46 protein-coding genes and 1 other RNA gene (2 of these 47 cut by a window edge) are annotated in these 57,671 nt (G+C 52.8%); 30 read left to right on the forward strand and 17 right to left on the reverse strand.

Annotation, left to right across the window (positions count from 1 at the left end):
* The 4 genes in view from ribE to R3196_RS04050 are tightly spaced (at most 22 nt apart) and all read left to right on the forward strand, a layout consistent with a single transcriptional unit that may run on beyond the window.
* Positions 1-346, forward strand: partial view of a 6,7-dimethyl-8-ribityllumazine synthase gene (gene ribE / locus R3196_RS04035; RefSeq protein ID WP_034776396.1) — the 3' portion only. The gene continues 119 nt to the left of window position 1, outside the view; only the last 346 of its 465 coding nucleotides appear in the window; the start codon falls outside the window, past its left edge; the stop codon is at positions 344-346.
* An 11-nt stretch (positions 347-357) separates the two neighbouring features.
* Positions 358-777: a transcription antitermination factor NusB gene (gene nusB / locus R3196_RS04040; RefSeq protein WP_318935369.1), complete on the forward strand. Its 420-nt coding sequence runs from the start codon at positions 358-360 to the stop codon at positions 775-777.
* A 22-nt stretch (positions 778-799) separates the two neighbouring features.
* On the forward strand, positions 800-1,783 hold the full coding sequence (gene thiL, locus R3196_RS04045) for a thiamine-phosphate kinase (protein WP_318935370.1): 984 nt from the start codon (positions 800-802) through the stop codon (positions 1,781-1,783).
* Between the two features lie 11 nt (positions 1,784-1,794).
* Positions 1,795-2,283 (forward strand): phosphatidylglycerophosphatase A, encoded by a 489-nt coding sequence (locus tag R3196_RS04050; protein ID WP_318935371.1) that lies wholly within the window; start codon positions 1,795-1,797, stop codon positions 2,281-2,283.
* Here the strand turns inward: R3196_RS04050 and dxs are convergent.
* The 3 genes from dxs to R3196_RS04065 are packed head-to-tail and all read right to left on the reverse strand — an operon-like array spanning position 2,242 to position 5,268.
* Positions 2,242-4,125: a 1-deoxy-D-xylulose-5-phosphate synthase gene (gene dxs / locus R3196_RS04055; RefSeq protein WP_318935372.1), complete on the reverse strand. Its 1,884-nt coding sequence runs from the start codon at positions 4,123-4,125 to the stop codon at positions 2,242-2,244. The genes R3196_RS04050 and dxs overlap by 42 nt on opposite strands.
* 4 nt (positions 4,126-4,129) lie before the next feature.
* Positions 4,130-5,017: a farnesyl diphosphate synthase gene (locus tag R3196_RS04060; RefSeq protein WP_318935373.1), complete on the reverse strand. Its 888-nt coding sequence runs from the start codon at positions 5,015-5,017 to the stop codon at positions 4,130-4,132.
* A complete protein-coding gene (locus R3196_RS04065; protein ID WP_318935374.1) occupies positions 5,014-5,268 on the reverse strand; it encodes an exodeoxyribonuclease VII small subunit in 255 nt (84 codons plus the stop codon). The genes R3196_RS04060 and R3196_RS04065 overlap by 4 nt, the downstream gene beginning before the upstream one ends.
* A gap of 104 nt (positions 5,269-5,372) precedes the next feature.
* On the opposite strand from R3196_RS04065, the gene thiI reads away from it, so the two are divergent.
* Together thiI and R3196_RS04075 are read left to right on the forward strand one after the other, a co-directional pair.
* Positions 5,373-6,860 carry a tRNA uracil 4-sulfurtransferase ThiI gene (thiI, locus tag R3196_RS04070; protein ID WP_318935375.1) on the forward strand — a complete coding sequence of 496 codons (1,488 nt, stop codon included), beginning with the start codon at positions 5,373-5,375 and terminating at the stop codon, positions 6,858-6,860.
* A gap of 59 nt (positions 6,861-6,919) precedes the next feature.
* A complete protein-coding gene (locus R3196_RS04075) occupies positions 6,920-7,279 on the forward strand; it encodes a VanZ family protein (RefSeq protein ID WP_318935376.1) in 360 nt (119 codons plus the stop codon).
* 1 nt (position 7,280) lies between these two features.
* Here R3196_RS04075 and srmB read toward each other — a convergent pair whose 3' ends face one another.
* From srmB to R3196_RS04095, 4 genes are all read right to left on the reverse strand, one after another.
* Complete coding sequence (gene srmB, locus R3196_RS04080; protein ID WP_318935377.1) at positions 7,281-8,498, reverse strand: ATP-dependent RNA helicase SrmB; 1,218 nt, start codon at positions 8,496-8,498, stop codon at positions 7,281-7,283.
* Positions 8,499-8,542: 44 nt separating this feature from the next.
* Complete coding sequence (locus R3196_RS04085; RefSeq protein ID WP_318935378.1) at positions 8,543-10,219, reverse strand: dipeptidyl-peptidase 3 family protein; 1,677 nt, start codon at positions 10,217-10,219, stop codon at positions 8,543-8,545.
* 74 nt (positions 10,220-10,293) lie between these two features.
* Positions 10,294-11,187 carry a recombination-associated protein RdgC gene (rdgC, locus tag R3196_RS04090; RefSeq protein ID WP_318935379.1) on the reverse strand — a complete coding sequence of 298 codons (894 nt, stop codon included), beginning with the start codon at positions 11,185-11,187 and terminating at the stop codon, positions 10,294-10,296.
* 25 nt (positions 11,188-11,212) lie between these two features.
* Positions 11,213-12,943, reverse strand: a complete 1,731-nt coding sequence (locus R3196_RS04095; RefSeq protein WP_318935380.1) for a sensor histidine kinase — start codon at positions 12,941-12,943, stop codon at positions 11,213-11,215.
* Between the two features lie 190 nt (positions 12,944-13,133).
* Between R3196_RS04095 and R3196_RS04100 the strand changes: the two genes are divergently transcribed.
* The 3 genes from R3196_RS04100 (at position 13,134) to R3196_RS04110 (ending at position 16,431) form a co-directional block, all read left to right on the forward strand.
* Positions 13,134-14,381: a mechanosensitive ion channel family protein gene (locus tag R3196_RS04100; protein ID WP_318935381.1), complete on the forward strand. Its 1,248-nt coding sequence runs from the start codon at positions 13,134-13,136 to the stop codon at positions 14,379-14,381.
* A 116-nt stretch (positions 14,382-14,497) separates the two neighbouring features.
* Positions 14,498-15,448: a porin gene (locus R3196_RS04105; RefSeq protein ID WP_318935382.1), complete on the forward strand. Its 951-nt coding sequence runs from the start codon at positions 14,498-14,500 to the stop codon at positions 15,446-15,448.
* Positions 15,449-15,501: 53 nt separating this feature from the next.
* Positions 15,502-16,431 (forward strand): AEC family transporter, encoded by a 930-nt coding sequence (locus R3196_RS04110; protein WP_318935383.1) that lies wholly within the window; start codon positions 15,502-15,504, stop codon positions 16,429-16,431.
* On the opposite strand, the gene xseA is transcribed toward R3196_RS04110, so the two are convergent.
* Positions 16,428-17,753, reverse strand: a complete 1,326-nt coding sequence (gene xseA, locus R3196_RS04115; RefSeq protein WP_318935384.1) for an exodeoxyribonuclease VII large subunit — start codon at positions 17,751-17,753, stop codon at positions 16,428-16,430. The two genes, R3196_RS04110 and xseA, sit on opposite strands and share 4 nt — an antisense overlap.
* Before the next feature lie 98 nt (positions 17,754-17,851).
* Between xseA and guaB the strand changes: the two genes are divergently transcribed.
* The 4 genes from guaB (at position 17,852) to purL (ending at position 26,430) form a co-directional block, all read left to right on the forward strand.
* Positions 17,852-19,321 carry an IMP dehydrogenase gene (guaB, locus tag R3196_RS04120; protein WP_318935385.1) on the forward strand — a complete coding sequence of 490 codons (1,470 nt, stop codon included), beginning with the start codon at positions 17,852-17,854 and terminating at the stop codon, positions 19,319-19,321.
* A gap of 6 nt (positions 19,322-19,327) precedes the next feature.
* On the forward strand, positions 19,328-20,902 hold the full coding sequence (gene guaA, locus R3196_RS04125; protein ID WP_318935386.1) for a glutamine-hydrolyzing GMP synthase: 1,575 nt from the start codon (positions 19,328-19,330) through the stop codon (positions 20,900-20,902).
* Positions 20,893-22,314 (forward strand): membrane-bound lytic murein transglycosylase MltF, encoded by a 1,422-nt coding sequence (mltF, locus tag R3196_RS04130; protein ID WP_318935387.1) that lies wholly within the window; start codon positions 20,893-20,895, stop codon positions 22,312-22,314. Before guaA ends, mltF begins: the two co-directional genes overlap by 10 nt.
* 219 nt (positions 22,315-22,533) lie before the next feature.
* Positions 22,534-26,430 carry a phosphoribosylformylglycinamidine synthase gene (gene purL / locus R3196_RS04135; RefSeq protein ID WP_318935388.1) on the forward strand — a complete coding sequence of 1,299 codons (3,897 nt, stop codon included), beginning with the start codon at positions 22,534-22,536 and terminating at the stop codon, positions 26,428-26,430.
* Positions 26,431-26,441: 11 nt separating this feature from the next.
* Here purL and tadA read toward each other — a convergent pair whose 3' ends face one another.
* Together tadA and R3196_RS04145 are read right to left on the reverse strand one after the other, a co-directional pair.
* Complete coding sequence (gene tadA, locus R3196_RS04140) at positions 26,442-26,888, reverse strand: tRNA adenosine(34) deaminase TadA (RefSeq protein ID WP_318935389.1); 447 nt, start codon at positions 26,886-26,888, stop codon at positions 26,442-26,444.
* Positions 26,889-27,004: 116 nt separating this feature from the next.
* Positions 27,005-30,220: a TonB-dependent receptor gene (locus R3196_RS04145; RefSeq protein WP_318935390.1), complete on the reverse strand. Its 3,216-nt coding sequence runs from the start codon at positions 30,218-30,220 to the stop codon at positions 27,005-27,007.
* A gap of 277 nt (positions 30,221-30,497) precedes the next feature.
* Between R3196_RS04145 and R3196_RS04150 the strand changes: the two genes are divergently transcribed.
* The 8 genes from R3196_RS04150 to phoU all read left to right on the forward strand — a co-directional run bounded on the left by R3196_RS04150 (position 30,498) and on the right by phoU (position 40,487).
* Positions 30,498-31,634, forward strand: coding sequence for an endonuclease/exonuclease/phosphatase family protein (locus tag R3196_RS04150; protein WP_318935391.1), 1,137 nt, complete (start codon positions 30,498-30,500; stop codon positions 31,632-31,634).
* An 84-nt stretch (positions 31,635-31,718) separates the two neighbouring features.
* On the forward strand, positions 31,719-32,405 hold the full coding sequence (gene phoB, locus R3196_RS04155) for a phosphate regulon transcriptional regulator PhoB (RefSeq protein ID WP_318935392.1): 687 nt from the start codon (positions 31,719-31,721) through the stop codon (positions 32,403-32,405).
* Positions 32,406-32,422: 17 nt separating this feature from the next.
* Complete coding sequence (gene phoR / locus R3196_RS04160; RefSeq protein WP_318935393.1) at positions 32,423-33,721, forward strand: phosphate regulon sensor histidine kinase PhoR; 1,299 nt, start codon at positions 32,423-32,425, stop codon at positions 33,719-33,721.
* Positions 33,722-33,830: 109 nt separating this feature from the next.
* Positions 33,831-34,814, forward strand: a complete 984-nt coding sequence (locus R3196_RS04165; RefSeq protein ID WP_318935394.1) for a phosphate ABC transporter substrate-binding protein PstS family protein — start codon at positions 33,831-33,833, stop codon at positions 34,812-34,814.
* A gap of 168 nt (positions 34,815-34,982) precedes the next feature.
* On the forward strand, positions 34,983-37,226 hold the full coding sequence (locus tag R3196_RS04170) for an ABC transporter permease subunit (protein WP_318935395.1): 2,244 nt from the start codon (positions 34,983-34,985) through the stop codon (positions 37,224-37,226).
* A 14-nt stretch (positions 37,227-37,240) separates the two neighbouring features.
* Positions 37,241-38,896, forward strand: coding sequence for a phosphate ABC transporter permease PstA (pstA, locus tag R3196_RS04175; protein WP_318935396.1), 1,656 nt, complete (start codon positions 37,241-37,243; stop codon positions 38,894-38,896).
* Between the two features lie 28 nt (positions 38,897-38,924).
* Positions 38,925-39,743: a phosphate ABC transporter ATP-binding protein PstB gene (pstB, locus tag R3196_RS04180; RefSeq protein WP_318935397.1), complete on the forward strand. Its 819-nt coding sequence runs from the start codon at positions 38,925-38,927 to the stop codon at positions 39,741-39,743.
* A gap of 15 nt (positions 39,744-39,758) precedes the next feature.
* Positions 39,759-40,487 (forward strand): phosphate signaling complex protein PhoU, encoded by a 729-nt coding sequence (gene phoU, locus R3196_RS04185; protein ID WP_318935398.1) that lies wholly within the window; start codon positions 39,759-39,761, stop codon positions 40,485-40,487.
* A 35-nt stretch (positions 40,488-40,522) separates the two neighbouring features.
* Here phoU and serA read toward each other — a convergent pair whose 3' ends face one another.
* From serA to R3196_RS04200, 3 genes are read right to left on the reverse strand one after another with little or no spacing between them, the layout of a single operon-like run.
* Positions 40,523-41,764, reverse strand: a complete 1,242-nt coding sequence (gene serA / locus R3196_RS04190; RefSeq protein WP_318935399.1) for a phosphoglycerate dehydrogenase — start codon at positions 41,762-41,764, stop codon at positions 40,523-40,525.
* Positions 41,761-42,423, reverse strand: a complete 663-nt coding sequence (rpiA, locus tag R3196_RS04195) for a ribose-5-phosphate isomerase RpiA (protein ID WP_318935400.1) — start codon at positions 42,421-42,423, stop codon at positions 41,761-41,763. Before rpiA ends, serA begins: the two co-directional genes overlap by 4 nt.
* A 43-nt stretch (positions 42,424-42,466) precedes the next feature.
* Complete coding sequence (locus R3196_RS04200) at positions 42,467-43,051, reverse strand: 5-formyltetrahydrofolate cyclo-ligase (RefSeq protein WP_318935401.1); 585 nt, start codon at positions 43,049-43,051, stop codon at positions 42,467-42,469.
* Between the two features lie 50 nt (positions 43,052-43,101).
* Here R3196_RS04200 and R3196_RS04205 point away from each other — a divergent pair, with 50 nt between their 5' ends.
* A complete protein-coding gene (locus tag R3196_RS04205) occupies positions 43,102-44,673 on the forward strand; it encodes an amidohydrolase family protein (protein WP_318935402.1) in 1,572 nt (523 codons plus the stop codon).
* Positions 44,674-44,676: 3 nt separating this feature from the next.
* On the opposite strand, the gene ssrS is transcribed toward R3196_RS04205, so the two are convergent.
* Both ssrS and R3196_RS04215 read right to left on the reverse strand, forming a co-directional pair.
* A non-coding RNA gene (gene ssrS / locus R3196_RS04210) (6S RNA) lies at positions 44,677-44,858 on the reverse strand.
* Between the two features lie 27 nt (positions 44,859-44,885).
* Complete coding sequence (locus R3196_RS04215) at positions 44,886-45,191, reverse strand: cell division protein ZapA (RefSeq protein ID WP_318935403.1); 306 nt, start codon at positions 45,189-45,191, stop codon at positions 44,886-44,888.
* Positions 45,192-45,333: 142 nt separating this feature from the next.
* On the opposite strand from R3196_RS04215, the gene R3196_RS04220 reads away from it, so the two are divergent.
* The 4 genes from R3196_RS04220 to R3196_RS04235 are packed head-to-tail and all read left to right on the forward strand — an operon-like array spanning position 45,334 to position 49,628.
* On the forward strand, positions 45,334-45,921 hold the full coding sequence (locus R3196_RS04220) for a UPF0149 family protein (protein WP_318935404.1): 588 nt from the start codon (positions 45,334-45,336) through the stop codon (positions 45,919-45,921).
* A 40-nt stretch (positions 45,922-45,961) separates the two neighbouring features.
* The gene (pepP, locus tag R3196_RS04225) at positions 45,962-47,281 is read left to right on the forward strand and encodes a Xaa-Pro aminopeptidase (protein WP_318935405.1); all 1,320 of its coding nucleotides are present in this window, start codon (positions 45,962-45,964) and stop codon (positions 47,279-47,281) included.
* The gene (gene ubiH / locus R3196_RS04230) at positions 47,263-48,459 is read left to right on the forward strand and encodes a 2-octaprenyl-6-methoxyphenyl hydroxylase (protein WP_318935406.1); all 1,197 of its coding nucleotides are present in this window, start codon (positions 47,263-47,265) and stop codon (positions 48,457-48,459) included. The genes pepP and ubiH overlap by 19 nt, the downstream gene beginning before the upstream one ends.
* Positions 48,460-48,464: 5 nt before the next feature.
* The gene (locus R3196_RS04235) at positions 48,465-49,628 is read left to right on the forward strand and encodes a UbiH/UbiF/VisC/COQ6 family ubiquinone biosynthesis hydroxylase (protein WP_318935407.1); all 1,164 of its coding nucleotides are present in this window, start codon (positions 48,465-48,467) and stop codon (positions 49,626-49,628) included.
* A 23-nt stretch (positions 49,629-49,651) separates the two neighbouring features.
* Here the strand turns inward: R3196_RS04235 and R3196_RS04240 are convergent, their stop codons facing one another.
* A complete protein-coding gene (locus tag R3196_RS04240) occupies positions 49,652-50,509 on the reverse strand; it encodes a LysR family transcriptional regulator (protein WP_318935408.1) in 858 nt (285 codons plus the stop codon).
* Positions 50,510-50,684: 175 nt separating this feature from the next.
* Here R3196_RS04240 and gcvT point away from each other — a divergent pair, with 175 nt between their 5' ends.
* The 4 genes from gcvT (at position 50,685) to R3196_RS04260 (ending at position 57,547) form a co-directional block, all read left to right on the forward strand.
* Entirely contained in the window at positions 50,685-51,767 is a 1,083-nt protein-coding gene (gene gcvT, locus R3196_RS04245) for a glycine cleavage system aminomethyltransferase GcvT (RefSeq protein WP_318935409.1), read from the forward strand.
* A 60-nt stretch (positions 51,768-51,827) separates the two neighbouring features.
* Positions 51,828-52,217 (forward strand): glycine cleavage system protein GcvH, encoded by a 390-nt coding sequence (gene gcvH / locus R3196_RS04250; protein ID WP_318935410.1) that lies wholly within the window; start codon positions 51,828-51,830, stop codon positions 52,215-52,217.
* 95 nt (positions 52,218-52,312) lie between these two features.
* Positions 52,313-55,198 carry an aminomethyl-transferring glycine dehydrogenase gene (gene gcvP, locus R3196_RS04255; RefSeq protein ID WP_318935411.1) on the forward strand — a complete coding sequence of 962 codons (2,886 nt, stop codon included), beginning with the start codon at positions 52,313-52,315 and terminating at the stop codon, positions 55,196-55,198.
* Positions 55,199-55,336: 138 nt separating this feature from the next.
* Positions 55,337-57,547, forward strand: coding sequence for a putative bifunctional diguanylate cyclase/phosphodiesterase (locus tag R3196_RS04260; protein WP_318935412.1), 2,211 nt, complete (start codon positions 55,337-55,339; stop codon positions 57,545-57,547).
* On the opposite strand, the gene arsJ is transcribed toward R3196_RS04260, so the two are convergent.
* Positions 57,538-57,671: the 3' end of an organoarsenical effux MFS transporter ArsJ gene (gene arsJ, locus R3196_RS04265; protein WP_318935413.1), read on the reverse strand. Its footprint extends 1,072 nt past the window's final position; 134 of the gene's 1,206 nt are visible here — the last part of the coding sequence; its start codon lies off the right edge, out of view; it ends in the stop codon at positions 57,538-57,540. The two genes, R3196_RS04260 and arsJ, sit on opposite strands and share 10 nt — an antisense overlap.

The following is a 57,671-nucleotide window of genomic DNA, read 5'->3' on the forward strand; positions in this document are numbered from 1 at the left end:
TTACGGCCAGGTTAGCGCCGATGATATTACTGTGGTGCGGGTACCAGGCGCTTACGAGATGCCGTTAGTAGCCCGAAAGCTTGCCGCCAGTGGCAAATATGACGCCATCATTGCCGTGGGCGCGGTAATTCGCGGCAGCACACCGCATTTTGATTTTGTTGCCGGCGAGTGTAACAGCGGCCTGAGCCGTGTCGTACACGAGTTTAATATTCCGGTAGCGAATGGCGTAATCACCACCGACTCAATTGAACAGGCTATAGAGCGCAGCGGAACTAAAGCAGGTAATAAAGGTTCTGAGGCGGCTTTAAGCGCATTAGAAATGGTCAATGTACTGAGTCAGTTGTAAGAGGCAATTTAATGAAACCAGCAGCACGCCGTAAGGCCAGGAAACTGGCAGTTCAGGCTATCTATTCGTGGCAGCTCAGCGATAACAGCATCAGCGATATCGAAGCCCAGTTTCTGACTGACAATGACACCAGTAAAGTTGACGTGGATTATTTCTTAATCCTGGTCCGTGGCGTTGCCGGTCAGGTGAAGTCTTTGGACGAAGCCGTGTCGCCGTTTCTTGACCGGCCACTGAAAGACCTGGATCAGGTTGAGCGCGCGGTACTGAGGCTGGCTGCTTTCGAGTTGCGCGAGCGGCTTGATGTGCCATATAAAGTGGCAATTAACGAAGCAATCGAACTGGCGAAATCGTTTGGTGCCGACGATAGCCACCGATTTGTTAATGGGGTACTGGATAAAGCTATCGATTCGCTTCGTCCGGCACGCCAGTAACTAGCCAGCGCACTCATTGGTTATGGCTTTTGGCGAATTCGATTTAATCGATACCTATTTTACCCAACGCTCCACCAAGCGTCATGATGTGGCTGTGGGAGTTGGTGATGACGGTGCGGTAGTGAGCTTGCCCGAGCACAGCGAACTGGTTATCGTGACCGATACCATGGTCGCTGATGTCCACTTTGACAGTGATACCCCCGCCCGCGCCGTAGGGCACAAAATCATCGCTGTGAACCTCAGCGACCTTGCCGCTATGGGTGCAGAGCCCACCTGGATTAGTCTGGCGATTACCCTGCCGCAAGTTGATCACGACTGGCTGGAGGATTTTGCCGTCGGCCTGCGCGAGATATGTGACTACTATGGCTGCCAGCTAATTGGCGGCGATACCACCCAGGGGCCATTAAGCCTTACCGTAACAGCTCATGGTGTGGTGCCGGCAGACAGCGCGTTAAAGCGCAGTGGCGCCCGCCCCGGCGACTGGATTTACCTCAGTGGCCCCCTGGGTGATGCTGGCCTGGCGTTGGCGGCACGGCAGCAGAAAGCTAAACTCACTGATGAACACTATAAACGCGTTACTGATCGGCTGTACTTTCCGTCGCCACGAGTGGCATTGGGCCAGTCGCTACGCGGTATAGCCAGTAGTGCCATCGATATCTCTGACGGTCTGGCAGCGGATTTGGGCCACATTCTTAAAGCATCGGGTGTCGGTGCCCGGGTTTCTCTCGAAGCGGTGCCGTTATCCTTGCCCCTGACTGAAAGCGTGAGCCAGGAGCAGGCGCTGACACTGGCGCTGGTAAGTGGCGATGACTACGAACTCTGCTTTACGGTGCCCGAATCGCGGCGCGGTGTTTTTGATACCTTAATTGCCCATAGCCCGACCAAGCCGATTTGTATTGGCCGCATCAATAACGAATCCGGTAAGCTCAAACTGGAACTTGATGGCGAGCCCTGGGAGTTGCCCGACAAAAGTAACGGCTTTCAGCATTTCAGTGAGCGCAAATAGGGTGGTTCGCCATGTCTGAAAACCGCTATTACCGCCTGCTGCTAAACCCTTTTCATCTGCTCTCGCTGGGCTTTGGGAGCGGGCTTGCCCCCAAAGCTCCGGGCACATTCGGTACCGCCGCCGCGATTCCCCTGTGCTGGTTACTGCAACAAGCGGGTTTGTCGGTTTACGGAATTGTTACGGTAGTGGCCTGTATCGCCGGTATCTGGCTTTGTGGCTATACCGCCAGAGCTATGGGAGAAGATGACCATCCGGCGATTGTCTGGGATGAAATTGCGGGCTTTATGATTGCTATGTTCGCTGTACCCTTTACCTGGTACAACCTACTTATCGCTTTTGTATTGTTTCGCTTTTTTGATGTGGTCAAACCCGGGCCGATCGGCTGGTGTGACAGAAATCTGCATGGCGGCTTTGGCATTATGGCCGACGACCTGATCGCCGGCCTGGCCAGTGCTCTGTTACTTCATGGTGGCTATTCGGTCATTAATCTGCTGGGTTAAACCGGCAGCGTCCAGTTGCAGTTCTTGACGGATTTCATCTTGGCCGCCATGCTTGATAAAGCTGTCGGGCAAACCAATTATCAGGAGCTTAACTGCGCTGTTTTTGCTTTGTAAGTACTCACCAACGGCACTGCCTGCGCCACCTGCGGTAACATTCTCTTCAACCGTCACCAACAGCTCATGATCAGCAGCCAGCTCGTCAATTAAAGCGGTATCCAGCGGTTTCACAAAACGCATGTCAGCGACAGTAGCATCAAGCTCACCAGCGCACTCGTTGACTTCGTTGAGCAAGGTACCGAAATTCAGTATCGCAACACTTTTGCCTTTGCGCAGTATGCGTCCTTTGCCGATCTCTAACTGCTGCATTTGCTGGTCAAACTGACAGCCAGTGCCGTTACCACGCGGATAACGCACCGCCGCCGGTTGTTGCAGCAAATGGCCGGTATAGAGCATATTCCGGCATTCGTTTTCATCACTGGGTGTCATAACCACCATATTCGGTACACACCGCAGGTAACTCAGATCGAAGGCGCCCTGATGGGTCGGGCCATCGGCACCGACTACACCGGCCCGGTCGATAGCAAATAGTACCGGCAGGTTCTGCAGCGCCACGTCGTGAATCAGCTGATCGTAGGCGCGTTGCAGGAAGGTCGAATAAATGGCGACTACCGGATGGTAACCACCGATGGCCAGGCCGGCACCGAAAGTAACCGCGTGCTGCTCAGCAATGGCGACATCAAAATATTGCTCAGGAAACTTCTGCGAAAACTCCACCATGCCTGATCCTTCCCGCATGGCAGGGGTGACCGCCATCAGTTTTGGGTCCTGCTGCGCCATCTCACATAGCCAGGCACCGAATACCTGAGAGTAAGACGGTGTCAACGCCGGTTTGGAAGGCAGCGAGGTCAGAGTTGGATCGAACTTGGGCACACCATGGTAGCCAATTGGATCTTTCTCGGCGGGTTCGTAGCCTTTACCTTTGCGGGTAACTACATGCAGAAATTGCGGACCCTTGAGGCTGCGCATATTGCGTAAGGTATCAACCAGCAGGTTCACGTCATGGCCGTCGATCGGGCCAATGTAATTAAAGCCCAATTCTTCAAAGATAATTCCGGGGGCGACAATACCTTTCATGTGTTCTTCAGCACGGCTGGCCAGATGCTGAATCCCCGGCATGCCCTGCAGCAGCTTTTTGCTGCTTTCGCGGATAGATGTATAGAACTTACCTGATAGCACCCGGGCTAAATGATTATTCAGGGCACCAACATTCTCTGAAATCGACATGTCATTGTCGTTCAGGATAACCAGCATATCCGGACTGATATCACCGGCATGGTTAAGCGCCTCAAAGGCCATGCCAGCGGTCAGCGCGCCGTCACCAATAATAGCGACAACTTTCTGCTGGGTCTGATTACGCTCTGCTGCAATCGCCATGCCCAGCGCCGCGCTGATGGAGGTACTTGAATGACCGACACATAGCGTGTCGTAGTCACTTTCTTCACGCCACGGGAAGGGGTGCAGGCCGTCTTTCTGGCGAATCGTATGCAGCTGTTCTTTACGCCCGGTGAGAATCTTATGCGGATAAGCCTGATGCCCGACATCCCAAACCAACTGGTCATAGGGGGTGGCATAAACATAATGCAGTGCGACGGTCAGTTCAACGGTTCCCAGCCCTGACGCCAGGTGGCCACTGCTGCGGCTCACTGAGTTAAGCAGGAACTCACGCACCTCACCACATAATTGTGGCAACTGGCGCTCGGTCAGGCGGCGCAGGTCGGCGGGAAGCTCAATGTTATTCAGCAGCGGAAAGGAAGCTGGCTGGTTACTACGCGAAGAAGACATGGTGTTAATAATCCCGGGTCAGCAGCGATTCTGCAAGTTTTTCTAATACCAGAGTATTGTAAGGGATTCTGCCAAGGGCATGAAGCGCTTTCTGGTGTAATGCGTTTACTTCAGCGCGAGCGCCGTCCAGCCCTAACAGTTGGACATAGGTCGCTTTATTGGCGTTAATATCACTGCCCTGGGTTTTTCCCAGCGCTTCTGTGCTGCCGGTTACGTCAAGAATGTCGTCCTGCACCTGAAATGCCAGGCCGAGGTGCGCAGCGTAAGCATCGAAGTCCGCCAGATAGCGCTGCGCCTCTACACTGCCGGCCAGTACGCCGAGTTTTGCTGCGGCCCGGATAAGGGCGCCGGTTTTGTGCTGGTGAACCTGCTCGAGCTGGGTCTGCGTCAGTTGTCGCGCGGTTGCTTCCAGATCGAGGGCCTGACCGCCGCACATGCCTTTATCGCCACTTGCTATCGCCAGACATTGCACCATCGCCAGTTGCTGCGCGGCATTGACCTGTGGCTCGGGCTGGCTCAGCAGCTCGAAAGCGAGCGCCTGTAAGGCGTCGCCGGCTAATATCGCCGTTGCTTCATCAAAAGCTATATGGCAGCTTGGCTGGCCGCGACGCAAAACGTCGTCGTCCATAGCCGGTAAATCATCATGGATAAGGGAATACGCATGGATTGCTTCTACTGCAGCGGCGGCCCGACGAGCCAGCGCCGGAGGAGCGCCGCATAGCTGTGCGATTTGCAGGGTCAGGAACGGCCGTACCCGTTTACCGCCAAGCACTAAAGCATAGTGCATGGCCTTATTTAACCGGGAAGAGGGCGCTTGTCTCGCCGCAATGATCTCTGTTAAAAATCCATTGATCTCGTGCTGGCAATCATTGAGCAAAGCGGCTAGCTTCACGCATCATCCTCTTGATTATCGGGCTGATTATCGAAAGGAACTAAAGCTTCTTCAGCTTCACCGCCTTGCTGTTGCAGAAGTTTGCTTACCTTCTGTTCGGCCTGCTGTAATTTGTTCTGGCTAATGCGGGATAAACTCACTGCTTTTTCAAATTTTTCCAGTGCTTGCTCAAGCGGTAGCTCGCCTTGCTCCAACTGGACGACAATTTCTTCCAGTTGCTGCATTGCTTGCTCGAAGGTTAAATCAGCCATAAATCCACCTATGAGTTCGTCAGCCGCACAAGTTACCCTGATTCCGATGCGTGGTCAAATCAGGTATAATGCGCCACTTTTTAGGATTGGAACAGCCACCACCGATGAAATTTATTATCCGGCTACATGCTGAAATTACCATTAAAAGTGATAGCGTTCGTAAGCGCTTTGGCAAAGTATTGGTAAATAACCTTAAAAACATATTGAGCCGCAAGCAGCTGCCTGTCACAGTAAGCTGGCATTGGGATCGCATTGACTTAACGAGTGCTGAAAATACGCCAGAGTTAGCTGACAAAATCAGCGATGAACTCATGCGCATTCCCGGCATCGCCTGGTTCAGCCGTTCTCATGAGTTAGCACTGGCCGAGCAAGCAGGCGAAGCCGATTTCGGCCCGATTCTCGAGCAAGTACTAAGCTGCTGGCAGCAACGCCTGACAGGACGCAGCTTTGCGGTGCGGGTAAAGCGTAAAGGCCAGCATAGTTTTAGCTCACAGGATTTGGAGCGCTATATTGGCGGCGGGCTGTTGGCGCATGTAGATAATGCCCGCGTAAATTTGCGCCGCCCCGATACCGAAGTCCGCATTGAAGTAGACCGGCAGGTGGTGCGAGTGTTTGAAGACAAGCAACCCGGTATCGGTGGCTTTCCGCTACCGACTCAGGAAACCGTACTGAGCCTGCTGTCCGGCGGTTTTGATTCGAGTGTGGCAAGCTTTCAGTTATTACGTCGCGGTGCCCGTACCCATTTTTGCTTTTTTAATCTGGGGGGTGATCAGCACGAAACCGGTGTGCAGCAGACGGCTTATTATTTATGGCAGCAGTATGCCAGCTCCCATCCGTTGAAATTTATTAGTATCGATTTTGCCCCGGTAGTAACGGAGATTCTTGAGCGCGTCGATAATGGCTTGATGGGCGTGGTGTTAAAGCGGCAAATGCTGCGCGCCGCCGAAATCGTGGCCGACCGCCTCAATACTGCGGCCATTGTTACCGGTGAGGCCTTAGGGCAGGTATCCAGCCAGACCTTAAGCAATCTGAGCGTGATTGATGAGGCAACCCGGAAACTGGTACTACGGCCGTTGATTGTGATGGACAAGCAGGACATCATTAACATTGCGCAACAAATTGGTACCGCAGATATTGCCAGAAGTATGCCAGAATATTGCGGCGTGATTTCTGTTAAGCCGACGGTCAAAGCTGACCGGGGGGCTATTGCTGCGGCTGAAGCTCAGCTTGATTCGCGGTTGATTGAGCAGCAGGTGTCGGCGGCCAATGTTGTTGACGTGCGCGACATTGGGGAAGCAGCGGCTGCGCGGGTCGAATCGGTCGCGACGATTTCAGAACTTGGTAACAATATGACGGTGCTGGATATTCGCGCCAATGATGTTCAGGAGTTGGCGCCGTTAAGCGCTGAAGAGCTGGGCGCCCCGGTTATGCATATCCCTTTTTTCCGGCTGGCCTCGAAATTTACTGAACTTGATCCGGACACCACCTATTTGTTGTACTGTGATAGAGGGGTAATGAGTCAGATTCAGGCGTTATACCTGCAAGAACAGGGGTTCCGGAACGTGGCGGTTTATAACCCAAAGAAAATGTGATTAAACCCAAAAAGATACTGATGTGGTCAGGATGAAGCCGCATTCAGAAGGATCTGTACATGACCAAGAAAAATACCGCCCGATTATTGTTTTTACTGGTGCTGATCGGGCTCTCAGCGATATTTTTGATGCGTTTCTCATCGGGCGATCTGCCGCGTTTTGAACATGCGGATAAAGTCGTGCATTTTGGCGCGTTTTTCATTCTGGCACTAACCTTCCACCGGGCCTTTCCGATCCCGTTTTGGGTCGCGTTGATAATTCTGACGGCCTACGGGCTGGCAATTGAATATGTGCAGAACCTGCTCCCATACCGGCAGGCCAGTATGGGCGATCTACTTGCAGATGCCGCGGGCGCGGCAGCCTATTATTTGCTGGTCTGGTGGCGTTACCAGCGGCGCAAGGTAAAAGCCAGAAGCTAAACTATTTGCTCTTTTTGCTTTTGGTTTTAGCTTTGGTCTTAGGTTTTTTCTTACGTTTTACCACTTCCGGGAACTTATATTGTGGCCGCAATTCGTCATAGACGCGCCGCTCTATCTTGATTTTCTGGTAGCGCTCGATGCGGCGCAGAAGCTCAGCATCATGGGCTTCTACCAGCGCGACCGCAATACCTGATTTACCCGCCCGGCCGGTACGACCGATACGATGCAAATAGACATCAGCCTGCTTTGGTAAATCATAATTCACGACCAGCTCAATATCTTCAATATCCAGGCCGCGGGCTGCTACATCGGTGGCGATCAGGGTGCTGTTATCGAATTTCTCCATACGCGCGATAATCTTCTGTCGGTCACTCTGCGGCATGTCTCCACGTAAGGTGAGGTTCAGCACGCCGGCTTGTTGCAGGCGACCTGCCAGCTCATCCACTTTCTCGCGGGTACGCACAAAAATCACCCGACGGCCCGGGTGATCCTGCAGTAACCGCAATAACAGCTGAAATTTGTGCTGGGCGGTATCAGCCTGGTACCAGCGCTGCAGGATTTTGCCTTTCTCACGTTTGGGCGGCTCGATCAGAATGTGCTGTGGCTCTTTCTGCAACTCGGCAGAGAAGCGCCGCACACCAACGCTATCAAGCGTGGCTGAGAATAGCAGCGACTGCTGTAAGTTACGCGCCGCATCAGCAATAGACTTCACAGTATTGGCAAAGCCCATATCGAGCATGCGATCGGCTTCATCAATAATCAGCCATTCGATTAGGTCAAGTTCGACCCGATCGGCGCCGAGTAAATCAACCAGACGCCCTGGAGTGGAAACCAGAATATCATGGCTCTTTTCCAGTTGTTCGTGCTGACTGCCATAGTTAACACCGCCAGTTATAAGCACGGTGCGTAGGCCGGTGGTTTCTTCAAACGCATCGGCTTGTTCAGCAATCTGCTGCGCCAGCTCCCGGGTTGGGGCCAGAATCAGAACCCGTGCCGGGCCCGGCTGACGGCGCGGGAAATCGCGCAAATGCTGCAAGGCTGGTAGCAAAAAGGACAAAGTTTTTCCGGTACCTGTTGGTGAAGTCACCAGCAGATCCTGTCCGTCCAGCGCCGCCGGAATTACCGCCTGCTGCACTTTAGCGGGCTTATTCAGCTCGGCGCCCAGCAGTACCTGAATTAATTCTTCGTCAAGTTCCAGTTCTTCCCAGTCCGGGGTCATTATGCGTTCCTATAGTTACATATTCTGGCAAGGTGCCGGCTGCTTTACAGCCCGAGCACCTCTTTGCCTTGTTTAAAGGTAATGTCGACAGGTATAGCAGCATCGGACAGCCGATCAAGGTCGGCCTGTAGCTGCGGGCTGACGCCGCCCATGGTGTCGAAAAGCTTGGTAACGCCCTGATAGTCACCATCGCCCTGCAGGGTAAGGATGTGCTCGGACAAGTTATTCATGGCGGTGCGCATGGCATCCATATTGACTGAATACTGGCCGAGTTCATTGCGGCTGAAGGCTCCGGCCTGCTCAAAGTAGTTAAAGCGGATCATGTTGGCCTGGCCATGGGCGCTGGAAGCGCCAAAGCGCACCGAGCGGAAGATACCGGCCAGGAAGGTGGTGTAATAATCTTCCAGCTGACCTTCATTGATCACGCCCTGTTCAAGCAGCTCAGTGACCATGTAAAGCCCGAGAATATCGGCTTTGCCTTCTTCCAGGGCCCCGGCTTTCTCTTTCAGCGCCTCGCGCACAGTGCCGTCACCGTCAACCAGGTTTTTAATGCCCAGACCATGAGCTACTTCGTGGAACATGGTGTTGGCAAAAAACGCGTCAAAGGTAATGTATTGGCGCTGCTCTGGAACAATCAGGAGCTCGGATATAGGCAGCAGGATCTCGTCAAATTTAGCGCGCATGGCATTTTTAAGCTGCAGCCGACGGGTGCCTTTTTCCAGTTGCACTTGTTCATCGTTTGGCAGGTTGATCGCAATGGTCTTACTGCCGGCGTTCGAATGGCCGGCGTAGTAGACCACCTCATAGGCGTTCAACTGCGCACCTGAGCCCGGCACTTCCTGTTTGTATTTTTCAGGGACCGGTAAATTACGCTGTAATTGCGGCAGGTACTGGGCGTAGCGGGCCAGCCGCTCACTCCAGGCCATATCTTTCACCAATACATAAGATTCAAAGCCGGCACGATAACCGAACAGCTTATCTTCGTAGGTTTCAATCGGACCGATAACCACATCAAGTTCATTGGTGGTCATGTCCATCCACGCCATGTCGGATGGCTGGTATTCATTACTGATGAAGGCGTCGGCCCGCAACCGCAGGTAACTCGCAAAAGACTCATCTTCAACGAACTCGGCAGCTTCCCGCAGTAGCTCGGCGGCGCGCTTGAGCTGCGCGGCATAAGCGACATTGTATGCAACGCTATAGAGCTTGCCTTCGGCATCCCGCCGCACCAGGGTGTAAAGATCAATTTTGCCGGGAAAGTCAGCGGCTTCAAATTCTTCCCGAGTCATGTCAGCTGGGTAGAAGTTGGCGCCTGGCGGCTTCGGCCCGACACCCACCAGAAACGGTTCGTTATTGTTCAGGCGATCCCATGGGCCATAGTTAATGTCCGCGAACTGACGCACTAAAGGGTCACCCAGACTGTTTAGCAAGGCTTCTTTTTCGCCCGGGTAAGCCTGGTGCCAAAACAACTCATCCATAATCTGAGAGGCTTCAATGAGCAGCTCGATCGCATGGTGCTGACGGTTCGACAGATGGGATAAGTCGGCAGTAAGAGTAACCGGCGTATAAATGCTCAGACGCGCCTCGGCGCCTTCAACCAGCTCGAGTTGTGGTAGCGGCTCATCAATAGCATCTTCGTTAATCTGCGGTCCACATGCGGCTAATAAAACTGAAGAAACCACCATAATGGCTGTGCTGATCCGATTTATTTTTGTCTTCATGGCTCACCTGTTGTTCAGTCTGTTGTTCGGGTTTAAAAGAAGCGCTTAAGCAATGGATATCAATTTACGCTCTTTTAGCTTTTAAATAAACTGACCAGCGCCGGATAGAATTCATTGATTTCACCGCTAAAGAGGGCGAAGTCGGCGTCGATTTTGTCTTCTGCTGAGGCATCGACCAGTTTGTCCTGCTCATCCAGCAGCATGTCTGTGGCCTTGAAACGCTTAACCGCCAGGTCATGCTCAAGCACAAAGCTAATGCGCTCACGCCACTCCAGACCAAGTTTAGTCGCTTGTTTGCCATGCTGCAGGTGGGTGTCAATTTCTGTGCTGGTCAGATCGTGTTGCCGACAGCGGACAATACCGCCTTCGTCGTCGGTATCACGCAGTTCAACCTCAGTGCCAAATTCAAAATCGCCCGGTACCTGCGAAGCGCGCAGCCACTCAGTAAAATAAACTTCAGATGGTTGCTCATTAAACAGTGGCTTAACCGGCAGCGAGCCGAAGCTGCTGCGCATCAGCCCCAGAAAATCTTCCGCGCGATTCCCGGCCGACGCATCAACAACGACAATTCGCTGTTTCAGGCTGATCATGCCCCAGGTTAATTTAAAGCGGGTAAAGGCTTGTGGCAGTAAGCGGTGCACCAGATCTTCTTTGAGTGCCTGCTTTTCTTTACCAGCCACGCGGCGGCCCTGCTCACTTTCAATTTGCTGCAGTTGCTCATCCAGTTGCGCATTAACAACACTGGATGGCAGTACTTTCTCTTCTTTGCGGGCGCAGAACAGGTAATTGTCACCGATCTGATGGTAAAGGACCTCGCTTTGCTGGCCGAACGGTGATGTCCAGCCGAAGCTGGCCAGTTCCTGGCGGCCACATGGCGTGAACTGATAGGCGCTGAGAGCCTGCTCCAAATCGGCAGGCATGGCAAAATCTTCAGCGAGCGTATAAATGCGCAGATTACGAAACCACATGAAAAAATCCTTGCTGAGTGCTTACTTATAAAAAGATAACCGGTATCCGGAAATGATAGGTCAGACCCCGGCCGGGAGCGCTGTCGGCTTCAATTTCACCGTTCAGCGTCTGGCTGACCAGGTTACGAATAATATGTGTACCCAGGCCGCTGCCGCCCTGCTGGCGCTTGGTGGTGAAGAACGGATCGAACAGATGATCCATTTGTTCCGCAGTCAGGCCCTTACCGTTATCAGAATAGGTGATAGCCAGCTGTTCCTGCTCCCGGGTAATCGTGATGGCAATTTTACCCTGAGTGGTGTCTTCAAAACCATGAATTAATGAATTTAAAATGAGGTTGGTGAATATTTGCGCAAGAGCACCTGCCGGGCAGCGAATATTCAAATCGTCGGCGCATTCCAGGCTAATTTCATGCTGGGTGTTTTTCAGTCGCGGGCGGAGCGCCTGAATAACATCCTGCAGGTATTTTTTGAGATTGATATCACGTATAGCCTCTGAAGTCTGATCCACGGCAACCTGTTTAAAACTGCCGATCAGATCCGAGGCCCGGCTGAGATTATTTTCGAGCAGCTCGAGGCCTTCGTTACCGGTGCTCAGGAACTCCTGTAGCTGTGCCTGGGTGAGACTTTTATCGGTTAGCGCCTGTTCCAGTTTAGTGATGCGTTCACGGATAAAGCTGGCGGCTGTAATACTGATGCCAATTGGTGTGTTCACATCGTGCGTGATACCCGCCACCAGGCCACCTAGTGATGCCATTTTTTCCGACTCCAGCAACTGGTATTGCGCTCGCTCAAGTGCCGTAAAGGAGTTTTGCAGGCGGGTATTGGTATCGCGCAAATCCTGTTCAATCAACTGGCGCTGCCGGATCTCGCGTTCCAGTTTTTCCTGGCGCAGTTCGAGTTCATTTTTCCGCCGTTCAAGATCCACCAACACCTGACTCAGACTTGAGGTCTTGCGGGCTACTTCCTGTTCCAGCATCGCATTCTGCTCATCCAGTTGCCGGTTAGCCTGTAGCAACTGCTGCTGGGTGCGTTGCAAGTCATCCTGATAGTCTTCGAGATTATCAAGCAACTGATTATAGGCTTGTTCCACCATTAAGAACTCGGTGTTGCGCTGGTCTTTAAGATCCAGGCGTGAGTGTTTCAAATCATCCAGTCGAAAGTTCCTGATCTGGTTAGTTAGATCGTGCATCGGGCGATTTAGCATCCGGTTAAAGGCCAGGCTGAATAACAGAATCAGAAAAAGACTCTTAATAACGGCGTTACCAATGATGAAGTAGAGGCTTATCTTGATGCGGTCAATAGCAATGTCACGGGTAGAAAACAGCGTAATATCGCCGACCATCGTAGAATTACCGGAGAATTCAAAAATCAGCGTCGAAAAATAGCCAAACAGGCCATTACGTTCGCTGATGGTGAAATTTTCGGCTGGCTTTACGGGCAACTCGGAGATCGGCAGGGTATCGCCGAGGTTAATCAATACCGCGCCGGTATCGTCCCGCACAATAACCCCAGCGATAGCTGAAATATTGATTAGGCCCTCGGCGGTTGCTTCAACCTGCGGTGAGTTAAACTCCCACAGTGAGCGTGCCAGCGAGTCGCTTACCGTGCTCTGCTGGTTCTGCAGCTCTTGTACCAACATGCCCTTGGTATCGTAATACTCAGCGACCACCTGCACACAAGTCACCAGCAAAGTCAGTAAAAAATATACCGACAGCACACTGGTTAAAAGTGACTTGGAGATGCTGGACGTAGACATGTAAGCGCTCAAATTTATTTTGCATCAAATTAAAGCAATCAGGGCCGGAGCGCAACCTCGGGAGTATTTTGAGAAGGACGGCTATCACTAGGCTCGTTATTATATTTTATGCGGTTATAATGCTAACTTAACAGGTATTATCAAAAGCTTAATCTCGGCTACCAACAACGAATGCCACAACAGGAACGTCATGCAGGAAGAATTTGAGGCGCTACAGAGCTGGTTGCAACAGCATCCCGATATTGAAACCCTGACTTATCTTACCTTTCTGTTGGTAGGATCGTGGCTGGCTAATTTTGGTGTCAAAAAGATCTTACTCCGCGGTGTGCTTACGGGGCTGACATATACGCCGGCCGGGCCTGATGTGAAGATGATTGAGCGCAATATCGTTGCGCGTTTTGCTAATGTAGTACCGGCCCTGGTCATTGCTTATGGCATCTTTTCTGTGCCTCACCTCGCCGAAGAAGTCGTCATCGTTGTTAACAATGTTTGCAAGGCATTTATCGTGGTTACCATAGCCCGCGGGCTAAGTGGTGTACTTACGGTTATCAACACCATATATGAACGGCGGCCGGATGCGCATGAACGGCCGATAAAGGGCTACATACAGGTGGTAAAAATCGCCATCTATGTCATCACTGCAATTCTGGTCATTGCTGCGCTGATCGATCGCTCTCCGGTAATTCTGCTGTCTGGCCTGGGTGCTATGGCGGCGGTACTTATGCTGGTGTTCCAGGACACCTTGTTATCGCTGGTTGCCAGCATTCAAATTTCTTCACACGATATTATCCGCGTCGGTGACTGGATTGAAATGCCTAATCTGAATGCTGACGGTGAAGTGATCGACATCGCTCTGCATACCGTCAAAGTCCAGAATTGGGATAAAACCATCACCTTTATTCCGACCAAGCGCTTTATTTCTGATTCCTTTAAGAACTGGCGCGGCATGCAGCAATCCGGCGGACGCCGGATAAAACGTTCGTTGTGGCTGGATCAGCAAAGCGTTCATTTTCTGAGCGAGGAAGAGCGCAAGTCCCTGTATCGTTTTCGGTTGCTAAGGAGCTATCTGAAAGGCAAGCAGGAAGAAATAGACAAATGGAACCAACAACTTGAAGAAGCTGGTAAAGAGCCGGTTAATACGCGGCGAATCTCGAATATAGGCTCTTTTCGCGCTTATATCAGAGAATATTTAAGTAATCACCCCCGAGTTCATCAGGAAATGACCCTGATGGTCCGCCAGCTGGAACCTACCTCAGATGGTCTGCCGCTGGAAATATATTGCTTTACCAATACAGTGGTCTGGGCCGAGTATGAGGGTATCCAGTCGGATATTTTTGATCATTTATTGTCGATTCTGCCGGAATTTGGCCTGCGCGTATTCCAGCACCCAAGCGGTCTGGATATGCGTGAAATGACGCGCCAGATTAAAAGTGAATGAGAAAAAGTTCATTTAGTCATGAAACTGTCATATTAGTGCCATACTATAACCAACCATAGAGGAGGGCGGGTCCTGCTCTTAACCGACTTGAACCTGATAATCGGATGGTGAAATTTATGGCAACTTTTACGACTAAAAACTTATTTATCCCGCTGGCGGTGTCTGCGTTGGCGATGACCGCCACCGCTAATGCAGCTGAAGACGAAAAGTTCTCTTTCGACTTTTACGGCAAACTTAACCTGTCCGTGCAAAGCAGCGACGATGGCGAGGGTAGCGAAGGCGAGTTGAAAAGCAACGCCTCACGCATCGGAGTGAAGGGTGATGCACAACTTAGCTCTGACCTGAAAGTTGTCTACAAACTTGAGTGGCAGGTTGATGTAGCCGACCTCGGTAAAAGCAACAATATCACTTCCCGTAATCAATACGTGGGTCTGAGTGGTAACTTCGGTGAAGTTACTGTAGGACGCCGCGACACCGTATTAAAAACTCTGCAAGGCGACATCGACCTGTTTAGTGATTACGAAGGTGATATCAAGGCGATCTTTGAAGGTGAAAATCGGACCAGCAATACTGTTTCTTACTACTCACCGGGCTTTAATGAGTTCCGTATCGCGGCAAGCTATATCTTCAGTGAAGACGATATGATTGATGACGGTGTGTCCTTTGCGGTTACCTATGGTGATGATGAATTAAAGCGCACTGATTTTTACCTCGGCGCGGCTATGGACGCTGAAGTGGATGGCTATAATACCGAGCGTTTTGCCGCATCGACCCGTGTTAACAAAACCGTATTGGGCCTGATCTGGCAGCAACAGGAAGAAGTTGACGGCACCGCTGAAGCTGACGGTTATGTTGTTAGTGCGAAACATCCGGTTGGTAATTTCACCTATAAAGTTCAGTATCAGATGATGGACTTTACCGACGGTGATGAGAACTCGATTGCTGCTGGTGTCGATTATAAACTGGGCAAAAATACCAAAGTATTTGGTTGGTATACGGGCCGTGATCTGGACAACATCAACGTTGAACAGCGCTACTTCGCGATCGGCCTGGAACATAAGTTTTAAGTATTAATGCGAACAGAGTAGACTATCGCCATACTTCATAAAACAGATGAAATATGGCGAATTTTTTTCTGATTGCCGGCTATTTAGTTATTGGCTTATTGCTGCAGCGTAGCCGGCAGTTTCCCCAGAATACCGGTCAGGTGCTTAATGCCTACGTCATTTACGTCGCGTTACCGGCTGTTATCCTGCAAAAAATCCCCCTGTTAGAACTGTCTTCCGAATTGCTACTGCCAGCGATAACGCCCTGGCTGTTACTATTGCTGACGGTCCCGTTTGTTCTCTGGTTATCGCGCCGCTATAACTGGTCGCGTGCGACCACCGGAGCTATGTTGATCGTGGTACCGCTGGGCAATACTTCTTTTGTTGGTTTTCCGATGATCGAAGCCTTTTTCGGCTCCGCGGGTATTCCTTACGCCTTGCTTTATGATCAGTTAGGCTCGTTTTTAATTCTGTCGATTTATGCCAGCATTATCGCCGCCATCTACTCGCGACATGCAGACGGGCAGGTGGCTAAGCCTTCAGCGAAAGCTCTGGTTATGCGCATTGTCCGGTTTCCACCGTTCATAGCGCTGCTGATAGCTCTGGCATTGCGCTCGGTAAGCTATCCCGAATTATTGGATACTTTTATCGATTCGCTGGCAGTGACGCTGGTGCCGGTGATTATGGTGGCGGTTGGTTTTCAGCTGAAACTACGGTTGCCGCAGGAAGATCGCAAACCCCTGTACCTGGCACTGCTGATTAAGTTAGTGCTTACTCCGCTGGTAGCGGTGGGCGTACTCTATAGCTTTGGTATTGATCAGCTGGTGGTGAAGGTGACGATTATGGAAGCGGCCATGCCGGCGATGATCTCAGCCGGCGCGCTGGCGATAATGGCGGGTCTGGCGCCGACTTTGTCGGCGGCTATTGTTGGCTACGGCGTAATTAGCTGTTTTGTCACGCTGCCGCTGTGGTACTGGCTGCTGCAGTGGTTAAGCGCTGCTTAACCGGATTTCTTAGCGGCAAATTCGCCTTTCGCAACCCGCACACTGAATCCCTGCCCGTCGGCAAGCTCTGCCGGGTCGCGAATCACCTTTCCGTTTTCAGTACGTACCACCGCATAGCCCCGCTCGATAGTTTGCAACGGGCTCACCAGGTGAAGTTCCTGACTGGTGGCGCGAAAGCGCTGGCGCTGCTCTTTAACCAGGGTAATCATTGCTTGCTGCAACCGTTGTTTTACCTGGCTCAGTTGTTGTTGCGCCACCGGCATCCGGCGGTGCGGATGAATAGTGAGCAGGCGCTGCTGCTGATGGGCCTGCAGGCGTTTACGCTGCTCCAGTATGCGTTTCATGGCGCCTTCAATCCGTAATTCGAGTTCATCCAGGCGCTGGCCATTTTGTTGTAACTGACGGTGCGGGTCCTGCTGTTGCAGCCGGCCCTGCAGATAGATGAGTCGCTGTTGCAGTTGCCGCTGCTGCCGCAGCCACAGCTGATTCAGGCGGTGTTGCAAATGGGTAATGCGCTGCAAATTTTCACGCTGGTCACGGCTGATCAGCTCAGCTGCCGCCGATGGTGTCGGTGCCCTGATGTCAGCGACATAATCACAAATAGTGAAATCGGTTTCGTGACCTACAGCACTGATAGTGGGCAGCGGGCAGCTATGCAGGGCATAGGCAAGCTGCTCATCGTTAAAACACCAGAGGTCTTCAAGCGAGCCACCACCGCGAGCCAGAATCAGCACGTCAACTTCGTTACGGCTAATTGCGCGTTGCAACATATGGAGGAGCTCGCCGGTGGCAGCTTGCCCCTGTACTGAACTGGGATAAATAATGACTTCTATTGCCGGATCACGGCGCCGTAGCACCGCCAGGATGTCACGCACGGCGGCACCAGTAGGAGAGGTGATGACGCCGACTTTGCGGATAGTCTTGGGCAATTCCTGTTTGAGCGCCGGCTCAAAAAGCCCGGCGAGCTGCAGCTTTTGTTTAAGCTGCTCGTAACGCTGCTGCAACAGACCAGCGCCGGCATCTTCCATATGCTCGATAATAAGCTGGTAATCGCCGCGGGGTTCATAAACTGTGAGTTTGGCCCGCACCAGCACTTGCATACCATGCTGAGGTTTTATCTTTACCCGCTGGTTGGCGTTGCGGAACATAGCGGCTTTTATCTGGGCCCGCTCATCTTTAAGGGTAAAGTACCAGTGTCCGGACCCGGGTGCGGCGAAGTTAGAAATTTCGCCAACCAGCCAGATCGAGCCGAACCCCTGCTCCAGAACCTGTCGTACCTCGGCATTAAGCGAGGCCACGCTAAAAACATGCGGTTGTTGCATTCGGCTGACCCTATGGAAAAGTAAAAAATCAGTTTACTGAAAAGCTGTTTAGGAGTAAAATCTGCCCGCAACATAAAGCCAGCTAGTGAGATGTTGCCATGCTACGAATTGCCCAAGAAGCACTTACCTTTGACGACGTTCTGCTCGTCCCCGGTCACTCTACCGTTTTGCCCCATACAGCGGATTTAAAAACCCGGCTGACGCGGACTATTGAACTAAATATCCCGATGGTATCGGCTGCCATGGATACAGTCACGGAAGCCAATTCGGCCATTGCGCTGGCGCAGGAAGGCGGGCTTGGCTTTATTCATAAAAATATGACGATCACGGAACAAGCTGCTCATGTTCGTCGCGTTAAAAAATACGAAAGTGGCGTCGTATCCGATCCGGTAACTGTATCTCCGCAAACCACTCTTGGCGAAATTCGCAGCCTGGCAATGGAGCATGGCTTCCACGGGTTTCCGGTAGTCGAGCCCAACGGTGAGCTGGTGGGAATCATCACCGGCCGCGATACCCGTGCTGAGCGCGACGACAGCAAACAGGTCGGCAGCCTGATGACAGCCAAAGACCGCTTAATCACCGTTAAGGAAAATGCGGGCAGCGAGGAAATTCTAGGCCTGATGCACGAGCACCGGATTGAGAAGATTCTGGTGGTGGACGATAAATTCCATCTGCGCGGCATGATCACCCTGAAAGATTTCACCAAAGCGGAAAATAAACCAAACGCCTGTAAAGATGAATTAGGTCGCTTGCGTGTTGGCGCGGCAGTGGGTGTTGGCCCGGGTACCGATGAGCGTATCGATGCGCTGGTTGAAGCGGGCGTTGATGTGCTACTGATAGACACCTCTCATGGTCACTCGCAGGGCGTGCTCGACCGGGTAATATGGGCCCGTAAGAGCTATCCTGATTTACAGATTATTGCCGGCAACGTTGCTACAGGCGCTGGTGCCAAAGCGTTGGCTGACGCTGGTGTAGATGCAGTGAAAGTGGGTATCGGTCCGGGCTCTATCTGTACCACCCGTATTGTGACCGGTTGCGGCGTTCCGCAAATCACCGCAATCAGCGACGCCGTGGATGCCCTGAAGGGCACTAATATTCCGGTTATCGCAGATGGCGGTATCCGTTTCTCAGGTGATATCGCAAAAGCCATCGCCGCCGGTGCAGACTGCGTAATGGTGGGCAGCATGCTGGCTGGTACCGAAGAGTCCCCGGGGGAAGTTGAACTGTATCAGGGCCGCTATTACAAGTCATACCGCGGTATGGGTAGCCTCGGCGCGATGAATCAGCGGCATGGCTCATCCGACCGTTATTTCCAGGCTACAAATGAAGCTGACAAGCTGGTACCTGAAGGTATTGAAGGTCGGGTTGCCTATAAAGGCCCGGTCGCGGCGATTATTCATCAGCAAATGGGCGGACTGCGCTCAGCCATGGGGTTAACCGGCTGTGCAACCATCAAAGAAATGCGCACCAAGCCGCAGTTTGTCAAAGTCACCGCGGCGGGCATGGGTGAGTCTCATGTACACGACGTGCAAATCACTAAAGAAGCACCTAACTACCGGATGGGCTAAGCCGACATGCAAGATATTCATGCACATCGCATATTGATTTTAGATTTTGGTTCTCAATACACTCAGCTGATCGCGCGGCGCATCCGTGAAATCGGCGTGTACTGCGAACTCTGGGCCTGGGATGTTGAAGAGCAGGATATAAAAGACTTTAACCCGAACGGTATCATTCTGTCCGGCGGTCCGGAATCGGTCACGCTGGCAGGCTCGCCGCGGGCTCCTGAGTATGTCTTTAAGGCCGGCGTGCCTGTTTTTGGGGTCTGTTACGGCATGCAGACCATGGCAGCGCAGCTCGGCGGTAAAGTACAGGGTTCGCTTGAGCGTGAATTCGGTTATGCCCAGGTTGAGCGCATCACTGATTCGCCTTTATTTCACAATATAGAAGACAGCATCAATCGGAATGGCAATCCGGTTCTTGACGTATGGATGAGCCACGGCGACAAAGTAATTGAGAAGCCTGAAGGCTTTACCACTGTGGCCCAGACGCCAACCTGTCCGATTGCCGCTATGGCCGACGAACAGCGCAACTTCTATGGTGTTCAGTTCCATCCGGAAGTGACCCATACCCGTCAGGGCAAGCGGATTCTTGAACATTTCGTGGTGGAGATTTGCGGTTGTGAAACCAACTGGACGCCCGCACATATCATTGAAGACGCGGTCGAGCGCATTCGCGAACAGGTTGGTTCAGGCCGGGTGGTTCTGGGGCTTTCCGGCGGCGTGGACAGTTCAGTTACCGCCATGCTGCTGCACCGCGCGATTGGCGACCAGTTAACCTGCGTGTTTGTGGACAACGGTCTGTTGCGTCTTAACGAAGCCGAGCAGGTACTGGAAATGTTCGGTGATCACTACGGACTTAACATCGTTCACGTTGCCGCAGAAGATCGTTTCCTGGATGCGCTGGCCGGCGAACCTGAGCCGGAAGCCAAGCGGAAAATCATTGGTGGCGTATTCGTCGATATTTTTGACGAAGAAGCCAGTCGTATTACCGATGTCAGCTGGCTGGCACAGGGCACCATTTACCCTGACGTGATTGAGTCAGCCGGGTCAAAAACCGGTAAAGCTCATGTCATTAAATCGCACCATAACGTTGGCGGCTTGCCAGCTGATATGAAGCTGAAGCTGGTCGAACCCTTACGTGAACTCTTTAAAGACGAAGTTCGCAAGATTGGTCTTGAGCTTGGTCTGCCCTACGACATGCTATACCGGCACCCTTTCCCGGGTCCGGGCTTGGGTGTGCGGGTATTGGCCGAAGTGAAAAAAGAATACTGCGATTTACTCCGTCGTGCGGATCATATTTTTATCAGCGAGCTGCGCGCGGCCGGGCTTTATCACGAAGTAAGCCAGGCGTTTGCGGTGTTCCTGCCGGTGCGTTCGGTTGGTGTAATGGGTGATGCCCGTAAATACGACTGGGTAATTGCGCTGCGTGCGGTAGAAACCATTGACTTCATGACAGCTCGCTGGGCACACTTGCCTTATGAGCTTCTGGAAAAAGTATCGAACCGGATCATCAATGAAATCGACGGTATCTCACGTGTGGTCTATGACATCTCCGGCAAACCGCCAGCCACTATTGAATGGGAATAGCCCTCGTGGCGCGCTGGCTTAGCCTCTTAGCAGTTTTTGCTCTGCTGGCAGGTTGCGCGCCCGAGCCACAACCGAATCACCTTGATTCCATTCAGCAGCGCGGCGTATTGCGGGTTGGCACTTTGGTAGGGCCAACCACTTACTATCACGGGCGCGAGTCTGAAGCCGGTCTTGAATATGTACTCGCCGAGACGTTTGCCGACCAGCTTGGTGTTCAGCTGGTGATGGTACCGCGTTACAGCATTGGATCGCTGTTTACTCTCCTGGACCAAAGCGAAGTGGATCTGGTTGCTGCCGGGCTTGATCGCACGCCGCAGCGGGACGAACTCTACCGGTTTGGTCCGCCGTATCAGGAAATAGCCCAGCGGGTGGTTTTCCGCCAGGGCTCGCGTGAACGTCCCCGATCCTTAGAAGAACTTGATGGCGAGTTGGTGGTGGTAGCGGGTAGCAGCCACCACGACTGGTTGTTAACTCACCGCGCCGATTATCCTGAACTGCAGTGGCGTGCCACCGACGAACAGGACACCAGTGAGTTACTGCGCCAGGTGGTTGAGGGCGAAATCGCTTTCACTATTGCCGACAGTAATATTCTCGACATTCACCGACGTTACTACCCTGACCTGAGCGTCGCCTTTACCGTTCGTGAAAACCTGGATATCAGCTGGATGTTGGCGCCGGGACGTGACGGTTCGCTTTATAGCGAAGTCATCGACTTTTTTGGCGAGCTTCGCAGCGACGGCCAGCTTGAACAATTGCTGGACAGACACTTCGGACACGTGAGCCATTTTAACTATGTCGATACCAGTTTATTTATTCAAGCGGTCGAAACTAAGCTACCCGATTACCGCGCACTGTTTCAGGAACATGCTGGCAACCTTGACTGGCGCTTGCTGGCGGCTATAAGTTATCAGGAAAGCTTATGGGATCCGCAGGCGCTATCGCCAACCGGCGTGCGCGGCATGATGATGTTAACGCTGCCCACAGCGGCAGCCATGGGGGTAGATAGTCGTCTCGACCCCGACCAGAGTATCCGTGGTGGCGCGCGTTATCTGGAACAGATGCTGGATCGCATTCCCGCGCGCATACCGGAACCGGACAGTACCTGGTTCGCGCTGGCTGCCTATAATATCGGGCTGGGCCATCTCGAAGACGCCCGCGTTCTCACCGAGCGGCAGGGGGCTGACCCCGATCGCTGGATAGACGTCAGAAAACGACTACCCTTATTACGTCAGAAAAAATATTATCGGCAGACCCGCTATGGCTTCGCCCGCGGTGATGAGCCGGTGCGTTATGTAGGTAATATCCGCAGGTATTATGATACTTTGGTCTGGTTAGATGAGCGGGGCCGGATCCCCGCGCAGCCACTTGAAATTGCGCTGCCGGCAGAAGGCAGTGGCGATGAGGAGCCGTGATGCGAAAAATGAAACGCCTGGTCTCAAAGGAGCGCCGTCGCGCCTGGCTTCGTAAACGACGCCATCTGCAAACTGAACGCCGGCAGAAATGGTTTCGGCTGATGCAGGACGAAGAGTAAAATCAACTGTCAAAGTCTGGCCTGTGCTGGTAGCCCCGACAGCTGTTTCTGATTATAATAACCACCAACTTATAGAGCTCCCAACTCTGGAGAATGATCTGTGGAGATTTTACGCGGCGCCCCGGCTTTATCAGCATTCCGTACGGAAAAGCTGTTACAACGCCTGCACCAGGCTGACCTGCCCGTCACCGATATTTACGCTGAATACATGCATTTTGTCGACGTTAGCGAAAAGCTCGACGACCAAGCGCAGACCATCCTTAAAAAACTTCTGACCTACGGGCCCGCTTTAGCTCAACATCTGCCTGAAGGTGAATTGCTGGTTGTGGTGCCACGGCAGGGGACTATATCTCCTTGGTCATCAAAAGCCACTGACATCGCTCATAACTGCGGTTTGCAGCAAATCGACCGTATCGAACGGGGGCTGGCATATTATTTGAGTGGCGATCTGACCGCCGCACAATTAGATCAAGCCAAGGCTTTACTTCACGACCGCATGACCGAGATGGTGCTCGATGAAATGTCAGCTGCTGAAGTTCTTTTTAACGAAGCAGAGCCGGCTGAATTGCAGAGCATTGATATACTGGCTGGTGGTCGTGAAGCCCTGCAGCGCGCCAATATTGAGATGGGCCTGGCACTGGCAGACGACGAAATCGACTATCTGTACGATAACTTCTCCGCGCTCAAACGCAATCCAAACGACATCGAACTCTACATGTTCGCCCAGGCGAACTCGGAGCATTGTCGTCACAAAATTTTCAATGCCGACTGGACCATCGACGGCAAAGAACAGCTGAAATCGCTGTTCAAGATGATTAAGAATACCTATGAAGTCACTCCCGACAACGTGTTGTCTGCTTATAAAGACAACGCAGCGGTAATGACCGGCTCAGAAGCTGGCCGTTTTTACCCGTATCCGGCCGGCTCCCCGGCGGCGGGCGAATACAGTTATTTCCACGAGCCTGTCCATATTCTGATGAAGGTCGAAACTCACAACCATCCGACGGCGATTTCGCCTTATCCGGGCGCGGCGACGGGTTCCGGTGGTGAGATTCGCGACGAGGGCGCGACGGGCCGTGGCGCCAAGCCAAAGGCTGGTCTGGTCGGTTTTAGCGTATCGAACCTGCGGATCCCTGGTTTTGAACAGCCGTGGGAAGAAGATTTTGGTAAGCCGGATCGGATCGTTACCGCGCTCGATATTATGCTCGACGGCCCGCTCGGCGGCGCTGCCTTTAATAACGAGTTCGGACGTCCGGCCCTGACCGGTTATTTCCGTACTTATGAAGAACGGGTGAACAGCCATAACGGCGAAGAGATTCGTGGTTACCATAAGCCGATTATGTTGGCCGGTGGCCTTGGCAACATCCGTGAGACGCACGTCGAGAAGGGCGAGATCCCGGTCGGCGCGAAGCTGGTGGTACTGGGCGGTCCGGCGATGAATATTGGCTTGGGCGGTGGTGCTGCCTCATCAATGGCTTCAGGCACTTCCACCGAAGACCTGGATTTTGCCTCTGTCCAACGGGAAAACCCCGAGATGGAGCGCCGTTGTCAGGAAGTGATCGATCGCTGCTGGCAGCTTGGCGATAAAAACCCGATTGCCTTTATCCATGACGTTGGTGCTGGCGGCTTATCGAATGCTATGCCAGAACTAGTCAGTGACGGTGGCCGTGGCGGTAAGTTTGAGCTGCGTAAGATTCCTAATGATGAGCCGGGCATGTCGCCGCTGGAGATCTGGTGTAACGAATCTCAGGAGCGCTATGTGCTGGCTATCGCTCCTGATCGTATGGAGATCTTCGAAAAAATCTGTGAGCGGGAGCGCGCGCCATTTGCTGTTATCGGTGAAGCGACAGAGGAAGAACATCTTACCGTGTCGGATCGGCATTTTGATAATAAACCGATCGACTTACCGCTTGATGTGCTCTTGGGCAAACCACCGAAAATGCACCGCGACGCACAGTCTAAGCAAGCCGCAGGCGAGCCGTTGAACCGTGACGGTATTAAGCTGAGTGAAGCGGCAAAGCGTTTACTGCGGCTGCCGGCTATTGCTGAAAAAACCTTTCTTATCACCATCGGCGATCGAACGGTAACCGGCCTGGTGGCGCGTGACCAAATGGTCGGCCCCTGGCAGATACCGGTAGCTGATGTGGCCGTTACAGCGGCCAGCTATGATAGCTATGCCGGTGAGGCGATGTCACTTGGTGAACGCACGCCGCTGGCCCTGCTTAATTTTGCCGCATCCGGCCGTATGGCTGTTGGTGAAGCACTGACGAATATTGCCGCTGCTGATATCGGCGACCTCAAACATGTGAAGTTATCAGCGAACTGGATGGCTGCTGCTGGTCACCCGGGCGAAGATGCCGGCCTGTATGAAGCGGTTAAGGCTGTCGGTGAGGAGTTATGTCCGGCGCTCGGTATCACCATCCCGGTGGGTAAAGATTCCATGTCGATGAAAACCCGCTGGCAGGAAGCTGATGGCGACAAATCGGTGACTTCACCGCTGAGCCTGGTCATCACGGCGTTTGGCCGGGTTCGCGATGTCCGTCGCACGCTCACGCCGCAGCTACGAACCGATAAAGGTTCCAGTAAGCTGATGCTGATTGACCTTGGATCCGGCAAGAACCGTCTTGGTGGCTCTGCGCTGGCCCAGGTCTACCGACAGCTAGGTGAACAGACTCCTGATGTGGATCAAGCTGAGTTACTGGCCGGGTTCTTCACCGCGACGCAAAAGTTGGTGCGGGATAAAAAACTGATGGCTTATCACGACCGTTCCGATGGCGGCCTGTTCGTCACGGTAGCGGAAATGGCGTTTGCCGGTCACTGTGGTGTCGAGATTGAACTCGACAACCTGGGCGACGATGATCTGGCTGTGTTATTTAGTGAGGAACTGGGTGCGGTTATTCAGGTCGCTGATGAAGACCTGGACAGCGTTAAACAAGCTTACGCTGAAGCGGGTCTCGAACATTGCATTCATACCATTGGCCGTCCGGTGCGGGAAGATGTGGTCCGTTTTACCCGTCACGGAGAAGAAATTCTGTCGCATATGCGCAGCCATTATCGCGCCGTCTGGGCCGAAACCACGGATCAGATGCAGCGTCTGCGCGATAATCCGGCCTGTGCTGATGAAGAATTTGAAGCCAAACGCAAGCTGGATGATCCTGGCTTGTCGGCAGAGCTGACATTTGATGTCAATGAGGATGTGGCCGCACCCTATATTAATACGGGCCGCGATCCGGTCATTGCGGTATTGCGTGAGCAGGGCGTGAACTCCCACGTTGAAATGGCAGCCGCTTTTGATCGTGCTGGCTTTGCAGCCATTGACGTGCATATGAGTGACATCCTGAGTGGCCGCACATCGCTGGAGAAGTTTAACGGTCTGGTCGCCTGCGGTGGGTTCTCTTACGGTGACGTGCTGGGCGCTGGTGAGGGATGGGCTAAGTCAATCCTGTTTAACAGCCGGGCGCGTGATGAATTCAGCGCCTTCTTTGAACGCCAGAAGACCTTTGCGCTTGGCGTTTGTAATGGCTGCCAGATGTTGTCGAATCTGAAAGAACTGATTCCTGGCGCGGATCTCTGGCCACATTTTGTGACGAACAGATCAGAGCGCTTTGAAGCGCGGTTTAGCCTGGTTGAAATTCAGAAAAGCGATTCGCTGTTCTTCTCAGGCATGGCCGGTTCGAAAATGCCCATCGCCGTATCTCACGGTGAAGGTCGTGCCGAGTTTAAGGGTAACAACCTGGAACTAGCGCAGCAGCAAAATCTGGTGACCATGCGTTATATAGATAACCGCGGTCAGGTTGCGACTAAATATCCGGCGAACCCGAATGGTTCACCGGAAGGCATTACTGGCCTGACAACCCCGGATGGTCGGGTATCTATTATGATGCCGCACCCGGAGCGGGTGTTCCGTACCATTGCCAACAGCTGGCATCCGGATGACTGGAATGAAGATAGCCCGTGGATGCGGATGTTCCGTAACGCCCGCGTTTATTTAGGTTAAGCCGCTACTGTTTAGCGTCGCGCTCTGAAGAAGGCTCTCAGTAGCGCGGCGCTTTCAGCCTCAAGCACCCCTGAAACCACTTCTACTTTATGATTCATACTGGTGTGATTAAGCACAGTTATGGCTGTGCCGGTGGCGCCTGTACGTGGATCCGGCGCACCATAAACCAGCGTTTTGACCCGGGCGTGGGTGATCAGACCCGAGCACATCGCGCAGGGCTCTAACGTTACATACAGGGTGGAGCCGACCAACCGGTAGTTCTGCAGTTGCTGACCAGCCGCCCTTATAGCCAGGCCTTCGGCATGGGCGGACGGGTCGTGTAGCCCGATCACCTGATTAAAGCCCTCGCCAATAATCTCATCGTTATGAACTAAAACCGCACCGACGGGTACTTCACCGTGGGTTTCAGCCAGTTGCGCTAACTCCAGCGCCCGGCGCATATAAACTTCATGATCCATAGTGCATCCTTGTGACGCCTTACCTTAGCTAATCTGCCTAGTGTAAAACGAAATGACAAACGGCGGGTAAAAAAAAGCCCCCGCGATGCGAGGGCTTTTGTTGTGTTGCGCTCAGCTTAGAAGCTGTAACGAACACCGATCTTAGCTTGCCAGGTTGAACGCTCTGGCAGGTAAGTGGTCGGTGCTTCATTCGTGAAACCACCGAACGGCCGGCCATAAACATAACGACCCTGATCATCAAGGTTAACCGATACTAAACGGTTGCCGTTATCGCCGAAGCGGAACGCGTGTTGCTGCGCAGTTTCTTTATCGAAGATTGCCAGCACGTTACGAATGTTGACATACAGCTCGCCTTTATGACCTTCCCACAGCCCTGGTAATTCCTGGGTGTATTTCAAGTCTAGCGTGGTGTTCCATGGACCGCGATCCGGGTTACGTGGGGCATAACCGCCAGCGTACTTCAACAGATCTGCTGCTTCCAGGTATCCGGCCAGTTCGTCATAGCCAAAGCCACTGCGGTAAACGACGTTTGGATCGTTTGGACCCGTTGGGATATACGGCAGGTAACGTGAGGTGCTGTCGAACTGATCCTGATCACCAAACTTGTTGAAACGGAAGGTATCCAGAACATAGCTGAACGGACGACCTGAGTAACGCTCCCAGAACACACCGAAGGTTGACTTATAACCAGAGAAGATTTCTGTGTTATAGGTTATATCAGCCATGAAACGGTGTTCAATCTGATAACTTGCAGTACCAGGCTCGACATTCTGGATGTCTTTCGCGATCGGGAACCGGAAGTTCGAGGTAGCAGTACTTGAACCGCCAGCAACAGCTTCTTCGATATCCTGATGGGTATAGCTGGTGCGGAAACTCAGGCCGTTATCCCATGCTTTACCCATAGTAGCGGTAAAGATCTGGCTCTTGCCGCCGTCACCATTAGTCAGCATCAGGTCATACCGATCAACGTCGTTATCATCGCCAATACCGTTAGGTACATGGTTATCAAGAGGATCGTCTACGACATAGATAATCCGGCCGCCATCAGCGGTCGTAACAACGTTGCCGTTTGCGTCCAGTAACGGACGACGCGCCAGGTCAACCCAGCGAACATCGTCTTTACGACGGGTATAGATATATTCAGCGCTGGTGTACCAGTCTTCGCCTAAGATACCCAGGTCAGTAGTCCAGTCAAAACCTAAGCTTACGCGCCAGTCAGTCGGCAGGTCGAAGTTAGGGTCGATAGGGTTGGTGTTACCATCACCCGGAACCAGTTGGTCCTGAACCGCTTGAGGTACCTGAGTGATGTCAACATTATCCAGGTACACAGAGCCAGGCAGGGTATTATCGTCGAAAGGTACGATAGTTACGCCGTCATTGGTGTAAGCGTTAGAAATCCAGACGTTAGGACGACCACCGCCGTAACGGCCGAATCCACCGCGTAACAAGACATCGTCAGTCAACTGATACTTAATGCCGAAACGTGGCAGGATCAGATCTTTACCGTCGAGGTTTTCAGTATTAGCGAAACCATAACGGTCGAAGAAGCGCTGGTTGAAAGTAGGTGCATCTTCAGCAGTAATACGCTCATAGCGTACGCCGAAAGTCAGTTCTAAGTCCCAGCTTGGCTGCCAGGTATCTTGCAGATACAGAACGTGAGTACCTTGGGTGAATTCTGCAGCACCATCATTCGCATCGTTAGTATACGCATTTGAGTACGCAAAATCTGACGCCTGACGGTTTTCAAAGTCAGCAATCGAGTCAAATTCCCAGCGACCCAGAGAACTTTCGACAAAGACGTTAAAGATGTCGTTACTGGTAAACTCGTAACCAAAGCCAATTGAATGATCGCCAGTCAGATAATCACCGTTAAATTGGAACTGGAGGGTATCATTCGACAGCTGGTTTGCATGGCGGTAGCGGTCAGGACCGAGGGCAATACGGCCATTTGCACCATATACGGTTACGTCACCGAAACCTTTACCAAGTAGAGGGATTTGGCCGGTTTCTACAGTTTTATACGATAATTTGACGTCGCTGGAAAAGTTCGATGTCCAGTTTGAATACACTTGCAGCGCGTATGCGTTCAGCTCTTGGGTATTGTTGTACCAATGCGACGACAAACGCAATTCGTTGCGGCCGCCGTCATTGTTACGGGTCGAGTTACCATCAGTGTTCTGATAAGTGAAAGACGCACGGTGGGCGTTATTCACGTTCCAGTCCAGCTTAATCAGTACTTTTTGATCTTCTTCTACCGGGTTTACATTCCAGTCACCGGCATTCACCCCATAAACCTCACGTGCGATGCGAATAACTTCATCGACTTCGGCTTGCGTGACGTTAGCGGTGTTGGCTGCATTAGAACCCATAGGACCAGCTTCAACAGACTTTGGCTCATCGGTTTTTTCAAAGTTTGCGTAGAAGAACAACGTATCTTTTATAACTGGGCCAGACACGCTCAGACCATAGGTCTTCTCCTGATAGTTCAGGGTAGGAGCTGGTCGGTTTGGCTCGTAACGTGATGGCTCAGGATCGCCAGCAAGGCTATCACTGGTGTACTGATAGAACAGTGAGGTTCTGAAATCATTGGTACCTGATTTGGTTACCGCGTTGATTTTGGCACCGGTAAAGTTACCGTGCTCAGCACCGAAAGGCACCACGTCAACACTAATCTGCTCAATCGCGTCGATAGAGATCGGTGAACGCTGAGTTGGATAACCATTTGCGTTCAGACCAAAGTCATCGTTCTGGCCGATGCCGTCAACAGTGATTGAGTTGTATTTCGGGTTGTTACCCGCAACGACCAGCTCATCACCTTCGCCAATTTGTGTCGCCAGTGGGTTCAGGCGCACAATATCTTTTAAGTCACGGCCATAAGTAGGCAGTGATTCAATTTGCTCTTCGCCGAACGAGCTTGATGAGCCGCTGTTCAACTGAGCGTAGTTAATCGCTTCAGCAGTTACCTGGATCCGCTCTATGCTTTCTTCTTCCAGCTGGGCAGTCAGACGGAAGGTCTCACCCAGTTTCAGGAAAACTTCTTCATAGGTCGCGTCGCGGTATACGTTTGAGTCTAGCGTGATGCGGTATGGACCACCAACCCGCAGACCGTTTACGATAAAGTTACCTGATTCATCAGTGGTAACTTCTAAGCGGCTGCCAGAAGGGATGTGTTCAATTTCTACTGTGGTATTAGCAGCACCCTGACCTTGGGGGCCTACGATGGAACCCCGCATTGAAGCGGAGGTGTCTTGTGCCATTACTGGAGCTGAGGCAAGGCCAAGAGCAACAGCAACTGCACCGGCGGTGCGGGATAATCGCATAGTTGTACTCATCTTTATTTCCTGGAGTTAGTTGGGTTGTAATAAAAATCGAGCCAAGGTCATACCGCTAGAAGCAACCTTGATGACATATCGTAAGCATTTATAGCATGCGATTGTGTCAAAAATGTGACGCTATTTTACGCAAATATAAAGTCGATTGCATAGAGAATATTGAACCTTTATTATTTTATTTTGTCCCAGCACCCCTACCACCGAGGCATGCCATTTCATGAAGTCTTATACTTTCTTACTTGTAGCGCTGTTGCTCACATTTCTGACGGGATGCGATATGTCCAAAAAAAATCAATCTGATCCTGTAGCTTTACGGGTGGCAACCTTTAACGTCAGCATGGACGCCTCTAATTATTTGTCTGACGACGCGCTGGCGGAGCAGGGGGCACAAGCGCTGGCGCAGGCGCTCGATGACAATCACCCGCAGATTCGGGCGGTGGCCGAAATTATCCAACATACCCGGCCTGATGTATTAGTGCTGAATGAATTTGATTATTTGCCAGCGGAGCAGGGGATCAATCGCTTCCAGGAGGAGTTCCTGGGGGTAAGCCAGAATGGTGAGTCGCCTATACACTATCCTTATGTGTTTCTGGCACCGGTCAATACCGGCCAGCCCAGCCCTTTTGATCTGAACCGTGATGGCAAGGCAACGGGGCTGGCGGATGATGCCTGGGGCTACGGCTGGTATCCGGGCCAATATGGGATGGTGGTGCTGTCACGCTATCCGATTGATCAAATTGCCTCCCGGACGTTTCGTGATTTTAAGTGGCGCGATATGCCAGGCGCTCTGCGTCCGTTGCTGCCAGAATCTCATGAACCCTGGTATAGCGACGCCGCATGGGCAGAGTTTCCGCTGAGTTCAAAGTCACATTGGGACGTCGTTATTGATGTAAAAGGTAAGCTGCTGCACGTGCTGGTTAGTCATCCGACGCCGCCGGTTTTCGACGGTGAAGAAAACCGTAATGGTCGTCGCAACTATGACGAAATCCGCTTCTGGGCTGACTACATTACTCCGGGGCAGGGCGAGTATATTTATGACGACCAGGGACAGCCTGGCGGACTTGATGCCGACAGCCGTTTCGTCATTGCCGGCGATCTCAATGCGTCGACAGAAGGTAATGACAATGTACCCGGCGCCATCGATCTGCTACTGAAACATCCGGCTGTGCAAGCGGAGCCAATCCCATCCAGTCAGGGTGGGCTGGAGCATTCGCCCGCTAACGACCATGGTCCGTTTCACACTGCCAGCTGGCGGAAGCGGGCGGATTACGTGTTACCTTCCGAGGCGGGAATACATGTTATCGATGCGGGCGTATTCTGGCCTGCCAGCGATCAACCTAAGGCTGATTTGGTCAACTCGCGTAGCAGTTCATCGGACCATCGCTTGGTGTGGATTGACATTCAGTTGCGATAAAATTCACAAATTTGTCGCAGAGTCATAAAAATGTCATAAAGTATCCTGATAATTAGCGTTGCTGAAATACAACAGGTGATGCAGATGTCGAGAAAGATACTGATCGTGGAAGATGAATCCGCCATTCGCGAAATGCTCAGCTTTGTTATGGAGCAGCATGGCTACCAGGCGGTAGAAGCAAATGACTACCATCAGGCTTTGGAGAAGATCACTGATCCACTGCCTGATATGATTCTGCTGGACTGGATGTTGCCTGGCGGAACCGGGGTTCAGTTAGCAAAAAAATTAAAAAGTGATGACTTTACCCGCAATATCCCGATCATCATGCTGACCGCGCGCAGCGAAGAAGAAGATAAAATCCGTGGTCTCGAAGTGGGTGCTGATGATTACCTGACCAAACCTTTCTCCCCTAAAGAGCTGATGGCCCGAATTCGTGCCGTATTCCGCCGGGTGACGCCGACCGCGCTGGACGAACCCATCGAAATTGAAGGCCTGCGTCTGGATCCTGTCTCGCACCGGGTGACCGCTTTTGATGAACGGCTGGATATGGGGCCGACTGAATTTAAATTACTACATTTCTTTATGACGCACCCAGAGCGGGTGTATAGTCGTGAGCAGTTGCTTGATCATGTCTGGGGAACCAATGTGTATGTTGAAGACCGTACAGTCGATGTTCATATTCGTCGTCTGCGGCAGGCGATTACTGCCCATGGCCACGACCGTCTGGTGCAGACCGTACGGGGCGTCGGTTACCGCTTTTCAACACGTTGATCGGATAATCAACCGTTATGGATAAAAAGTATTCCGGCCTGTTTATGTTGCGCGGTCTGTTATGGTTTTTGCTGCCGGTCGCGCTGCTGGGCCTGCTCCTTGATGCGTTCTGGTTGGTGACGAGCCTGGCTTTGTTGGGATTGTTAAGCTGGCACTATTACTATCAGTACAAGCTGATTGACTGGCTCTGGCGCCGGCGCCGACTGCTGCCGCCGGAAGCGCCAGGCAGTTGGAGTTATATTTACGATGGAATCTACCGTACTCAGCGCCGCAGCCAGCAGCGCCGCCGCGCCCTTGCCAGTATCTTACGCAGGTTTCGCGAAGCTTCAGAAGCTATCCCTGACGCTGCCATTGTGTTCCGCCGCGATGGCGGGCTGATCTGGTGCAATAAGCTCGGGCAATTTTATTTCGGCCTGAAATGGCCGACAGATATGGGTATTCATTTATCTAATTTAATCCGGCACCCCGAGTTTATCCGTTACCTGCAAATCGGTGACTTTAGTAAAGACATCACGCTGCCGTCACCGGTTCGCGAAGACATCGAACTTGAAATTCGGATTATGCCGTACAGCGACAATCAATACTTGCTGATGGCTCGTGATATCACCCAGATTAAGCTTGCCGAACAGATGCGCAATGATTTTGTCGCGAATGTATCGCATGAACTGAAAACACCACTGACAGTTATTCAGGGCTATCTGGAAATGATGGAAGACTCTGCAGCGTTGCCGCCCGCCATGCTAAACAAAGCGGTGCGTGACATGAATGATCAGAGCGTGCGCATGCGTAAACTGGTCGATCAATTATTGTCTCTGTCCCGTATGGAAGGTAGTGCAGTAGATATCTTCGAGCACAAAGTTGATGTACCGGCAATGTTACAGACCCTGAAAAGTGATGCCGACCGGCTCAATGCGAATAAAGAACATGATATTGAGTTCGAGATTGGTCGTCAGAAGATGTATGGCCGGGAAGATGAACTCAGAAGTGTATTCTCGAACTTACTGGCTAACGCTATTCAGTACACCCAACCCAAAGGTAAAATCAAGGTGCGCTGGCTACCAGTGGGGCAACAGATGGAATTTAGCGTAACCGATAATGGCCCCGGCATTCCGGCTGAGCACATGCCTCGCCTGACCGAGCGTTTTTATCGTATAGACAAAGACCGAAACAGCGCTAAAGGCGGCTCAGGACTGGGGCTGGCTATTGTTCGTCAGGCGCTGGAGCATCATCACTGTAAGTTGCTGATCGACTCAGTGGTTGGCCGTGGTTCAAAGTTCGCTGTGCGGGTGCCGGAAGAGTTGGTCATCCGCGATTAATTTTCCCTGTCATTTTTTTATCCTTGTCATCAAACTGTCATCTTGACCGACTACACTGAGTCTGTTTTTAGAACAACGCTGTTATTAAGCATCGGCTATTGGAGTCAATATGAAACTTAAATCAACACTTCTTGCACTAAGCCTGGCAACTGTTGTCAGCAGCGCAGCATCAACGGCGGCGCAGGCCCAGAAAGTTACAGATAACCTGCCCGAATATAATAAAGTTAGCGGCTTGTCCGGTAACCTTTCGTCAGTCGGTTCTGATACCCTGGCAAATATGATGACCTTCTGGTCAGAAGAGTTTAAACGCATGTACCCGAACGTGAACATGCAAATTCAGGCAGCTGGCTCATCTACCGCGCCACCTGCGCTGACTGAAGGCACTTCAAACTTCGGCCCAATGAGCCGGGCGATGAAGTCAAAAGAAATCGAAGCCTTCGAAAAGCGTTTTGGTTACAAGCCAACTGCAGTGCGCGTTGCAATTGATGCACTGGCGGTTTTTGTGCATAAAGATAACCCGATTCAGGGCCTGACCATTCCTGAAGTAGATGCAATTTTCTCTTCAACCCGCTTGTGTGGTGCGACCAAACAAGTACAGCGCTGGGGCGACCTGGGTTTGACCGGAAGCTGGGTAAACCGCGACCTGCAACTTTATGGACGTAACTCAGTATCTGGTACGTACGGCTACTTCAAAGAAGTGGCGTTATGTGACGGTGACTTCCGTAACAACGTGAATGAGCAGCCGGGTTCTGCTTCAGTGGTGCAGTCGGTATCGACCTCACTGAATGCCATTGGCTATTCAGGCATAGGTTATATCACTTCAGGTGTTAAAACTGTGCCATTAGCCCGTGAAGAGGGCGCTGAATATGTTGACGCCACTACCGAGAATGCACTGGCTGGTAAATACCCGCTGTCACGCTTCCTCTATGTCTACGTAAATAAGCATCCGAATCAGCCACTGGATCCGGCAACTGCTGAATTCCTGCGCATGGTGCTGTCGAAAAAAGGCCAGGAAATAGTCGATAAAGATGGCTATATCCCGCTGCCACGGGTTGTGGTTGAGCAGGAGCTTGAACGCCTTGGTCTGAATTAAGAATCGTTATATGCAGTAAAAGAAAACCCGCTAAGGCGGGTTTTCTTATTGTGAGCTCAGAGTAAAAAATGTCAGAATTATGACAGCGCTGTAACAGTACTGTCATAATTACTGTCTATACTTGCCCCATTAAATTTTTGATTTCAGATTTCCGATACCGAGGCATTAATGGCTAAAGCAAAATCCAGCAATTTAGGAGCCAGTAACTACCGGTTGTTTAAAGATCGAGCCGCCCGCTGGGGTGTTACCTTAGGCGGTGTGCTGGTCTTAATCACCTTGTTACTGATTTTTTTCTATCTGCTTTATGTCGTTGAGCCGATTTTCCGCGGTGTTTCCATCGACGATAAACGCGACTTCACTATTGCTAAAGATGGTGAGGTGGTAGCGCTCGGCATTGAAGAGCAATCGGAGATTGGCTATCAGTTTACCGATACCGGTGCGCTCAGCTTTTTTGCTTTGCAGTCATCGCCTGGAAACGACTGGCAGCAGGGCGAAATCCTGTTGCGCGAACAGGTGGTTCCAGCAACACCGACCAGCTTTACCGCGACCCAGCCGCAGAATAATCGTTATGCCTACGGTACTGCCGATGGTAAAGCCCAGGTTATCGAGCCTAAGTTCCGCAACCGGTTTGTCGAGGGTATACGCAGCACCACCCCGCATATCGAGTATGTTAACGGTCACGACCTGATCACCGTTGACCCACAAGGGCGTGCGTTAACCCAACTTGCTTATGAATACGACGGCGAGTCGATGCTTTTCGCTGCGGTTACAGCCGACGGTACTGTGGTCACCAACTATCTCGAAGCGACCCGTAATTTTCTGAGCGGCGAAGTTGAAATGAGCGAAAACTTCAACAGCCTCAGTTTGCCGGGTGCCGTCGATCAGCTGGAAGTGACCCCGAACCTGCGTCAGCTGCTGATTCGCCAGGGTAACCGGTTACGTATTTACGATGTCTCAAGCTCCGGCAAGCTCTCTGAGCGCCAGGTTATTGCCGTCGATCGCCGTTTAGGTGATGTCACCACCATGCAGTTGTTGGCCGGTGCCAGCTCCATCCTGGTTGGTCACAGCAGCGGTATTGTCAGCCAGTGGTTTGAAGTCGCTGAAGAAGAAGGACGGCGTTATCAGTTTATTCGTGAGTTCAAAGCTGCGGATAGCGCTATCGAGGAGATTATTCCTGAATACTATCGGCGGACCTTCTATACCGTATCAGCTGGAGGCGAACTCGGGGTATTCCATACTACTTCTCAGGCGGATCTCTATCGTGGCAAGCCCGAGCAGATTAGCGCCCAGCGGGTGGTTATTGATCCCCGGGCGAATACCCTGCTTATGTATAGCGACGGTCAATATCATTCATTTAAGCTGGAAAATGAGCACCCTGAAGTGACCTGGAGCGGTTTGTGGCAGGAAGTCTGGTACGAAGGCTACCCGGAGCCAGAATATGTCTGGCAGTCAACTTCGGGTTCGGACGACTTTGAGCCTAAGTTTAGTCTGGTGCCTATTTCTTTCGGTACCATAAAAGCAGCCGCATACGCCATGCTGTTTGCGGTGCCTATCGGCTTAGCCGCCGCTGTTTATACTGCCTACTTCATGTCGCCAGGCGTCCGCAAAGTGGTCAAACCCACGGTGGAAATCATGGAGGCCCTGCCAACGGTTATTCTGGGTTTCCTGGCCGGACTCTGGCTGGCGCCGGTGATTGAAAACTACTTACCGGGTATTGTCGCCACTATTATTCTGGTGCCGTCAGCGATTGTGTTTTTTGCATTGATTACCAGCATTCTGCCGCAACGTTTGCGTAACCAATTTACCGATGGCCGTGCGGCGTTGGTTCTGCTGCCACTGGTGGTGCTGGTGGGCTGGTTCTCGTTCTCGATGTCGCCCATTGTCGAGGACTGGTTATTTGGCGGTAACGTCCGCGAATATATTACCAACGAGCTGGGCATCACCTTTGATCAGCGCAACTCATTAGTGGTGGGTATTGCGATGGGGTTTGCGGTTATTCCGACTATCTTCTCGATTGCAGAGGATGCGGTATTCAGCGTACCTAAACATCTTTCAAATGGCTCGCTGGCATTGGGCGCGACGACCTGGCAAACCCTCACCAAAGTGGTGCTGCTGACCGCCAGTCCCGGTATATTTTCGGCGGTTATGATGGGGCTTGGTCGCGCTGTTGGTGAAACCATGATCGTACTGATGGCTACGGGCAACACCCCAATTATGGACTGGAATATATTCGAGGGAATGCGGACCTTGTCGGCTAACATTGCCGTCGAAATGCCGGAGTCAGAAGTGGGGAGTTCCCACTACCGAATCTTGTTCCTGGCGGCCTTTGTGCTATTTGTCTTCACTTTTGCGTTCAATACCGTGGCTGAAGTCGTACGCCAGCGGTTACGCGATAAATATAGCTCGATGTAAGCGAGAGGATGTTCATGAAGCATTGGTTTAAATCAGGAAAACCCTGGATCTGGCTGACCGCTGGCGCGGTAAGTGTGAGTCTGATCGCGGTGCTCGGGCTGATGGCGATGATCGCCTGGCGGGGGTTGTCGTTCTTCTGGCCGGCAGCGATTCACGAAATCGAAGTACAGGCGAACGACGGCACTACCCAAACCATTATCGGTGAAATTTATGACAGCGAAGAGATTCCAATTCAGCGTCTGCAGGAATCAGGTGTACAACTGGATAACTTTGACGAACCGACATTACGCCGGATCCTGTTAAAAGTCGGCAACCGTGAATATGTGCCGTTGGATTTTGCCTGGGTAATGGTGCCGCAAATTGTCCGGGATGAAACTCCGGCAGATCTGGCGCGCCTGGAGCGTAGCAAAGACGGTAACTTCTACGGTTATGTGGTTGCGGTACTGGAAAACGGCGAACCGGTGGCAACTGGCGAAACGATTCGTGATGAACTGGATCGTCGGATTGAGCGCGCTGTCGAAATCGGTGAAGAGGCTGATGCGCTGCAAAGCGCAGAGATCGGTGCCATCAACTACCAGTTAAACCAACTGCGCCTTGAGCGCCGCCGGCTGGAACTCAACGACAAGCTGACGATGGAAGCGGAGCAAGCGATTGCTGATCGTGAGCAAGCCTTGCGCGACGAGTATCAGGAACTGGAACAAGAGCTCTTTGCGTTACGAGAGCAAGCAAGCCGGGATGCCGTAGTGATGCGTGATATGCGGGGCGTGGAAGTAACCTTGCCAATGTATCGCATCCTGGACGCGACATTTCCGAATGATATGAGCCTGCTCGCTGAAATTGGCCACTTTTTTAAGCAGATCGGAAACTTTATTACCGAGGATCCCCGGGAAGCCAATACTGACGGCGGGGTGTTCCCAGCTATATTTGGTACTGTTTTTATGGTGCTACTGATGTCGGTGTTAGTAACGCCATTTGGCGTAATTGCCGCCATTTACCTGCACGAATATGCCGGTCGCAACGCGGTCACGCGCTTAATCCGGATCGCCGTAATTAACCTGGCGGGTGTGCCCTCAATTGTTTACGGGGTATTTGGCCTGGGCTTCTTCGTGTACATGGTGGGTGGTTCACTGGATCAGATCTTTTATCCGGAAGCACTGCCAAGCCCGACATTTGGTACGCCCGGCGTGATGTGGTCAGCAATTACCCTGGCGATTCTGACGTTACCCGTGGTTATCGTATCCACGGAAGAGGGGTTGTCACGCATCCCCAGTACGTTGCGTGAAGGTAGTCTCGCACTGGGCGCGACTAAAGCAGAAACCTTGTGGCGTATTATTCTGCCCATGGCCTCGCCGGCGATTATGACCGGCCTGATTCTGGCGGTAGCGCGGGCTGCTGGTGAAGTGGCACCGCTGATGCTGGTCGGGGTAGTGAAGTCTGCGCCGATGCTGCCGGTGGACGGTAACTTTCCGTACTTCCACCTGGATCGTAAATTTATGCACCTGGGTTTCCATATATATGATGTGGGCTTCCAGAGCCCGAACGTAGAAGCGGCGCGGCCGCTGGTTTACGCCACCTCGTTCTTACTGGTAACGGTTATCGTCGGACTGAACCTGACGGCAATCGGTGTACGTAACCATCTGCGTGAAAAATATCGCTCATTAGAGCACTAATTTTGAGCTTAGCGAAAAGGTCTTTATTATGATTTCGGTAACCCCGACAAGTTCACAGGCTGAGATTCTTGATTTAGAGAATCTGACATCTGAGCAGACAGCATTAGAAATTCGCAATCTGAATTTGCATTATGGCGACGCACAGGCGCTATATGATATTTCGATGAACATCCCGAAGAACCGGGTTACCGCCTTTATCGGGCCGTCCGGTTGCGGCAAGTCAACCCTGTTGCGGTGCATCAACCGGATGAATGATCTGGTTGAAATCTCCCGTACTACGGGTCAGATTCGCCTGCACGATAAAAATATCTATGACAAAGATGTGGATGTCGCGGCACTGCGTCGCCGCATCGGCATGGTGTTCCAGCGGCCGAATCCGTTTCCAAAATCGATTTACGAAAACGTGGTTTATGGTATGCGCTTGCAGGGCGTGAACGACCGCCGCACCTTAGATGAGGTGGTGGAACGATCACTGAAAGGCGCAGCCTTATGGGAAGAGGTAAAAGATCGTCTGAATGCCAGTGCCTTTGGTCTTTCCGGTGGTCAGCAGCAGCGTCTGGTTATTGCCCGCGCCATCGCAATCGAGCCTGAAGTGCTGTTGCTGGATGAACCGACCTCAGCGTTGGATCCGATCTCAACCCTCACTATCGAAGAGCTGATTACTGAATTAAAATCTAAGTATACCGTGGTCATTGTTACCCATAACATGCAACAGGCGGCGCGAGTGTCCGATCAGACAGCCTTTATGTATATGGGCAAACTGATTGAGTACGCGGATACCAACACGCTATTTACGACCCCGGAAAAGAAACAAACCGAAGATTATATTACCGGCCGTTACGGTTAACAGGAGCTTGCCGAGATGGATAAATTAAACATGAGCCGGCATATTTCCGGCAAATTTAATGAAGAACTGGAAGCGGTCCGTAATCAGGTACTGAATATGGGGGGGCTGGTTGAGCAACAGCTGCGGGATTCGCTGTACGCCATCGAAAAATCAGACCATGAGCTGGCAGAGAAGATTCTGCAGCGCGACTTCAGCATCAATGCGATGGAAGTGCAGATTGATGAAGCCTGCGTACAGATCATAGCTAAACGCCAGCCAGCAGCCAGCGACTTACGTCTGGTTATCGCGATCTTTAAAACCATTTCTGATCTTGAGCGTATCGGTGATGAAGCTGAGCGTATTGCGCGGGTGGCTCTTGAGAGCTTTAACAATGACCAGCAGCAATTCCTCGTCAGCCTTGAAAACCTCGGCCAGCAGGTGCTGTCGATGCTGCACAATGTGCTGGATGCTTTTGCCCGCATGGATCTCGACAGTGCTTATGAAGTGCATCAGATGGATGCGCAGGCCGACCGCCAGTACGAAGCGCTGACGCGCCAGTTGATGACCTACATGATGGAAGACCCGCGCGGTATTCCGAAGGTCATGAATGTGCTCTGGTCGGCACGCTCGCTGGAGCGTATCGGTGATCGTTGTCAGAACATTGCCGAATACATCATCTTCTTTGTGAAGGGTAAAGATGTGCGGCACGTTTCTGCTGAATCAATGGAACGCACCGTGAAAGGCCCCAGTACCGGAAAGAGCTAACCGGCAAGAGCTAACTGTGCCGGCAAGCGAGCCGTCTAATACAATACCCGGGCACGGATAGTGCCCGGTATCTCCCGAATTTTTGTCAACATCCGGTCCGCCTGATTTCCCTCAATCGGTGTATCTATATCGATCACTACATAACCTACTTCGCTGTCGGTCTGCAGATATTGTCCGGATACGTTGATATTGTCATCAGCCATGATCTGGTTCAGGCGGGTAAGCATACCTGGTCGGTTCTCGTGGATATGCAGTAACCGGCGCGAGCCAGCATGGGCTGGGAGCGAGACTTCGGGGAAGTTAACCGCTGATAGCGTAGAGCCATTATCCGAGTAATGAACCAGCTTACCGGCTACTTCGATCCCGATATTTTCCTGCGCTTCCTGGGTTGAGCCACCTACATGAGGCGTAAGAATGCAGTTGCTCAGCCCCTGCAGCGGTGACTCAAAGCGCTCATCATTACTACCGGGTTCGACCGGGAATACATCAATAGCGGCGCCGGCCAGATGGCCTGATTTAAGCGCTTCCGCCAGCGCTTCAATAACCACCACCGTGCCACGTGAGGCATTGATCAGAATACTTCTGGGTTTCATCCGGGCAATCTGTTCGGCTCCGATCAGCCACTGAGTCTGCGGCGTTTCGGGAACGTGCAGGCTAAGCACATCAGCCTGGCGGAGGAGTTCCTCCAGTGAGTGAACCTGTATCGCGTTGCCCAGCACCAGTTTATTTTCAATGTCGTAAAAGCGGACCTGCATACCCAGTTGCTCAGCCAGAATACTCAGCTGACTACCGATATGTCCGTAACCGATAATTCCAAGGATCTTGCCGCGCGCTTCATAGGATCCTTTGGCTGCCTTATCCCAGCCGCCCTGATGCGCGGCGGCATTTTTTTCGGGAATGCGGCGCAGCAACATAATGATTTCAGCCAGCACCAGCTCAGCAACGCTGCGGGTATTGGAAAAGGGCGCGTTAAAAACCACCACGCCGTGCTGGCGCGCAGCCTGCAGATCAACCTGGTTGGTGCCAATACAGAAACAACCAACCCCCGCCAGCTTTTGCGCGGCAGCGAATACCTTCGGAGTAAGCTGGGTGCGCGAGCGGATACCCAGAAAATGAACATCTTTGATGCGCTCACAAAGTTCATCTTCATCCAGCGCGGTCTTTACCAGCTCAATATTGGTATAGCCGCGCTGCCTGAATACCTGAACAGCGCTGTCATGCACCCCTTCAAGTAAGAGGATCTGAATACGATCTTTTGCTAGCGATACTATACTCATTCGACGGTTTTGACTCCATCAGGGGTGGCAATAAGGGCAATATCCGCTTTACGGTCAGCGAATAAACCATTGGTCACGACACCAACAATATTATTCAGTTGTTGCTCTAATTGCACGGGGTCAAGGATATCTAAGTTGTGAATATCCAGTATCAGGTTGCCGTTATCGGTAACAAAGCCCTGTCGCCATTCGGGATCCCCACCCAGTTTAACAATCTGGCGGGCAACATAGGAGCGGGCCATAGGTATAACTTCAACGGGCAAGGGGAACTGGCCTAGCCGGCCGACCTGTTTACTCTCATCAACAATACAGATAAATTTATCGGCAACGGCCGCGACGATTTTTTCACGGGTCAGGGCACCGCCGCCGCCTTTAATCATGCGCAGGTGCTCGTCAATTTCATCAGCACCATCAATATAAACCGGTAACTCACCAACGTGGTTAAGTTCAAGTACCTCAATGCCGTGGGACTTCAGGCGTTCGGTGGAGGCTTCAGAGCTGGATACGGCACCTTCAATGTCGTCTTTCATCGACGCCAGCGCATCAATAAAAAGGTTTACGGTTGAGCCGCTGCCGATACCGACTACTGAGCCGGGTTTGACATATTTGAGAGCAGCTTGCGCTACTTGTTTTTTAAGGTCGTCCTGAGAGGTTGTCATAGCTGTATCCCTGGTAAAAACGTGGGTCTATAACTATACAGCTTCAGGGGCGGAAGTCCCACACTTTCGCAGGCGTGATCACCATAGGTAAGGGAACATCCCAGGCAGCGCAGGGAATGGCGTCGGCGCGCTGCAGATCATAGGCCAGTCCGATAGGCAGCAACCCGGGGTACTTACCTTTGCGCCAGCTTGCCAGGGTGCGGTCGTAGTAGCCGCCGCCCATACCCAGACGATTACCCATAGTGTCGAAGCCCACCAGAGGAACCAGCAGAATCTGGATCTGTTGTAACGGGATGATATCAGGGCAGCGTAGCGCGGGTTCACCGATGCCGAAGCGGTTGGCACTCCAGATGGTGCGCTCGTGCTGACGTAAAAACAGCAGGTGGCCCGGAACGACCGGGTGCAAGACCGGTAAGGCGAGCCGATGATTTTGCGCCAGCTCAAGATTCAGCGCGTGAGTAGGGAGTTCAGCACGAATACTGTGATAACTGCCAACGGTTTCGGCGTGTTGGAGCTCGGGTAGTGCCAGCAATCGGTCACCGAGATCCGCCGCTGCACGCTCACGCTCGGCGGCGCTGAGCCGTTCACGCTGGCGCAGAAGGTGCTCACGTAATTGCTGTCGGTTCACGGCACTGCTATCCTTGGTTAATTCTTACTCTGATAAAAGCGTGTTATATCATGATGATTCGGTTACTGACTACGATTTCTCTTGTGGCGACTTTGCTGGCCGGACTCTCGGCTGCACTCGCTGCGCCCCCGAAAGCTCCGCCCCGGGCAGATCAGGGCGACGGGCCCTATACCCGGCTGATTTTGCGTGGCGGTACCTTAATTAACGGCGAGGGCGCTCCACCCATCGGGCCGGTTGATATCATCATTGAAAAGGATCGCATTGTCCAGGTAGTCAGCGTCGGGCATCCCGGCGTGCCGGTAATTGAGCAGGGGCGTCCGAAGGCTCAGCCCGGTGACCAGGAACTGGATGTCAGCGGTAAGTACATTTTGCCAGGCTTCGTCGATATGCATGGCCATATTGGTGGTTCGGCTGACGGGATCCCGGCTGAATATGTGCTCAAGTTGTGGTTGGCTCATGGCATTACCACAGTGCGTGAACCAGGCAGTTTTAACGGGCTGGACTGGGTTAAATGGCACGTGGAACGTGCCGAAAAGAATACCATCGTTTCGCCCCGTATCGTTCCTTACGCGGGCTTTGGCATGAATGCAGAGGAGCCGATCTTTACTGCCGAGCAAGCGCGCATCTGGGTGCGTGATATTAAGCGTCAGGGCGCGGCCGGCATTAAGTTTTTCGGTGCTACTCCGCGGGTTATCGAAGCAGCCCTCGACGAAGCCCATCGCCAACGGCTGGGCACCATGATGCATCATGCTCAGTTAAACGTCACACGGACCAACGTGATTGACTCGGCCCGGCTGGGCCTTGGTACGATGGAACACTGGTATGGGCTTCCCGAAGCGCTATTTACCGATCAGGTGATTCAGGACTACCCGGCGGATTACAACTATAACAACGAGCAGGATCGCTTCAGCGAAGCCGGTCGGCTTTGGCAGCAGGCGGCTGAACCGGGTTCCGAAAAATGGCAGCAAGTGCGGGATGAACTGATCAGCCTCGACTTCACCATCAACCCGACCCTGACCATCTATGAAGCCAGCCGCGATCTGATGCGTGAGCGCCAGGCTATCTGGCACGAGGACTACACGCTACCGCAACTGTGGGATTTCTTCACGCCCAGCCGTTATGCCCATGGCTCTTACTGGTTTGACTGGACTACCGATGATGAAGTGGCCTGGCGCCAGAATTATCAGAAATGGATGACCTTTCTTAATGATTACAAGAACCACGGCGGGCGAGTAACCACAGGCTCAGACGCTGGCTATATCTATAAAATTTACGGATTTGGGTTTATACGTGAACTCGAATTACTGCGAGAGGCCGGATTTAACAACCTCGAGGTCATTCAGGCGGCCACCTTAAACGGTGCCGAAGCTCTGGGCCTGGAAAGCGACATCGGTAGCATAGTGCCGGGCAAAAAAGCTGACATGCTGATTGTCGATGAAAACCCTATGGGTAACTTCAAGGTCCTGTATGGCACGGGGCACTACAAGTTGAACGCGAACAACGAGCCGATGCGCACCAAAGGTATTCGGTACACCATCAAAGATGGCATCGTTTATGATGCGCAGGAGTTACTGGAAGACGTTCGTGAGCTGGTGCGTGAGGCTAAAGCCTCAGCGAAATAAGGGTGATTGCCCGGGATGCCGCTGCGTGCCGTAGCCCTTGAACCCACTGGTTCAAGGCGGGGCGCAAATCACGACCGTAGGCTTCTCGATACATGTCGAGCTTGCACAATAGCCGCTCAGTGAGCCCCTTTACTGATGACATCGGCTCAGGGACATAGGCGTGCTGGCGCACATCCCAGGCAATCATAATGTGGTCGGATTACGAGCTGAAGTTAGCGGCGCGGCCGCTGTTCGCTCATGACTTGTTCCAGGGTTTCCTGCAACAGCTTGATTTTATCTTCGAGCTCAGTAATCCGCTCTTGTTGTGCTAATGCGGTTTGCGTCGTTTCGTGACAAAGATTAAGCGCCGCCATCACCGCAATTTGTTCCGGATGCGTAAGCCGGGTACCGCTGCGGATCTGTTCCAGCTTACTATTAAGTTTGTCCGCCGCTTGCTGCAGAGCAACTTCTTGTCCGGCCGGGCAGTTTACCGTATACAGGCGATCAATTAACTTGATGTCGATGGTGCGCTGACTCATGCCGGATCCTTGTTAGTCACGAATTCAAATTCGTCTATAGTATGACATGTTCAGCGGGGGTTTGTCAGCTAGCCTGGCGCACTGCGCAGTGATAGGATAGCGAAGATAATTTGCGATAATAATCCAGCACAAGAGATTTACTATGTCTGATACGGATGGTTCAGAAAACAACTTGCACTCTTATGATCGTCTGACAGAGTTTTTTACCCAACAGGGAATTCTTTCAAATGCTGCCGAGGTGCACGGTATTCTGTCGGGGATGGTAGCCGGCGGCGCCAGCCTGAAGGGCGACGACTGGCTGTTATTACTCAGCGATCTGCTGAACGAAGGGCAGCAATTGCCGCCGGCGGTGCGAGAAAAGCTTGAAGAAATGGCGAACGATATCACGGTCGGTATGAGTGATCCGGATCTCAGTTTCCAGTTAGTTCTGCCGGGTGACCATGAACCTCTGTACGAGCGTTTGCAGGCATTAATTGCCTGGGATCAGTCCTTTCTGGTTGGCTTCGGCGTGAACCAGACCAACCTGGCGGGACTGTCGGCTGATTTGCGCGAGGCTATCGACGATATGGTCGAGATTGCCAAGCTCGACTTCTCCATTGACGACGAAGAAGATGCTGAGCGCGCCTATTTTGAAATTGTTGAATACCTGCGGATTTCGGCTGTGCTCTGTTTCACCGAGCTTGGCCAGAACCCTGATGGCGGCTGCAAAACCAATAAAACACTACATTAATCCTCTGTTCATAAATCCCACGGTATAGGTGTCTGTAAAGATGTCGAAACTTCGTTCTGAATACCAGTCACGCCGCCAGCAGATCCTTGACTTCCTGCGGCAGCAGCCGGAACCGGCCATCGCCATTATTCCGTCTGCGCAGCTCGCCACCCGCAGCCGCGACACGGAATATCCGTTCCGGCAAGACAGCGACTTTTATTATCTGACCGGTTTTAATGAGCCGGACGCGTTACTGGTGCTGCTGCCGGATCACGACGAGCCGGTACAGTTGTTTTGTCAGCCCAGCGACCCTCGCGCCGAAGTCTGGCATGGCCGCCGGCTAGGTGTCGATCGGGCGCCACAGGAGTTGGGTGTGGATGGTGCCTACTCAATCGAGGATGCCGATGAACACTTGTTTGCTTTATTGAACGGCGTGCATAGCGTGTATACCCCCCATGACAAACCTGACCTGACGACCATGCTACATGAGCTTGCGGCTGAGCTGCGGCGTACCCCGAAAAAAGGCGATCGGGCGCCGCAGGCATGGCATGACCTGGCCCCGACCCTGGCGCAAATGCGCTTAGTTAAAAGTGAGGTTGAACTTGAGCTGATGCGCCGAGCTGCCGCTATTAGTGTGGACGCCCACAAGCGGGCGATGCGCTGTACCCGCCCCGGCGCTTATGAATACCAGGTAGCCGCTGAAATTCACCATGAGTTTGCGCTGCAGGGCGCGGCCGGACCGGCCTACGGCACCATTTGCGGTAGCGGTGAGAACGCCTGCATATTGCATTACACCGAGAACAGCAGCCAGTTGCAGGATGGTGATTTACTGCTGATTGATGCCGGCGCTGAGTTTCAGGGCTATGCCGCGGATATTACCCGCACCTTCCCCGTTAATGGCCGCTTCACTGAATCGCAACGGGCGCTGTATGAAGTGGTACTTGCCGCGCAGGAAGCAGCGCTGACGACCATTAAACCCGGTAGTAACCTGCCCGCCGCTCAGGAAGCAGCCGCCCGCGCTATTACGCAGGGCCTGCTGGATCTGGGAATCCTGACCGGCAGCTTCAAGCAGCACTGGGAGCAAACCAGCTACCGGAAGTTCTTTATTCATGGTCTGGGCCATTGGCTGGGTCTCGACGTACACGATGTCGGAACCTACGACGTTGCCGGTAAAAAACAGAAGTTTGCGCCAGGAATGGTGCTGACCGTTGAGCCGGGCATTTATATACCCCCGGGCATGGCCGATGTCGATGAACGCTGGCATGGCATTGGAATTCGGATTGAAGACGATGTCATCGTCACTGCTGACGGGTACGAAAATCTGACCGGCGGCGTACCTAAAACCGTGGCTGAGATAGAACAATGGATGCAGCAAAAGTAACCCCGGTAGTGATTGCCGGCGGCGGCCTGGTTGGCGCGCTAAGCGCATTACTGATCGCCCGCCATCGACCAGATTGGCAGATTAAAATACTTGAACCACAGCCCTCAGGGCCGGTTCAGGACGGACGCACTATTGCGCTGGCTGCCGGTACGGTCGGCCTGCTGGAGCGCGAAGGGATCTGGTCGCAACTGAGTAAAACGGCGTACCCTATCGAGCATATTCATGTCAGTGATCGCGGCTATGCTGGTGTTACCCGACTGCACGCAGAGGAACACCAGGTGCCGGCGCTGGGCCAGGTAATTGCTGCAGCTGATTTAAATCTGGCACTATATGACGCCTGCCAGGCACAGAATAATATTGACTGGGTCGCCGGTGCCCGCTTTAGCGAAATCAAGGCAGGCCGCCAAAGCAGCGAAATTATTTACCAGCAAAACGCAGGCGAGCATAGTTTATTTGCACGCTTGCTGGTCGGCGCTGATGGTCAGCGCTCGCGGGTACGCGAAGCCTTAAATATAGAGACTGATCAAAGCGACTATCAGCAGGAAGGGATAATCACCACCTTAACCTTATCGCAGCCGATGGCGGGCTGGGCGTACGAGCGCTTTACCGAACACGGGCCGGTTGCGCTGCTGCCGCTTAGCGAGTATCAGGCATCATTAGTATGGAGCCTGCCGCCGGCAGCGGCTGAAGAAGTGCGACACAGCAGCGATGCTGAATTCCTGCGCCGTTGTCAGCGGGCATTCGGTTATCGTGCCGGACGCTTTACCGCCGTGGGCGAACGGCTGCAGTTTCCGTTACGCATGCAACTGGCAAAGAATAATGTCGCCCACCGCGCGCTGCTTATTGGCAATGCTTCCCATGCGCTGCACCCGATTGCCGGCCAGGGCTTCAACCTGGGCGTGCGCGACGCCATTGTATTGAGTGAAGTGCTGCGGCACTGCGATGATCCTGGCAGCTATCGGGTACTGAACAATTACTGGCAGCATCGCGAGGCGGATTATAAACGCGTGATCGGTCTGACCGATCTGCTGGTGCGGGGGTTTTCGAATACCTTCATACCCCTGACCTTGTGCCGCAACCTGGCGTTGTTGGGGCTGGATATTCTGCCTCCGCTGCAACAGCAGTTCGCCCGCCAGACCATGGGCTATGTAGACCAGTTAAAACCGGTGACGGAGTAGCTGCAATGAGCAAAGCAGGACAGAACTTTATTATTACCGGCGCTGGCATGATGGGTCTGAGTATGGCGCTGGGGTTGCGGCAGCAAGGGCATCAGGTGGATCTTATTGAGCAGGGCGAGCGCCCCGACTACAGCGACGCGCCTGAGCTACGGGTCAGCGCGCTGGCGCACCGCAGCCGTGACTTGTTGCAGCAACTGGGCGTGTGGAAGACGTTGCCTGGAGCGCGCCTTGGACCCTATACCGGAATGGAGGTATGGGATCGTGACAGCTTCGGGCGCATCCAGTTTGATGCCGCTGAAGTCCATCAGGATAACCTCGGTGCTATTGTCGAAAATGCTGTGCTGGAACAGACACTGTGGGATGCGGCAGAGGCGGCCGGTGTGCGCCTTAGCCCCGGTACCACAGTAAGCGCCCAGCAACTGGATGACAATGGCGTTCGGGTGAGCTTATCCGATGGCCGGCAACTGCAGGCAGATTACCTTATTGCCGCCGATGGGGCGCGCTCACAGACCCGCGAGCGGGCGCAGTTACCGCTTACTTTCTGGGACTACGAGCAGCAAGGCATAGTCGCAGTAATAAATACCGTGCAGCCTCATGGCGGTGTCGCCAGACAGGTCTTTATGCCGGAAGGCCCTCTGGCTTTCCTGCCGCTGGCTGATCCGCAGCAGGTATCAATTGTCTGGTCGGCTGATAATGAGCGGGCAGAACAACTAAAAGCCATGTCCGAAGACGATTTTTGTAAGCAGTTGCAAGCCGCCAGCGACCATTGCCTCGGTAAACTGCAACTGGCCTCGCCCCGGGCGAGCTTTCCGTTACGTATGCATTACGCTCAGCGCTGGCTGCAGCAGCGGCTGATTGTGATTGGCGATGCTGCCCATAGTATCCACCCGCTGGCGGGGCAGGGGGCCAACCTTGGTTTTGCCGATGTAGCTGCACTACTCAGAGTGTTTAGCGACACTATCGGCGACGATCGGCAACGCGCACTGCGAAGCTGGGAGCGGGAACGTAAAGCGGCCGCAGTGGTGATGATTGCCGCAATGGAAAGTTTTAAACGTGGCTTTGGTACCAGCCAGCCGCTGATCAAAATGGCGCGGGGCCTTGGCCTGCAACTGGCGCACCGGTTGTCGTCGCTGAAGCAACGGCTGATCCACGCCGCGCTCGGGCAGTAAGCGCCCGGCAATGAAAACAGCCGCTACAGGCGCTCGCTGATAAACCGCGCCAGTTGTCCCGCCGCCTGATTATCCTGGCTTGCCAGCTGCATCACCACACTAACCTCACCCAGCTCGGGTAGTTCTGTCAGCCGCGCCAGGTTGGTCGGTACTGTACTGGCGGCGAGTACAGTAATACCCAAGCCACTCTCGATGGCGGCGGTGAGACCGGAAAAATCGGCATTGGTATAGCTGATCCGTATAGGTCGGCCCATGGTTCGCATCGCGGCGACCGCGCGGCGCCGGTAAATACAGCCTTCCGGCGCGGCGACCAGCGACAGGCTAGCCTGAGGGCTTAGCGACAGGTCAGCCATGGCGCTAATGCCGGGCCCGACCCACACCAGCGGCTCTTGCTTGAGAACGACCAGATTGCTGTTGGATGCTTTGTGATCGGGTTCAGTGAGTGCCACCACCAGATCAAAATTAGAGTTGTCGTCGCGCAACAGATCTCTGCTCAGAGCCGAGGTTACCGCCAGAGTTACGTTGGGATAAGCCTGGGCAAACTGACCGACCACCTGGGGCAGCAACTTGCTGGCAAACTCACTGGGAATGCCCAGACGCACCCGGCCCGAGAGTGACGATTCGGTAAAGCGTACCAGGATCTGATCGTTGAGGTTGAGCAACTGGCGCGCGGCATCAATCAGCTCACTGCCTGACTGAGTCAGCTGAATTCGACCGCCGGTGCGGTGAATCAACTGGCGGCCTAATTGTTCTTCCAGGCGCTGAACCTGTAAACTAATGGCCGGTTGCGAACGACCCAACTGCTGACCTGCTGCGGTATAGCTCTGCAGCTCGTAAACACTGATAAAAGCGCGTAGCGCGTCGAGTGACAAATGTTGCATGGTAGCGACCCCGGCATCCCGCTAATTACGGATGCAATAAGTAAAGACAATAAAAATTATATCACTATTAAATAAATTAATTTATTTATAAGCATTATTCATTTGTTGCGATGCTCTGAGAGTTTTATAATTCGCACCTATTTTATGAACGAACAAAGCACAGGACACCCTGAGTATGGCGAACCGCACACCTTTGTACGACGCACACATTCAAGCAGGCGCGAAGATGGTCGACTTCTATGGCTGGAAAATGCCACTGAACTACGGCTCGCAAATTGAAGAACACCACGCTGTGCGCAGTGACTCCGGAATCTTCGACGTATCACACATGACCATCGTCGATGTGCAGGGCAAGCAGGCGAAAGACTTTCTGCGCTATATGCTCGCTAATGATGTCGCCAAACTGTCGATACCGGGTAAAGCCCAATACAGCAGCATGCTCAACGAGCAGGGTGGGGTTATTGATGATCTCATCGTCTATTATTTTACTGACGAGTCGTACCGCCTGGTGGTCAACTCAGCGACGCGGGAACGCGATCTGAACTGGATCCAATCGGTTGCTGCTGATTTTGATGTGGAAGTAACTGAACGTTCTGAATTCGCCATGCTGGCGCTGCAAGGACCAAAAGCTGCGGAGAAATTAAAACTGTTGCTCGGCGATAAAGCATTTGCCGATGTCGTCAACATGAAGCCGTTTATGTCTGAGCAGGTTGGTGATCTTTTTATCGCCACCACGGGATATACCGGTGAGAAAGGCTATGAAATTATTGTTCCGGCAGACCAGGCGGAAGGCTTGTGGCAGGAACTGCTCAACCTGGGTGTCCAGCCAAGTGGCCTTGGTGCGCGGGATACCCTGCGTCTGGAAGCGGGCATGAACCTGTACGGCCAGGATATGAATGAAAATGTAACCCCGCTGGAAGCGAACATGGGCTGGAGTGTCGCCTTTGAACCGGCCGACCGTGACTTTATCGGCCGCGCCGCGCTGGAGCAGCAAAAAGCCACGGACCACAACAAGCTGGTCGGGCTGGTAATGAAAGAAAAAGGTGTACTGCGTCACGGCCAGAAAGTGGTCGTTAACGGCGAAGAAGGGGTGATTACGTCAGGAACCTTCTCGCCGACATTGGGCTTCTCGATCGCCATGGCTCGGGTACCAGCGTCAGTGGGCGATACCGCTGAGGTGGAAATCCGGGGAAAATTAGTTACAGTTAGCGTAGTGAAACCAAGTTTTGTGCGTAATGGTAAATCGGTGTTGGCGTAAGCTAACCCTGGCCGGCATGCTGTCAGAATAATATTTAAAACTTATTGAAAGGAACAGAACATGAGCACTATCCCTAAAGAACTTAAGTACACTGCGACGCACGAGTGGGTACGTAACGAAGGTGACGGTATTTACACTATAGGCCTGACCGAGCACGCACAGGACTTGCTGGGCGATATGGTTTTTGTCGAGCTGCCGGAAGTTGGCTCTAACGTTGATACCGGTGATGACATCGCGGTTGCCGAATCAGTCAAGGCTGCTTCTGACGTATATGCTCCTATTACCGGCGAAATCGTTGAAATCAACGAAGAGCTGGAGAACTCGCCGGAGAGCGTCAACAGTGACCCATATGGCGATGGTTGGTTGTTTAAGATCAAGGCGACTGACCCAAGTGAATTAGACGGTTTGCTGGATGCAGAAGCATACGAAGCCGTTATTGAAGAAGAGTAAGTTTTAAAAGCAAATACACTAACCCCGGTTCTTAACGCCGGGGTTTTGTGTTTCAAGTGATCTCTATCCACCCGAACCCAGGGGACCAGAAGTACATGACGACCACAACACTTAAGCAGTTAGAAAATCACGGAGAATTCATCGCCCGCCACATTGGCCCAAGCGCCGATGAGCAGGCCGCTATGCTCGAAGAGCTTGGCGTCGGGTCGCTGGAAGAGCTGACCCACGATACGGTGCCGGGCGCGATTCGTCGCGAGCCTTTTTTGCAGGTCGGTGAGCCTTTAAACGAGCGTGAAGCCCTGGCCAGGTTGCGGACCATCGCGAAGAAAAACCAGGTGCTGACTTCTTATATCGGTATGGGTTATTACGACACCCTGGTGCCGAACGTGATTCTGCGTAATGTGTTGGAAAATCCGGGTTGGTACACGGCTTACACGCCTTATCAGCCGGAAATTGCTCAGGGTCGTTTAGAAGCAATTCTGAACTTCCAGCAAATGACCATGGACCTCACCGGTCTGGATCTGGCCAGTGCGTCGTTGCTGGACGAAGCAACTGCCGCAGCTGAAGCCATGGCGATGGCCAAGCGTGTCAGTAAGAGCAAGTCGAATGTATTTTTTGTCGCTGATAACGTATTTCCACAAACCATAGATGTAGTAAAAACCCGCGCTGAAATGTTCGGCTTTGAAGTGGTGGTCGCGCCGGCCCGTCAGGTTGTTGATCACGACGTGTTCGGCACGTTATTGCAGTATCCGGACCGTCAGGGCGAGATACATAATATCGAACAACTGATTGCTGCGGTGCAGCAGCAGAACGGCGTGGTTGCTGTGGCTGCCGATATCATGAGCCTGGTATTGCTGAAAGCGCCGGGCGAAATGGGCGCAGATATCGTATTGGGTTCAGCTCAGCGCTTTGGCGTGCCAATGGGCTACGGTGGCCCCCATGCCGCCTTCTTTGCAACCCGCGACAAGTACAAGCGCTCATTGCCGGGCCGCATTATCGGTGTATCTAAAGATACCCGCGGTAACGTGGCGCTGCGGATGGCGATGCAGACCCGTGAGCAACATATCCGCCGCGAGAAAGCGAACTCGAACATCTGTACCGCCCAGGTACTGCTGGCGAACATGGCTTCCTTCTACGCCGTCTACCATGGTCCGCAAGGGCTGCGTACCATTGCTTCGCGCATCCACCGCCTGACCGATATCGTGGCACTTGGTTTGCGTGATCAGGGCGTGCAGTTGATTAACAGCCACTGGTTCGACACCCTGACCTTTGCTTATGAAGGAAACGCTGACGATCTGCAGCGCCGAGCGGTCGACGCGGGTCTGAATCTGCGGGTTGATGGCAATGGCGTGTTTGGTGTGAGTTTAGATGAAGCCAAAACCCGTGCGGATATCGAAGTACTCTTTGAAGTTATTCTGGGTGCTGATCATGGCCTGGATATCGAAACCCTTGACAGCCGAATAGCAGCCGGCGAAGTCGAATCGATTCCCGCCGACCTGGTTCGCCAGAGCGACATCCTGACCCATCCGGTATTTAACAGCTATCACTCAGAAACTGAGATGCTGCGTTATATCAAGCAGTTGGAAAATAAAGATCTGTCGCTGAACCACAGCATGATCTCGTTAGGCTCATGTACCATGAAGCTCAACGCTACAGCCGAAATGATCCCGGTCACCTGGCCTGAATTCGGTCAGCTGCACCCATTCTGTCCGGCCGATCAGGCAGCCGGCTACGGTGAACTGCTGACCACCCTGTCTGAATGGCTGATTGACATCACCGGCTATGACAATATGTCGTTGCAGCCGAACTCGGGTGCCCAGGGCGAGTACGCTGGCCTTCTGGCCATTCAGAAGTATCATGCCAGCCGCGGCGAAGCCCATCGTAACATCTGCTTAATTCCAAGTTCAGCTCATGGCACTAACCCGGCCACAGCGCAGATGATGGGCATGAACGTGGTGGTGGTTGATTGTGATAAGAACGGTAACGTTGATCTGAATGATCTGAAAGCCAAAGCGACCGAAGCCGGTGATAACTTATCCTGTATCATGGTCACCTACCCGTCAACGCATGGTGTGTACGAAGAAGGCATCCGTACTATTTGTGACACCATTCACGAGTTTGGCGGTCAGGTTTACCTGGATGGCGCCAATATGAACGCTCAGGTTGGCGTGACCTCGCCAGGCTACGTAGGCGCTGATGTATCGCACCTGAACCTGCACAAAACCTTCTGCATTCCGCATGGCGGCGGCGGTCCGGGCATGGGTCCAATCGGTGTGAAAAAGCACCTGGCGCCGTTCCTGCCAAACCACACCGTGGTGCCGATTCATGGTACGGGCCTGGATAATGGCGCGGTGGCGGCGGCTCCTTTCGGTAGCGCCAGCATTCTGCCGATCTCCTGGATGTATATCGCCATGATGGGTAGCCCGGGACTGCGTGAAGCAACCGAAGTTGCGATTATGAACGCGAACTACATCGCCAAAAAGCTGAGCGATCACTATCCAATCCTCTATAAAGGCCGTAACGCCCGCGTAGCTCACGAATGTATCGTTGATCTGCGGCCACTGAAAGACGCCGCCGGCGTGACTGAAGTGGACGTGGCCAAACGCCTGCAGGATTATGGTTTCCACTCGCCGACCATGAGTTTCCCGGTGGCTGGCACCCTGATGGTGGAGCCGACTGAATCAGAGTCCAAAGCCGAACTGGACCGGTTCATCGAGGCGATGATTGCAATCCGTGAAGAAGCCCGCAAAGTCGAAAACGGTGAATGGCCGCAGGATAACAACCCGCTGCACCACGCTCCGCATACGCTGGCTGACTTAGTTGACAGTAACTGGGACCGCCCTTACAACCGCGAAACCGGCGCCTATCCGGTAGCTGCGGTGAAGGTGAATAAGTTCTGGCCGAGCGTGAACCGTATCGACGACGTCTACGGCGACCGTAACCTGATGTGTAGCTGCCCGGCGACAGACCTTTACCGGTAATGCTGGCACAGCTTAGTTATAAAAAAGCGGGCCCGGCCCGCTTTTTTTTGCGGCAAGAAAAAACTTGACCCTTTGCGCTTTAGGTATATGTTAAATGTTAAACGGATAAATAAACTAGTTTACAAGTTAGGGCGGATAATGGCGTTGAATAGCAAAGGAGCAATACAAGTTGATGCGGAAGCCGCTTTTCATCGACTTGCCGGTAACCTCATCCACAGCGGCTCACCGCAATTCTTTGCCAAATTGGCCGAACTGCTGGCCCAGATACTGTCTGTAGATCACGTCCTTATTGCTGAAACTTGCCCAGACGACTCGGGCTATGCCCGCTCGCTGGCAAACTACTCGATGGGCAGGCATGTTGCGGATGTTCGTTATTTATTGCACGGGACCCCGTGCGAGATGGTCGTGCGCGGCGATTTTTGTAGCTACCCTGAAGGTGTACGTAAGCGCTTTCCCGATGATCATCTGTTACAGGAAACCGCAGCGGAGAGCTACCTTGGCGTATCGCTGCGGGATCGCGATGGTAATCAACTGGGGTTGCTGGCGATAATGCATAATACCCCCAGCGATTTTTCTGCCACCGCCGCCGAGGTGGTGCGCATTGCCGCTGCCCAGGCTGCTGCCCATTTAGCCCAGGCGCATACCGAACAGAGTTTGCGGGAAAGCGAAAGGCGATTGTCGACGTTGATGAGCAATCTGCCGGGTGTCGCCTATCGGTGCAAGAACGACGGGCGGTGGACCATGGAGTTTATGAGCTGCGGCGCTGAAAAGCTTACCGGCTACCGGGTTGAACAATTACTTAATAACAAGGATCGCTCCTACTTCGATATTATTGTTCCGGAAGATAGGCAAGAACTGAGGCAACAGCTGGTCGACTCCCAGCGCAAAACGGGCGCGTTTGAAATCACTTATCGAATTGTGCACGCCAACGGAGAACAGCGCTGGGTTTCGGAGCAAGGTCAAGTCATTAGCGGCGAAGAGAGCCAAAGCTCATACATTGAGGGCTTTATCGAAGACATCACCGAGCGCCATTTACAGCATGAGAAAATTAGTAAACTTGCGTACCAGGATACGGTCACCGATTTGCCTAACCGTTTTGCGTTTTTAGAAAAGCTCAATGAGTTCTATCACGATGCAGCAGCCAATAATCAGCGGGTGGCATTGCTGGTCCTTGATTTGCAGCGCTTCAAAGAAATTAACGATCTGCAGGGCTTCCATATCGGCGACATACTACTTCGGAAAGTTGCCGAACGGTTGCAGGCGATAACCGGGCCTGATGAATATCTGGCCCGGTTTGCCGGTGATGAATTCGCACTGGTGGTAAGCGATTACCAACCAGGCAAACAAGCTGCTATCGTAAAACGTCTGCGACAGGCACTGACACCGCCGTTCAGCATTAACGACAGTGAATTCAGACTGCGGGCAACTGTGGGCGTGGCTTGCTCAGACAATTCAAGTTCCGCCGAAAGTCTCTTGCAGGCGGCGAGTATAGCGATGCATCAGGCCAAGCTGATGAATTCGGATTTGTGCCTCTATGACGAGGCTTTAGCCAGCCAGTTAGTTAAGCGTCAGTACCAGACCGAGCGTTTTATAGAGGCAATTCACAACGATGGTCTGGCCATTTACTTTCAGCCTCAGATTGATTTGCATACGGGAGCTCTTGTCGGCGCTGAAGTACTGTGTCGCTGGCGCGATGATGAATTGGGTTCGGTGCCGCCGGATGTCTTTATCGGTATTGCGCGGGAACAGGGACTACTGGAAAAACTCGGCGATATGGTGATGCAACTGAGCTGTCAGCAAATAAGAGACTGGCAACAGCAGTTCGGCGACGTTGTCGGGATGTCGCTTAATCTGGCTGTGCAGCAGTTTAATAATCCCCAACTGGCTGAGAGGTTCGTCGAATTACGGGGGGATATCCCGTCTAATTTACTGACCCTGGAAATCACCGAAAGCGATTTAATGGTGGACGCCGAGGAGGCCGCTCGTATTACTAAAGAGCTGGCGGATGAGGGCTTCCGGCTGGCGATAGATGATTTCGGCACGGGCTATTCGTCGTTGGCGTATTTGCAGCGCTTCGCTATTGATTTTCTGAAAATCGATATGTCGTTTGTGCAGAACATGCATGAAGATAAGAATAGTGAAGCGATTGTCTCCACCATTATTGCCATGGCGAAAAGTCTTGGTATGCGCACCATCGCTGAGGGTGTCGAGACGGCGGAGCAGGTACGCATTTTGAAGGCGGCCGGCTGTGACTTTGCGCAGGGCTTTTATTTTGACCGGCCCATGACTGGTGAGCGGTTTGCCGAGAAATGGCTGAAGCCAGAGACGAAACACGTTGTTCAGGCATAATTGCCATCAGTCCCGCGCGGTAGCGCGAGCGCCAGTAGCGCAGCAATTAGTATAAATAGCGCCGATATAGCCAGACAGGCCGTCAGGCCATAGGCCTGGTAAACCCAGCCTGACAAGATAGTCC

It is taken from the genome of Pseudidiomarina sp. (assembly GCF_033722695.1).
Classification (GTDB): Bacteria; Pseudomonadota; Gammaproteobacteria; order Enterobacterales; family Alteromonadaceae; genus Pseudidiomarina.

Coding starts and splice junctions, on each gene's coding strand:
- xseA (WP_318935384.1), bottom strand. CDS start 17,753: ATGCAACAACCGCATGTTTTTAGCGTGGCCTCGCTTAATGCCGAGGTA.
- R3196_RS04220 (WP_318935404.1), top strand. CDS start 45,334: ATGTCTGATACGGATGGTTCAGAAAACAACTTGCACTCTTATGATCGT.
- dxs (WP_318935372.1), bottom strand. CDS start 4,125: ATGTCTTCTTCGCGTAGTAACCAGCCAGCTTCCTTTCCGCTGCTGAAT.
- R3196_RS04095 (WP_318935380.1), bottom strand. CDS start 12,943: ATGTCTACGTCCAGCATCTCCAAGTCACTTTTAACCAGTGTGCTGTCG.
- R3196_RS04085 (WP_318935378.1), bottom strand. CDS start 10,219: ATGAAGACAAAAATAAATCGGATCAGCACAGCCATTATGGTGGTTTCT.
- R3196_RS04205 (WP_318935402.1), top strand. CDS start 43,102: ATGATGATTCGGTTACTGACTACGATTTCTCTTGTGGCGACTTTGCTG.
- serA (WP_318935399.1), bottom strand. CDS start 41,764: ATGAGTATAGTATCGCTAGCAAAAGATCGTATTCAGATCCTCTTACTT.
- guaB (WP_318935385.1), top strand. CDS start 17,852: ATGCTACGAATTGCCCAAGAAGCACTTACCTTTGACGACGTTCTGCTC.
- R3196_RS04075 (WP_318935376.1), top strand. CDS start 6,920: ATGACCAAGAAAAATACCGCCCGATTATTGTTTTTACTGGTGCTGATC.
- pstB (WP_318935397.1), top strand. CDS start 38,925: ATGATTTCGGTAACCCCGACAAGTTCACAGGCTGAGATTCTTGATTTA.
- R3196_RS04215 (WP_318935403.1), bottom strand. CDS start 45,191: ATGAGTCAGCGCACCATCGACATCAAGTTAATTGATCGCCTGTATACG.
- ubiH (WP_318935406.1), top strand. CDS start 47,263: ATGGATGCAGCAAAAGTAACCCCGGTAGTGATTGCCGGCGGCGGCCTG.
- phoB (WP_318935392.1), top strand. CDS start 31,719: ATGTCGAGAAAGATACTGATCGTGGAAGATGAATCCGCCATTCGCGAA.
- srmB (WP_318935377.1), bottom strand. CDS start 8,498: ATGACCCCGGACTGGGAAGAACTGGAACTTGACGAAGAATTAATTCAG.
- R3196_RS04100 (WP_318935381.1), top strand. CDS start 13,134: ATGCAGGAAGAATTTGAGGCGCTACAGAGCTGGTTGCAACAGCATCCC.
- R3196_RS04260 (WP_318935412.1), top strand. CDS start 55,337: ATGGCGTTGAATAGCAAAGGAGCAATACAAGTTGATGCGGAAGCCGCT.
- pstA (WP_318935396.1), top strand. CDS start 37,241: ATGAAGCATTGGTTTAAATCAGGAAAACCCTGGATCTGGCTGACCGCT.
- R3196_RS04150 (WP_318935391.1), top strand. CDS start 30,498: ATGTCCAAAAAAAATCAATCTGATCCTGTAGCTTTACGGGTGGCAACC.
- R3196_RS04240 (WP_318935408.1), bottom strand. CDS start 50,509: ATGCAACATTTGTCACTCGACGCGCTACGCGCTTTTATCAGTGTTTAC.
- guaA (WP_318935386.1), top strand. CDS start 19,328: ATGCAAGATATTCATGCACATCGCATATTGATTTTAGATTTTGGTTCT.
- gcvT (WP_318935409.1), top strand. CDS start 50,685: ATGGCGAACCGCACACCTTTGTACGACGCACACATTCAAGCAGGCGCG.
- mltF (WP_318935387.1), top strand. CDS start 20,893: ATGGGAATAGCCCTCGTGGCGCGCTGGCTTAGCCTCTTAGCAGTTTTT.
- R3196_RS04145 (WP_318935390.1), bottom strand. CDS start 30,220: ATGAGTACAACTATGCGATTATCCCGCACCGCCGGTGCAGTTGCTGTT.
- R3196_RS04065 (WP_318935374.1), bottom strand. CDS start 5,268: ATGGCTGATTTAACCTTCGAGCAAGCAATGCAGCAACTGGAAGAAATT.
- thiL (WP_318935370.1), top strand. CDS start 800: ATGGCTTTTGGCGAATTCGATTTAATCGATACCTATTTTACCCAACGC.
- tadA (WP_318935389.1), bottom strand. CDS start 26,888: ATGGATCATGAAGTTTATATGCGCCGGGCGCTGGAGTTAGCGCAACTG.
- R3196_RS04110 (WP_318935383.1), top strand. CDS start 15,502: ATGGCGAATTTTTTTCTGATTGCCGGCTATTTAGTTATTGGCTTATTG.
- rdgC (WP_318935379.1), bottom strand. CDS start 11,187: ATGTGGTTTCGTAATCTGCGCATTTATACGCTCGCTGAAGATTTTGCC.
- phoR (WP_318935393.1), top strand. CDS start 32,423: ATGGATAAAAAGTATTCCGGCCTGTTTATGTTGCGCGGTCTGTTATGG.
- gcvP (WP_318935411.1), top strand. CDS start 52,313: ATGACGACCACAACACTTAAGCAGTTAGAAAATCACGGAGAATTCATC.
- pepP (WP_318935405.1), top strand. CDS start 45,962: ATGTCGAAACTTCGTTCTGAATACCAGTCACGCCGCCAGCAGATCCTT.
- R3196_RS04235 (WP_318935407.1), top strand. CDS start 48,465: ATGAGCAAAGCAGGACAGAACTTTATTATTACCGGCGCTGGCATGATG.
- nusB (WP_318935369.1), top strand. CDS start 358: ATGAAACCAGCAGCACGCCGTAAGGCCAGGAAACTGGCAGTTCAGGCT.
- phoU (WP_318935398.1), top strand. CDS start 39,759: ATGGATAAATTAAACATGAGCCGGCATATTTCCGGCAAATTTAATGAA.
- R3196_RS04050 (WP_318935371.1), top strand. CDS start 1,795: ATGTCTGAAAACCGCTATTACCGCCTGCTGCTAAACCCTTTTCATCTG.
- thiI (WP_318935375.1), top strand. CDS start 5,373: ATGAAATTTATTATCCGGCTACATGCTGAAATTACCATTAAAAGTGAT.
- R3196_RS04170 (WP_318935395.1), top strand. CDS start 34,983: ATGGCTAAAGCAAAATCCAGCAATTTAGGAGCCAGTAACTACCGGTTG.
- gcvH (WP_318935410.1), top strand. CDS start 51,828: ATGAGCACTATCCCTAAAGAACTTAAGTACACTGCGACGCACGAGTGG.
- R3196_RS04105 (WP_318935382.1), top strand. CDS start 14,498: ATGGCAACTTTTACGACTAAAAACTTATTTATCCCGCTGGCGGTGTCT.
- rpiA (WP_318935400.1), bottom strand. CDS start 42,423: ATGACAACCTCTCAGGACGACCTTAAAAAACAAGTAGCGCAAGCTGCT.
- R3196_RS04165 (WP_318935394.1), top strand. CDS start 33,831: ATGAAACTTAAATCAACACTTCTTGCACTAAGCCTGGCAACTGTTGTC.